Annotated in this window: 48 protein-coding genes and 1 pseudogene (1 of these 49 only partly in view); 23 read left to right on the top strand and 26 right to left on the bottom strand. The window is 62.0% G+C overall.

Annotated elements, in window-relative coordinates; translation table 11 throughout:
• The 3 genes from AC0J6G_RS17500 to AC0J6G_RS17490 form a co-directional block, all read right to left on the bottom strand.
• Window positions 1-715: the 5' portion of an aspartate aminotransferase family protein gene (locus AC0J6G_RS17500; protein WP_475249907.1), read on the bottom strand. It extends 659 nt beyond the left edge of the window; the window shows 715 of its 1,374 coding nt (coding positions 1-715); it begins with the start codon at window positions 713-715; its stop codon lies beyond the left edge, outside the window.
• A 97-nt stretch (window positions 716-812) separates the two neighbouring features.
• Window positions 813-2,171 carry a glutamine synthetase family protein gene (locus AC0J6G_RS17495; RefSeq protein WP_475249905.1) on the bottom strand — a complete coding sequence of 453 codons (1,359 nt, stop codon included), beginning with the start codon at window positions 2,169-2,171 and terminating at the stop codon, window positions 813-815.
• A 43-nt stretch (window positions 2,172-2,214) separates the two neighbouring features.
• A complete protein-coding gene (locus AC0J6G_RS17490; RefSeq protein ID WP_475249903.1) occupies window positions 2,215-2,967 on the bottom strand; it encodes a gamma-glutamyl-gamma-aminobutyrate hydrolase family protein in 753 nt (250 codons plus the stop codon).
• A gap of 276 nt (window positions 2,968-3,243) precedes the next feature.
• Between AC0J6G_RS17490 and AC0J6G_RS17485 the strand changes: the two genes are divergently transcribed.
• Together AC0J6G_RS17485 and AC0J6G_RS17480 are read left to right on the top strand one after the other, a co-directional pair.
• Window positions 3,244-4,620, top strand: a complete 1,377-nt coding sequence (locus AC0J6G_RS17485) for a glutamine synthetase family protein (RefSeq protein WP_475249901.1) — start codon at window positions 3,244-3,246, stop codon at window positions 4,618-4,620.
• Window positions 4,621-4,846: 226 nt separating this feature from the next.
• Complete coding sequence (locus AC0J6G_RS17480; RefSeq protein ID WP_475249899.1) at window positions 4,847-5,905, top strand: extracellular solute-binding protein; 1,059 nt, start codon at window positions 4,847-4,849, stop codon at window positions 5,903-5,905.
• A gap of 145 nt (window positions 5,906-6,050) precedes the next feature.
• Here the strand turns inward: AC0J6G_RS17480 and AC0J6G_RS17475 are convergent, their stop codons facing one another.
• Window positions 6,051-7,418, bottom strand: coding sequence for a CYTH domain-containing protein (locus AC0J6G_RS17475; protein WP_475249897.1), 1,368 nt, complete (start codon window positions 7,416-7,418; stop codon window positions 6,051-6,053).
• A 112-nt stretch (window positions 7,419-7,530) separates the two neighbouring features.
• Between AC0J6G_RS17475 and AC0J6G_RS17470 the strand changes: the two genes are divergently transcribed.
• The 4 genes from AC0J6G_RS17470 to argA all read left to right on the top strand — a co-directional run bounded on the left by AC0J6G_RS17470 (window position 7,531) and on the right by argA (window position 12,150).
• Entirely contained in the window at window positions 7,531-8,208 is a 678-nt protein-coding gene (locus AC0J6G_RS17470) for a TIGR00153 family protein (protein WP_475249895.1), read from the top strand.
• 40 nt (window positions 8,209-8,248) lie between these two features.
• Window positions 8,249-9,514: an inorganic phosphate transporter gene (locus AC0J6G_RS17465; protein ID WP_475249893.1), complete on the top strand. Its 1,266-nt coding sequence runs from the start codon at window positions 8,249-8,251 to the stop codon at window positions 9,512-9,514.
• Between the two features lie 68 nt (window positions 9,515-9,582).
• Window positions 9,583-10,731, top strand: a complete 1,149-nt coding sequence (argE, locus tag AC0J6G_RS17460) for an acetylornithine deacetylase (RefSeq protein WP_475249891.1) — start codon at window positions 9,583-9,585, stop codon at window positions 10,729-10,731.
• A 120-nt stretch (window positions 10,732-10,851) separates the two neighbouring features.
• The gene (gene argA, locus AC0J6G_RS17455; protein ID WP_475249889.1) at window positions 10,852-12,150 is read left to right on the top strand and encodes an amino-acid N-acetyltransferase; all 1,299 of its coding nucleotides are present in this window, start codon (window positions 10,852-10,854) and stop codon (window positions 12,148-12,150) included.
• A 104-nt stretch (window positions 12,151-12,254) separates the two neighbouring features.
• Here the strand turns inward: argA and AC0J6G_RS17450 are convergent, their stop codons facing one another.
• From AC0J6G_RS17450 to trpB, 3 genes are all read right to left on the bottom strand, one after another.
• Entirely contained in the window at window positions 12,255-12,887 is a 633-nt protein-coding gene (locus tag AC0J6G_RS17450; protein ID WP_475249887.1) for a TetR/AcrR family transcriptional regulator, read from the bottom strand.
• A 188-nt stretch (window positions 12,888-13,075) separates the two neighbouring features.
• Window positions 13,076-13,885, bottom strand: a complete 810-nt coding sequence (gene trpA / locus AC0J6G_RS17445) for a tryptophan synthase subunit alpha (protein WP_475249885.1) — start codon at window positions 13,883-13,885, stop codon at window positions 13,076-13,078.
• Window positions 13,882-15,093, bottom strand: a complete 1,212-nt coding sequence (gene trpB / locus AC0J6G_RS17440; RefSeq protein ID WP_475249883.1) for a tryptophan synthase subunit beta — start codon at window positions 15,091-15,093, stop codon at window positions 13,882-13,884. The genes trpA and trpB overlap by 4 nt, the downstream gene beginning before the upstream one ends.
• Window positions 15,094-15,234: 141 nt before the next feature.
• On the opposite strand from trpB, the gene AC0J6G_RS17435 reads away from it, so the two are divergent.
• From AC0J6G_RS17435 to AC0J6G_RS17420, 4 genes are all read left to right on the top strand, one after another.
• Window positions 15,235-16,122, top strand: coding sequence for a LysR family transcriptional regulator (locus tag AC0J6G_RS17435; protein ID WP_475249881.1), 888 nt, complete (start codon window positions 15,235-15,237; stop codon window positions 16,120-16,122).
• A gap of 109 nt (window positions 16,123-16,231) precedes the next feature.
• Window positions 16,232-16,447, top strand: a complete 216-nt coding sequence (locus AC0J6G_RS17430) for a dodecin (RefSeq protein WP_475249879.1) — start codon at window positions 16,232-16,234, stop codon at window positions 16,445-16,447.
• Between the two features lie 175 nt (window positions 16,448-16,622).
• Window positions 16,623-17,618 carry an LLM class flavin-dependent oxidoreductase gene (locus tag AC0J6G_RS17425; protein WP_475249877.1) on the top strand — a complete coding sequence of 332 codons (996 nt, stop codon included), beginning with the start codon at window positions 16,623-16,625 and terminating at the stop codon, window positions 17,616-17,618.
• 68 nt (window positions 17,619-17,686) lie between these two features.
• On the top strand, window positions 17,687-18,118 hold the full coding sequence (locus AC0J6G_RS17420) for an OsmC family protein (protein ID WP_475249875.1): 432 nt from the start codon (window positions 17,687-17,689) through the stop codon (window positions 18,116-18,118).
• 89 nt (window positions 18,119-18,207) lie between these two features.
• Here the strand turns inward: AC0J6G_RS17420 and AC0J6G_RS17415 are convergent, their stop codons facing one another.
• A complete protein-coding gene (locus AC0J6G_RS17415; protein ID WP_475249873.1) occupies window positions 18,208-18,627 on the bottom strand; it encodes a PA0061/PA0062 family lipoprotein in 420 nt (139 codons plus the stop codon).
• An 88-nt stretch (window positions 18,628-18,715) separates the two neighbouring features.
• Between AC0J6G_RS17415 and AC0J6G_RS17410 the strand changes: the two genes are divergently transcribed.
• Both AC0J6G_RS17410 and AC0J6G_RS17405 read left to right on the top strand, forming a co-directional pair.
• Window positions 18,716-19,780: an aminopeptidase gene (locus AC0J6G_RS17410; RefSeq protein WP_475249871.1), complete on the top strand. Its 1,065-nt coding sequence runs from the start codon at window positions 18,716-18,718 to the stop codon at window positions 19,778-19,780.
• Between the two features lie 47 nt (window positions 19,781-19,827).
• A complete protein-coding gene (locus tag AC0J6G_RS17405; protein ID WP_475249869.1) occupies window positions 19,828-20,058 on the top strand; it encodes a DUF1161 domain-containing protein in 231 nt (76 codons plus the stop codon).
• A gap of 132 nt (window positions 20,059-20,190) precedes the next feature.
• Here the strand turns inward: AC0J6G_RS17405 and AC0J6G_RS17400 are convergent, their stop codons facing one another.
• Both AC0J6G_RS17400 and AC0J6G_RS17395 read right to left on the bottom strand, forming a co-directional pair.
• Entirely contained in the window at window positions 20,191-20,838 is a 648-nt protein-coding gene (locus AC0J6G_RS17400) for an HAD family hydrolase (RefSeq protein ID WP_475249867.1), read from the bottom strand.
• 15 nt (window positions 20,839-20,853) lie between these two features.
• Window positions 20,854-21,396, bottom strand: coding sequence for a gamma carbonic anhydrase family protein (locus AC0J6G_RS17395; protein WP_475249865.1), 543 nt, complete (start codon window positions 21,394-21,396; stop codon window positions 20,854-20,856).
• A gap of 131 nt (window positions 21,397-21,527) precedes the next feature.
• Here AC0J6G_RS17395 and prlC point away from each other — a divergent pair, with 131 nt between their 5' ends.
• Window positions 21,528-23,576, top strand: a complete 2,049-nt coding sequence (gene prlC / locus AC0J6G_RS17390) for an oligopeptidase A (protein ID WP_475249863.1) — start codon at window positions 21,528-21,530, stop codon at window positions 23,574-23,576.
• Complete coding sequence (locus AC0J6G_RS17385) at window positions 23,573-23,851, top strand: YheV family putative zinc ribbon protein (RefSeq protein WP_475249861.1); 279 nt, start codon at window positions 23,573-23,575, stop codon at window positions 23,849-23,851. Before prlC ends, AC0J6G_RS17385 begins: the two co-directional genes overlap by 4 nt.
• Window positions 23,852-24,029: 178 nt before the next feature.
• Here the strand turns inward: AC0J6G_RS17385 and AC0J6G_RS17380 are convergent, their stop codons facing one another.
• The 4 genes from AC0J6G_RS17380 to recC all read right to left on the bottom strand — a co-directional run bounded on the left by AC0J6G_RS17380 (window position 24,030) and on the right by recC (window position 33,255).
• On the bottom strand, window positions 24,030-24,470 hold the full coding sequence (locus tag AC0J6G_RS17380; protein ID WP_475249860.1) for a hypothetical protein: 441 nt from the start codon (window positions 24,468-24,470) through the stop codon (window positions 24,030-24,032).
• Window positions 24,471-24,477: 7 nt separating this feature from the next.
• Complete coding sequence (recD, locus tag AC0J6G_RS17375; protein WP_475249858.1) at window positions 24,478-26,307, bottom strand: exodeoxyribonuclease V subunit alpha; 1,830 nt, start codon at window positions 26,305-26,307, stop codon at window positions 24,478-24,480.
• Window positions 26,308-26,419: 112 nt separating this feature from the next.
• Window positions 26,420-29,965 carry an exodeoxyribonuclease V subunit beta gene (recB, locus tag AC0J6G_RS17370; RefSeq protein WP_475249856.1) on the bottom strand — a complete coding sequence of 1,182 codons (3,546 nt, stop codon included), beginning with the start codon at window positions 29,963-29,965 and terminating at the stop codon, window positions 26,420-26,422.
• Window positions 29,962-33,255: an exodeoxyribonuclease V subunit gamma gene (gene recC, locus AC0J6G_RS17365; RefSeq protein WP_475249854.1), complete on the bottom strand. Its 3,294-nt coding sequence runs from the start codon at window positions 33,253-33,255 to the stop codon at window positions 29,962-29,964. Before recC ends, recB begins: the two co-directional genes overlap by 4 nt.
• 133 nt (window positions 33,256-33,388) lie before the next feature.
• On the opposite strand from recC, the gene AC0J6G_RS17360 reads away from it, so the two are divergent.
• From AC0J6G_RS17360 to AC0J6G_RS17340, 5 genes and pseudogenes are all read left to right on the top strand, one after another.
• A complete protein-coding gene (locus AC0J6G_RS17360) occupies window positions 33,389-33,700 on the top strand; it encodes a hypothetical protein (protein ID WP_475249852.1) in 312 nt (103 codons plus the stop codon).
• A 163-nt stretch (window positions 33,701-33,863) separates the two neighbouring features.
• The gene (locus tag AC0J6G_RS17355) at window positions 33,864-36,113 is read left to right on the top strand and encodes an EAL domain-containing protein (protein WP_475249850.1); all 2,250 of its coding nucleotides are present in this window, start codon (window positions 33,864-33,866) and stop codon (window positions 36,111-36,113) included.
• Window positions 36,110-36,808 (top strand): annotated as a pseudogene (locus AC0J6G_RS17350) (PAS domain-containing protein); the annotation flags it as partial. The gene AC0J6G_RS17355 and the pseudogene AC0J6G_RS17350, both read left to right, overlap by 4 nt.
• A gap of 87 nt (window positions 36,809-36,895) precedes the next feature.
• Window positions 36,896-37,699, top strand: coding sequence for a methyl-accepting chemotaxis protein (locus AC0J6G_RS17345; protein WP_475253809.1), 804 nt, complete (start codon window positions 36,896-36,898; stop codon window positions 37,697-37,699).
• A 125-nt stretch (window positions 37,700-37,824) separates the two neighbouring features.
• The gene (locus AC0J6G_RS17340) at window positions 37,825-38,955 is read left to right on the top strand and encodes a PilT/PilU family type 4a pilus ATPase (RefSeq protein ID WP_475249848.1); all 1,131 of its coding nucleotides are present in this window, start codon (window positions 37,825-37,827) and stop codon (window positions 38,953-38,955) included.
• 9 nt (window positions 38,956-38,964) lie between these two features.
• Here AC0J6G_RS17340 and AC0J6G_RS17335 read toward each other — a convergent pair whose 3' ends face one another.
• The 6 genes from AC0J6G_RS17335 to AC0J6G_RS17310 all read right to left on the bottom strand — a co-directional run bounded on the left by AC0J6G_RS17335 (window position 38,965) and on the right by AC0J6G_RS17310 (window position 47,397).
• Window positions 38,965-39,327 (bottom strand): DUF2237 family protein, encoded by a 363-nt coding sequence (locus AC0J6G_RS17335; protein ID WP_475249846.1) that lies wholly within the window; start codon window positions 39,325-39,327, stop codon window positions 38,965-38,967.
• Between the two features lie 26 nt (window positions 39,328-39,353).
• Entirely contained in the window at window positions 39,354-40,445 is a 1,092-nt protein-coding gene (locus AC0J6G_RS17330) for a lipocalin-like domain-containing protein (protein WP_475253807.1), read from the bottom strand.
• Window positions 40,438-42,909: an ABC transporter permease gene (locus AC0J6G_RS17325; protein WP_475253805.1), complete on the bottom strand. Its 2,472-nt coding sequence runs from the start codon at window positions 42,907-42,909 to the stop codon at window positions 40,438-40,440. Before AC0J6G_RS17325 ends, AC0J6G_RS17330 begins: the two co-directional genes overlap by 8 nt.
• A complete protein-coding gene (locus AC0J6G_RS17320) occupies window positions 42,909-43,574 on the bottom strand; it encodes an ABC transporter ATP-binding protein (RefSeq protein WP_475249845.1) in 666 nt (221 codons plus the stop codon). Before AC0J6G_RS17320 ends, AC0J6G_RS17325 begins: the two co-directional genes overlap by 1 nt.
• 141 nt (window positions 43,575-43,715) lie before the next feature.
• Window positions 43,716-46,283: a TRAP transporter permease gene (locus tag AC0J6G_RS17315; protein ID WP_475249843.1), complete on the bottom strand. Its 2,568-nt coding sequence runs from the start codon at window positions 46,281-46,283 to the stop codon at window positions 43,716-43,718.
• Between the two features lie 142 nt (window positions 46,284-46,425).
• Window positions 46,426-47,397, bottom strand: a complete 972-nt coding sequence (locus AC0J6G_RS17310) for a TAXI family TRAP transporter solute-binding subunit (RefSeq protein ID WP_475249841.1) — start codon at window positions 47,395-47,397, stop codon at window positions 46,426-46,428.
• Window positions 47,398-47,780: 383 nt separating this feature from the next.
• On the opposite strand from AC0J6G_RS17310, the gene AC0J6G_RS17305 reads away from it, so the two are divergent.
• Together AC0J6G_RS17305 and AC0J6G_RS17300 are read left to right on the top strand one after the other, a co-directional pair.
• Entirely contained in the window at window positions 47,781-48,128 is a 348-nt protein-coding gene (locus AC0J6G_RS17305) for a VOC family protein (RefSeq protein ID WP_475249839.1), read from the top strand.
• A 10-nt stretch (window positions 48,129-48,138) separates the two neighbouring features.
• Complete coding sequence (locus AC0J6G_RS17300) at window positions 48,139-49,152, top strand: DUF5924 family protein (RefSeq protein ID WP_475249837.1); 1,014 nt, start codon at window positions 48,139-48,141, stop codon at window positions 49,150-49,152.
• Between the two features lie 40 nt (window positions 49,153-49,192).
• Here the strand turns inward: AC0J6G_RS17300 and AC0J6G_RS17295 are convergent, their stop codons facing one another.
• The 5 genes from AC0J6G_RS17295 to AC0J6G_RS17275 all read right to left on the bottom strand — a co-directional run bounded on the left by AC0J6G_RS17295 (window position 49,193) and on the right by AC0J6G_RS17275 (window position 52,687).
• Window positions 49,193-50,422: a nucleoside recognition domain-containing protein gene (locus tag AC0J6G_RS17295; protein ID WP_475249835.1), complete on the bottom strand. Its 1,230-nt coding sequence runs from the start codon at window positions 50,420-50,422 to the stop codon at window positions 49,193-49,195.
• Between the two features lie 200 nt (window positions 50,423-50,622).
• The gene (locus AC0J6G_RS17290; protein WP_475249833.1) at window positions 50,623-51,081 is read right to left on the bottom strand and encodes an inhibitor of vertebrate lysozyme family protein; all 459 of its coding nucleotides are present in this window, start codon (window positions 51,079-51,081) and stop codon (window positions 50,623-50,625) included.
• Window positions 51,082-51,091: 10 nt separating this feature from the next.
• Window positions 51,092-51,256, bottom strand: coding sequence for a DUF1328 domain-containing protein (locus tag AC0J6G_RS17285; protein ID WP_475249831.1), 165 nt, complete (start codon window positions 51,254-51,256; stop codon window positions 51,092-51,094).
• Between the two features lie 78 nt (window positions 51,257-51,334).
• The gene (locus tag AC0J6G_RS17280) at window positions 51,335-51,769 is read right to left on the bottom strand and encodes a ferritin-like domain-containing protein (RefSeq protein WP_475249830.1); all 435 of its coding nucleotides are present in this window, start codon (window positions 51,767-51,769) and stop codon (window positions 51,335-51,337) included.
• 81 nt (window positions 51,770-51,850) lie between these two features.
• A complete protein-coding gene (locus tag AC0J6G_RS17275) occupies window positions 51,851-52,687 on the bottom strand; it encodes a BON domain-containing protein (protein WP_475249828.1) in 837 nt (278 codons plus the stop codon).
• A gap of 231 nt (window positions 52,688-52,918) precedes the next feature.
• Between AC0J6G_RS17275 and algB the strand changes: the two genes are divergently transcribed.
• Window positions 52,919-54,271: a sigma-54-dependent response regulator transcription factor AlgB gene (gene algB / locus AC0J6G_RS17270; RefSeq protein ID WP_475249826.1), complete on the top strand. Its 1,353-nt coding sequence runs from the start codon at window positions 52,919-52,921 to the stop codon at window positions 54,269-54,271.
• Window positions 54,268-56,043, top strand: a complete 1,776-nt coding sequence (locus tag AC0J6G_RS17265) for a KinB sensor domain-containing domain (protein WP_475249824.1) — start codon at window positions 54,268-54,270, stop codon at window positions 56,041-56,043. Before algB ends, AC0J6G_RS17265 begins: the two co-directional genes overlap by 4 nt.
• A gap of 60 nt (window positions 56,044-56,103) precedes the next feature.
• On the opposite strand, the gene AC0J6G_RS17260 is transcribed toward AC0J6G_RS17265, so the two are convergent.
• Complete coding sequence (locus AC0J6G_RS17260) at window positions 56,104-57,591, bottom strand: nucleobase:cation symporter-2 family protein (protein WP_475249822.1); 1,488 nt, start codon at window positions 57,589-57,591, stop codon at window positions 56,104-56,106.
• Between the last annotated feature and the right edge of the window lie 80 nt (window positions 57,592-57,671).

The following is a 57,671-nucleotide window of genomic DNA, read 5'->3' as shown; positions in this document are numbered from 1 at the left end:
TGATCACCCCACCCGCGCCCTGGATCGGCTCGGCAATAAAGGCGGCAACGTTGTCTTCGCCTACTTCGAGAATCTTCGCTTCCAGCTGGTCAGCCGCCCAGATACCGAACGCCTCGGGGCTCATGTCGCCGCCCTCGGCAAACCAGTACGGCTGCGGGATGTGCACAATGCCCGGAATCGGCAAATCGCCCTGCTCGTGCATGTACTTCATGCCGCCTAGGCTCGCGCCGGCCACGGTGGAACCGTGGTAGCCGTTGACCCGGCTGATGATCACCTTCTTGTTCGACTGGCCCTTGATCGCCCAGTAATGGCGCACCATACGCAGCATGGTGTCGTTGCCTTCCGAGCCCGAACCGGTGAAAAACACATGGTTCATGCCGGCCGGAGCCAGCTCAGAAATCGCCTTGGCCAGCTCCAGCGCCGGTGGCGTAGCGGTCTGGAAGAACATGTTGTAGTAAGGCAGCTCTTGCATCTGTTTCGCGGCGGCGTCTGCCAGCTCTTTGCGACCATACCCAATCGCCACACACCAAAGCCCGGCCATGGCATCGAGGATCTTGTTGCCCTCGCTGTCCCACAGGTACACGCCGTCGGCCTTGGTAATAATGCGCGGCCCGTTTTCCGCCAGTTGCTTGAAGTCACTGAACGGCGCGAGGTGGTGCTCACGGCTCATGGCCTGCCACTCACGGGTTTTTGGATTGGTCACTTGACTGTTCATAACGACACCTTGATTACACAGGCTGCAGGTTGCGGCAGCCCCAGAAAATTCTTGGCAGCAGCTGGCGCAGGGATCACCCACGCCAGCCACCTAACGGTTACACCGACAGCAGCAGGAACTCGCGTTCCCAGGAGCTGATCACACGCTTGTAGTTCTCGTGCTCGGCCCGCTTAACCGCGACATAGCCGCGCATAAACTTCTCGCCCAGGTACTTCTCCGCGTCCTTACAGGCTTCCATGCGTTCCAGCGCGTGCTCGATGGTGATCGGCAGACGCAGGTTGCGGCGCTCATAACCACGGCCTTTGACCGGCACGCTCGGTTGCAGGCCATCGACCATGCCCATGTAACCGCACAACAGGGAGGCGGCGAGGACCAGGTACGGGTTGGCGTCGGCACCGGCCAAGCGGTTTTCCACGCGGCGGTTCTGCGGCGTGGCTTCGGGTACGCGCAGGCCCACGGTGCGGTTCTCTTCGCCCCACTCAACGTTCACCGGCGCCGAGGTGTCCGGCAGGAAGCGACGGAACGAGTTGACGTTCGGCGCGAACAGCGGCAGCAGCTCGGGGATGTACTTCTGCAGGCCACCGATGTGCTGCATAAACAGCTCGCTCATGCTGCCATCGGCATTGGAGAACAGGTTTTGCCCGGTTTTGATGTCCACCACACTCTGGTGGATGTGCATGGCGCTGCCCGGCTGATCGGTAATCGGCTTGGCCATAAAGGTGGCGGCCACGTCGTGCTTGAGCGCCGCTTCACGCATGGTGCGCTTGAACACGGTGATCTGATCGGCCAGGTGCAGGGCTTCGCCATGACGGAAGTTGATTTCCATCTGCGCCGGGCCGTCTTCGTGGATCAACGTATCGAGGTCCAGCCCCTGGATTTCACACCAGTCATAGACGTCTTCGAACAACGGGTCGAATTCGTTAGCCGCATCGATGGAGAACGACTGACGGCCCACTTCCGGGCGACCGGAACGGCCCATCGGCGCAACCAGCGGGAAATCCGGGTCGCTGTTGCGCTTGGTCAGGTAGAACTCCATTTCCGGCGCCACGATCGGCTTCCAGCCTTTATCAGCGTAGAGCTTGAGCACATTCTTGAGAATGTTGCGCGGCGACAGCTCAATCGGGTTGCCCTGCTTGTCGAAGGTGTCGTGAATCACCATGGCAGTCGGCTCAATGGCCCACGGCACCAGGAAAGCCGCGTTCTCGTCGGGGCGGCAGAACATGTCGATGTCCGCTTCGTCGAGCAGGTCGTAATAGATGTCGTCCTCGACGTAGTCGCCGGTTACGGTCTGCAGCAGCACACTCTCGGGGAGGCGCATGCCCTTTTCGTCGAGGAACTTGTTGGTCGGCGAAATCTTGCCACGGGCAATGCCGGTGAGATCGCTGATCAGGCATTCAACTTCGGTGATTTTGCGTTCTTTCAGCCAGCTCGAAAGCTGGTCTAATTTGGTGCTCATAGAGACCTCAGGGTTGGTTAGAGCCGACTTATATACAGTCGCCTCAGCGTTGCCCCGCCCTCTTCCTGCAAGCCTCACCAAAGGCCTGGAAGATGGCGAGATAATTCGGGTTAGATCGTACCTGCCATTCAGGGTGCCATTGCACCCCCAATGCAAAGCTTTTGGCACCTTCGACGGAGAAGGCTTCGATCAACCCGTCAGGCGCCAGTGCTTCAACATGAAGGCCCGGCGCCAGACGCTGAACGCCCTGGCCATGAATGGAATTAACTTGAATCTCGTCCGGCAAGCCGATGCCGGCGAGCAGCCCACCCGGCTGCACATGCAGCGCGTGACGCAGGCCATATTGTTGTTCTGCGGGAAGGTCTGCAGGCTCGCGGTGGTCCATCAACCCTTCGACCTCATGCACGCGCTGGTGCAGTGCGCCACCAAACGCGACGTTCATCTCCTGAAAGCCACGGCAAATGCCCAGCACCGGGATGCCGGCGGCAATTGCTGCTTTAATCAAAGGAAGTGTCGTATTGTCACGCGCCGCATCATGGGCGGTGCCAGGTTCGCTGGCGTCGCCAGCATAATGGTGGGGTTCAACGTTGGACGGTGAGCCGGTGAACAGCAAACCATCGAGTTGCTGCAGCAGGTAAGCTTGATCCAGTTGCTCAGCCAACGCTGGGATGATGATTGGCATACCGCCAACCACCTGAACGATGGCCTGCAGGTATTTATCACCGGCAGTGTGATAGATGTTGTGCCCGATCTGCTTGGTGCAGGCACTAACGCCGATTATCGGCTGGCGCGACATGAGACACCCGTTTTATTGCTGTTATGGGTTTCGTTCGAGCTTAGCCTTGTTCATTTTTTTTCACAATAGTCATGTAAAAAATTGAACACACCCTACTGAGCACCCCGAAAGACAAGGGCTCCAGCAGGGCTTCACTGCCCTGAAACGCCCTAAAAATGGCCATAAAGCCCCAATCTGGTGCACGACGGGCCTCGCTTGACACCATCAGGTGTTTAAGATTGACTCACGTCTGTGCAATTGCATGATTGATATTTTTAACATAAAAGGTGTTGCACCATGTCTGTACCCCCGCGTGTCGTTCAGCTTAACGAAGCGAACGCGTTCCTTAAGAAACACCCTGAGGTCTTGTTCGTCGACCTTCTGATCGCAGATATGAATGGCGTGGTGCGCGGCAAGCGTATCGAACGCGCGAGCCTGCATAAGGTTTATGAGCGCGGCATCAATCTTCCGGCGTCCCTGTTCGCCTTGGATATCAATGGCTCGACGGTAGAAAGCACCGGCCTGGGTCTGGATATCGGCGATGCGGACCGGGTCTGCTTTCCCATCCCCAACACCCTGAGCAATGAGCCTTGGCAGAAGCGCCCAACCGCGCAACTGTTGATGACCATGCATGAAATGGAAGGCGAGCCGTTTTTTGCCGACCCACGGGAAGTGTTGCGTCAGGTGGTTGAGAAGTTCGACGAACTGGGCCTTACCATTTGTGCGGCGTTCGAGCTTGAGTTCTACCTGATTGACCAAGCCAACGTGAATGGCCGCCCGCAGCCGCCGTTGTCGCCTCTGTCCGGTAAACGCCCGCACTCGACTCAGGTGTACCTGATCGACGACCTCGACGAATACGCCGAGTGCCTGCAGGACATCCTTGAAGGTGCCAAAGAGCAAGGCATCCCAGCTGACGCCATCGTCAAGGAAAGCGCCCCGGCGCAGTTCGAGGTCAACCTGCACCACGTTGCTGACCCGATCAAGGCCTGCGACCACGCGCTGCTGCTCAAGCGCCTGGTGAAGAACATCGCTTACGACCATGAGATGGACACCACCTTCATGGCCAAACCGTACCCCAACCAGGCGGGTAACGGTTTGCATGTGCATATTTCGATTCTCGACAAGCAGGGCAACAACATCTTCGCCTGCGAAGACCCGGAACAGAATGATGCCCTGCGCCATGCCATCGGCGGCGTATTGGAAACCATGCCGGCCTCGATGGCGTTCCTTTGCCCGAACGTCAACTCCTACCGTCGTTTCGGCGCGCAGTATTACGTGCCGAACTCGCCGTGCTGGGGCATCGATAACCGTACCGTGGCCCTACGAGTGCCGAATGACACCGCCGACGCGGTGCGCATCGAACACCGGGTTGCCGGCGCTGATGCCAACCCCTACCTGCTGATGTCAGCGGTGTTGGCGGGCGTGCACCATGGTCTGACCAACAAGATCGAGCCCAACGCACCCGTGGAAGGCAACTCCTACGAGCAGAATGAACAAAGCCTGCCGAACAACCTGCGCGATGCCCTGCGCGAGCTGGACGACAGCGAAGTACTGGCGCGGTATATCGACCCCAAATACATCGATATCTTCGTCGCCTGTAAGGAAAGCGAGTTGGCCGAGTTTGAAAACTCGATCTCCGACCTCGAATACAACTGGTACTTGCACACAGTTTGATGCAACACCCAAACGCCGGCCTTTGAGCCGGCGTTTTTTTATGGCCTGCCATCCATGGCGGCCACCCTGCGGGCCGTCGCTGCGCGACGTTAAAAATGGCTCCTGGCCATTTCTTATTCCGCACGCTGCGTAGCACCTGCCCTTTTATTCACGCCTAGGCGCGATGACGGGCAACCTGCGGCGCGAGTTCCTGCTGACGCGACCTCAACCTATTCAGGAGATCTCCATGCCTCGCCTGTTTGCTTCACTGCTGCTTGCCCTGACGCCATTGCTGGCCAGCGCCGAAGAGGTGATTCGCGTCCACAACTGGAATGATTACATCGCCCCGTCGGTGCTCAAGGATTTTCAGGCAGAGACCGGCATTCGCGTGGAGTACCACACCTTCAGCACAGCGGAAGAACTGGCAAAGGTACTGGCCAGCGGCGAAGCCATTGACGTCGCGGTACCCTCGCACGATGCCCTGCCGGCGATGATTAAGAACGGCACGCTACAACCGCTGGATTTCAACCTGCTGCCCAATCGCAAGCACCTCGATAAACAACTGCTCAGCACCCTGGTCGCTCTCGACCCGGCCAATCGCCACGCGCTGCCCTATCTGTGGGGCGCAGTGGGCCTGGCGATCAACACGCCACAGGCCGAAGCGGCCTTTGGTGGGCCGCTGCCCAACAGCTGGAGTGTGCTGTTTGACCCCGAGCAAAGCGCGCGACTGGCCAGCTGCGGTATCAGCCTTTTGGATGCACCCGATGAAACCCTGACGGTGCTAATGAGCTATCAAGGCCGCAGCATGGCGCGCAGTTCGCCGGGGCGCATTGAGCGCGCCAGCCAGGTACTTGATGGCCTGCGGCCAAACCTGCGCTATATCGACAGCGAGCGTTATATCGACGACCTTAACCAGGGCAAGCTGTGCGTGGCCATGGCCTGGGTTGGCGATGCGCTAGCCGCCGCTGATGCCGGCCAGCCGGTACGTTTTCTGGTGCCGGATGAAGGCTCCGTGCTATTCATCGACAGCCTGGTCATCCCCAGTAGCGCCAAACGCCCTGACCTGGCGCATCGTTTTATCAACTACCTGATGCAGCCCAAGGTGGCAGCACTGATCACCGCCGAAACCCTGTACCCCAGCGGCAATGCCGACTCCCGCGACTTTCTCGACGAAGCCCTGCGCAACCTGCCCGACCTCTACCCGGATCGCAGCACCAAACGCCGCTTGCACGCCCTGGAAACCCTGCCGGAAAAGCACAGCGCTACCCGCGACGCGGTATGGGCGCGCTTTCGTGATGGCAGTTGAGCGATAAGGGCAAATCGTGGGAGGGGCTTTCGGCTCGGGCATCCTGCCTCGCACGCCCTTCTGCATCCATGCAGTCATAGCCGCGGCAGAGCCAAAAGCTCGCCGCCAAAGCGGAATGCCGCCCAGCCCCTCCTACTGAACCGTCTTACTTGACCAGCTGACGCCAGGCTTTCAGCGAACCGATGGTCAATAGCTGCGCCTTGCGCGCCGCCAGTACCTCGGGGTCGATGGCTTGATTGGCCAAGTCGGGCAGTTTGTTCAACTCGCCGTACAGGCGGTCGACTTCCGGCACGTCCACCAACACCCCGCGTGCCAGACGCAGCCAGACCAGCAAGCGCTCGATGCGCGGCAGCTGTTCAGCGAGGTCTTCCGGCTGCTGCTGATAACGGCGCAGCTGCAAGGCGTCACCTTCTTCGGCAATCAGGGTCGGCAGCCAGTTACCCAGCGGCGCGGCGCCTTGGCGATTGCCACGGTTATTACGCTCAACCGTCCAGCTACGCGCCAGTAACCAGCGCGAAGTGCTGAGGGAGAATAAGCCCCAGCGGGTGGCTTCGAGCTCGGCGGCAAATTGCGCCGGGGCGTCCTTGCGCGCCTGCTCATCCTGCTGCCCGGCCTGCACCCACGGGCGCCATTCCAGCAGCAAGGCATCCAACAATTCACGCAAGGCATGGCTGCTGGCGCGCGGTGCGGCTTGACCGAGGCTACCCAGCAGGGCGCGCAAACCGATCAGCTGTTCCAGCCACTCGACCAGTAAACGCCAATGGCCATTGAAACGGTATTGCTCGGCCAAGCGCTGGCTGCTGCCCAGCAGGTGCCAGGCCAACGCGGCCACGCTGTCATCCAGGCTGGTTTCCACGCTCAGGCTCGGGGCCGGCAGATTCAGGCTGTAGCTGCTGGCATCAAACAAACGATAACCGCGCTCAGCCTTGCTGATATCGCACGGCATCAACGCCAGGTCGGCCGCCAGCTCCGCCGCCAGCTCCAGCAGCGCCTCAGGCTCACCCTGACGCAGCTCCAGCTCCAACTCGCAGATTTCTTCTTCGCCTTCGCCGGCAATCACCTTGCCCAGGTCCAGCGCCGCCTCGATCACCACCTTGGTCTTGCCACGGCCCCAGGCGATTTCGGCCTTCTCGCGGATAAAGTCGGTGGTGAAGATCGGCACCAGCTGCGTTTTGTCCAACTCAGCCAGGGTCGCCGGCCAGCAGCTGTCATCGAGTTTATTCAGGTCCAGCTTGGCCTCGGCCAGGTTCCAGTCCCACTCATTACGCTCGGACAAACCGGCCACGCTCTGCCCACGGGTTTTCAGGGTCTGGATAAACTGCTCGCCGTCACGGCGCACGCGCAGGGCGACCTTGGCCGCAGCCAGGTCACGCTCGGGCGTATCGAAATACTGATTGAACAGTTCGCGCTGCTCCCAACCACTCTTGTTGCGTTTTTTCAGCAACGGGTGATCACGCAGGGCAGCCAACGTTGCACGGCTAACCCGCAGTTTGATTTCGGTTTCTTTGTTCATGATGATTGGGATCAACGCCTACTATGAAATTGTGACAGTCCGATTACCTGCGCTGGCGAGCCTGTGGACTGATCCGTATACTTGCCGCCTTCTTAACGCCGGGGTTCACCCTATGCCAGTCAATCCATTTGCCAGCCTGTTTGGCCGTTCACCCATTGGGCCGATGCAAAAGCACTTTGCCAAAGCCCACGAGTGTGCAGCCAACCTGGTGCCTTTCTTCGAAGCTGTGATGGTCGAGGATTGGGCCAAGGTAGAACAGGTACAACAGGAAATGGCCAGCCTCGAAGGTGAGGCCGATAAGCTCAAGAAAAGCGTGCGTTTGCACCTGCCCAAGAGTCTGTTCCTGCCCGTACCGCGCTCGGACCTGCTTGAGCTGCTGAGTGTACAGGACAAAGTCGCCAACCGCGCCAAGGACATCGCCGGCCTCATGCTCGGCCGCGAGATGACCATTCCACCGGCGCTACAGCCGCTGATGCGCGCATTCGTGCAGCGTACTGTGGATGCCAGCGCCCAAGCGCTGAAAGCCATGAACGAGCTGGATGAATTGCTGGAAACCGGCTTTGGTGGCCGTGAAGCCGCGTTGGTTGAGTCCATGGTTATGGAGCTGGAGCAAATCGAACGCGACACCGACAAGATGCAAGTTGAAGTTCGCCGCACCCTGTTCAAGCTGGAAAAGGATCTCCCGCCTATCGATGTGATGTTTCTCTATCAGATCATCGAATGGATCGGCGATGTAGCCGACCGAGCCGAACGTGTCGGCAACCGACTGGAACAACTGCTGGCGCGCTAATGCGCCAGTGTCCTTTCTGGAATCCACGGATTAATTATTTATGTCTCTGATTGCGGACTACGGCCTCGTATTGCTGCTGCTTGCCTGTCTCTTTGGTTTCTTTATGGCCTGGGGTGTGGGCGCCAATGATGTGGCTAACGCCATGGGCACTTCAGTGGGCTCACGCGCACTGACCATCAAACAGGCGATCCTGATCGCCATGGTCTTCGAATTCGCCGGTGCTTATCTGGCTGGCGGCGAAGTGACCGAGACCATCAAGAGCGGCATCGTCGATGCGTCGATGATCACCCCGGATTTGATGGTGCTGGGCATGATGTCAGCGCTGCTGGCTGCGGGCACCTGGCTACTGGTGGCCTCGACCAAGGGCTGGCCGGTTTCCACCACCCACTCCATCGTCGGCGCGGTCATCGGTTTTGCCGCCGTTGGCGTGTCCATGGATGCCGTGAACTGGGCCGGTGTTGGCCCCATCGTTGCCAGCTGGGTGGTTTCACCCGTGCTGTCCGGCTTCGTCGCCTTTGGCCTGTTTGTCAGCGTGCAAAAGCTGATCATCGACACCGACAACCCCTTCCTTAACGCCAAGCGTTTCGTACCGATGTATATGTTTGCCACCGGTTTTATGGTCAGCGTCATGACCCTGACCAAGGGCCTCAAGCATATCGGCCTGGACCTCTCCAGCACTGAAGGTTTCTTCCTGTCCCTCGGCGTGGGCGCACTGGTCATGCTGCTGGGCATCATCCTGCTGAGCCGCATCAAGATCGACGTCGAGGCAGACAAAGACTTCCACTACGCCAGCGTGGAGAAAGTCTTCGCCGTGCTGATGATCTTCACCGCCTGCGCCATGGCCTTTGCCCACGGCTCCAACGATGTGGCCAACGCAGTCGGCCCACTGGCGGCGATTGTTGGGGTGATTCAGTCCGGTGGTGAAATGGCTGTTGGTGCCAAATCCGCCGTTCCAGGCTGGGTGCTGCTGCTGGGCGCGGTGGGTATCGTGATCGGCCTCGCCACCTATGGTTACAAGGTGATCGCCACCATCGGCAAGGAAATCACCGAGCTGACCCCAAGCCGCGGCTTTGCTGCCGAACTGGCCACCGCCACCACCGTAGTGGGCGCCTCGGCCATCGGCCTACCGGTTTCCACCACCCACACGCTGGTGGGCGCGGTTCTCGGGGTCGGCCTGGCGCGCGGTATCGGCGCACTGAATCTGGGCGTGATCGGTAAGATCTTTATGTCCTGGCTGATCACCCTGCCCATTGGCGCAGCGTTGTCGATTGTCTTCTTCTATATCCTGCGCGGCATTTTCCTCTAAACGCCCGTAGCGGTTTCATCTGCAAAGGCGATGCCCCTATCATGGGTCATCGCCTGCGGAGACCGCCGATGACCCTGCCCTCCTTCAAAGACCAATTCGCCGCCCTGATCGCTGCCCCCTCGGTGAGCTGCACCCAAGCCCATTGGGACCAGTCCAACCGCGCTGTTATTGAGCTGCTATCCAGCTGGCTCGGCGACCTTGGTTTCGCCTGCGACGTGCAGGAAATCGCTCCCGGCAAATTCAATCTGCTTGCCAGCTACGGCTCCGGCCCTGGCGGCTTGGTGCTGGCCGGGCATAGCGACACCGTGCCGTTCGACGCCGCGCTGTGGCAAACCGACCCGCTCAAGCTCACCGAGGTGAATGGCCGCTGGGTGGGCCTGGGCAGTTGCGACATGAAGGGTTTTTTCGCCCTGATTATCGAAGCCGTACAACCCTTGCTGGAGCAGCGCTTCCAGCAGCCGCTGCTGATTCTCGCCACCTGTGATGAAGAAAGCTCGATGTCCGGTGCCCGCGCCCTGGCCGCTGCCGGTCGACCGCTGGGCCGTGCGGCGGTGATTGGTGAGCCGACTGGGCTCAAACCCATTCGCCTGCACAAAGGCATCATGATGGAGCGCATCGACATTCTCGGGCAGAGCGGCCACTCCTCTGACCCGAGCTTGGGCCATAGCGCCCTGGAAGCCATGCAGGACGTGATGCTGGAACTGCGCGGGCTGCGCGCGCACTGGCAGCGTGAGTACAACAACCCACAATTCAGCATGCCCACGCCAACCCTGAACTTTGGCTGCATCCACGGCGGCGACAACCCCAACCGCATCTGCGGCCAATGCTCGCTGGAGTTCGACCTGCGCCCGCTACCCGGCATGCAGCCAGAAGCCCTGCGCGCGGCCATCCGCCAGAAGCTGCAGCCGCTGGCCGAACAGCATCAAGTGAAGATCGACTTCGCCCCACTGTTCCCCAGCGTGCCGCCCTTTGAGCAAAACGCCGACACTGAGCTGGTGCGCATCGCCGAACGCCTGACCGGGCACAGCGCCACGTCGGTGGCATTTGCCACCGAAGCGCCTTATCTTCAGCAGCTGGGTTGCGAAACCCTGGTGCTCGGCCCGGGCGATATCAACTGCGCCCACCAGCCAGGGGAATACCTGGAAATGTCACGTTTGCAGCCAACCGTGCGTCTGCTGCAACAACTGATCGAACATTACTGCCTGAAAACTGCATGATGCGGAGGAGAGAACGCGTGAAGCTGTCCCAACTGCGACGATAAAACCGCTCCTGGCTGCCTCCTCTGGCGCGCCCGCGCCACCCCATGCGTTCCGCACTCGACACAGGTTCTTCAAGTAATGCACGACCACGTTAATTGGCTCCGCCACGCTTCGCCCTATATCAATGCCCACCGTGACTGCACCTTTGTGGTGATGCTGCCCGGCGAGGGCGTTGCCCACGCCAACTTCGGCAATATCGTTCATGACCTGGTGCTGCTGCACAGCCTTGGCGTGCGCCTGGTACTGGTGCACGGCTCGCGCCCGCAAATTGAAGCGCGCCTGGCGAACAACGGGCTGACCCCGCGCTATCACCGCGACTTGCGGATCACTGACAGCCCTACGCTGGATTGCGTAATTGATGCCGTCGGCCAGCTGCGCATCGCCATCGAAGCACGCCTGTCGATGGACATGGCGCGCTCGCCGATGCAGGGCTCACGCATGCGCGTGACCAGCGGCAACTTTGTTACGGCACGGCCGATTGGCGTGGTCGATGGCGTTGACTACCACCACACCGGCGAAGTGCGGCGCATCGACCGCAAGGGCATCAACCGTCAGCTGGATGAGCGCAGCATCGTGCTGCTCTCGCCGCTGGGTTATTCGCCGACCGGGGAAATCTTCAACCTGGCCTGTGAAGACGTTGCCACCCGCGCCGCCATTGACCTGGATGCCGACAAACTGCTGCTGTTCGGCGCCGAATGCGGCCTGCTCGACGAGGCCGGCAAGCTGGTGCGTGAACTGCGCCCGCAACAGGTGCCGGCACACTTGCAACGCCTGGGTAACAGCTACCAGGCAGAACTGCTCGACGCGGCAGCAGAGGCCTGCAAGGGCGGCGTACGGCGCAGCCATATCGTCAGCTATGCCGAGGACGGCGCCCTGCTCAGTGAGCTGTTCACCCGCACCGGCAACGGCACCCTGGTGGCGCAGGAGCAATTTGAATCACTGCGCGAGGCGACCATCGAGGACGTCGGCGGCCTGATGGAGCTGATCACCCCACTGGAAGACCAAGGCATTCTGGTACGTCGCTCGCGTGAAGTACTGGAGCGCGAGATCGAGCAGTTCAGCATCGTCGAGCGCGAAGGACTGATCATCGCCTGCGCGGCGCTGTACCAAATTGCCGACTCGGATTTCGGCGAGCTGGCGTGCCTGGCGGTCAACCCAGCCTACCGCCATGGCGGCCGGGGCGATGAATTGCTCGAACGCATTGAAGAGCGCGCCCGCGCTCAGGGCCTGAAAACCCTGTTCGTGCTCACCACGCGCACCGCCCACTGGTTCCGCGAGCGGGGCTTCGTGCTCAGCAGCGTCGACCGCCTGCCCGCTGCGCGGGCCTCGCTGTACAACTTCCAACGCAACTCGCAGGTGTTTGAAAAGGCACTGTAGAACCTGGCGCTTTTGGCGGGTGGGTGAGCAGCACCTGGCGCATGACTTACGCAAGACGGCGGCATGCGAGTGCTGCGTAACCCACTCTACGAATGAAAAGGGCGCTATAGCGCCCTTTTGGGTAGATAGCGGGGCAGATACAAACCCAGATACGCATCGAACACCCGCATGCCTTCCTCGGCCATGCGCGGGGTGATAACGCCATGCAGCTGCACCGAACGGGCGTACACACGGTCGCCGAGCTCCATGGCCAGGGCGAATACATCGACGTCATCCGGCAGCTGCGGCAAGGGAAAGTGGCGGTCGAATAACAGCTGCAGCGCCTGACCCAACTCGATGTCGTGCAGCCGATCCGCTTGGGTTACTTCCGCCAAACCGTGCTGCGCCAGAATCAGCTGGCGCGCCGCGGCATCATCCGCATAAATCGCCAACATCCGCTGCTCAGCCAGCCGTGACAGGTCACGCCAGTCACGCAGCTGATCGTGCTCGATTGGCGCCTGCAAGCAGGCGCGAAAGGCCGCGTGAACATCGGCCGTCAGCGCCTCCAGCAACGCCGGTACGCTGGCGAAGAAGTGGTACACCGATGAGGGCGGAATCGCCGCACGCTCGGCCACGCTGTAAATCGACAGACCCGCTACGCCCTGCTCGGCCAGCAGTTCACGGGCAGCCGCAAGAATGCCGGCGATGCGGCTCTGGCTACTGGCGCGGGGTTTGCGGGCAACGGCTGGACGGGACATGGCGAGACTCGGAGTAAGTAAACAACGTTGGATGACATTTCGCCGCCCACCCTACACCGAACCCGTAGCCCGGATGAAATCCGGGAACGGTTTACTGGCAATAAATGATCCCGGATTGCATCCGGGCTACGCGACTACAGCGGTGGATGGGTGAAGCGTCATCCACCCTACGCGCTAGCACCGCAAAATTAGACGCGCGCGCCGCGTACACCTTCAGCCAGAGCGCTGCACAAGCTCAGCACGCCGTCTATGGCCTGTGCGTCGCTTGTTGCATGGGCGATCTGGTCGATCAGCGCCGAACCCACCACTACGCCTTCAGCCAGGCGGGCAATGGTTGCCGCGTGTTCCGGGGTGCGGATGCCGAAACCGATGCACAGGGGCAGGTCGGTGTGGCGACGAAGACGGGTCACGGCCTGTTCGACGTGATCCAGCGTGGCCGCACCGGCACCGGTCACACCGGCGACCGACACGTAGTAAACAAAGCCCGAGCTGCCGTTGAGCACTTTCGGCAGGCGCTTGTCGTCGGTGGTCGGGGTGGTCAGGCGGATAAAGTCCAGACCTGCGACTTGCGCCGGGTCGCACAGGTCGACGTTATGTTCCGGCGGTAGGTCAACGACGATCAGACCATCGACACCCGAAGCGACGGCTTCAGCGATAAAACGCTCGACGCCGTATTTGTGGATCGGGTTGAAGTAGCCCATCAACACCAGCGGCGTGACCTGCTCGCCTTCGCGGAACTCGCGGACCATCTGCAGGGTTTTCGCCAGGTCCTGACCGTTGTCCAGTGCGCGGATGTTGGCGAGCTGGATGGCCGGGCCATCGGCCATCGGGTCGGTAAAGGGCATGCCCAGTTCGATCACATCCGCACCGGCGGCGGGTAGGCCTTTGAGGATGGCCAGCGAGGCATCGTAGTTCGGGTCGCCACCGGTGACGAAGGTCACCAGCGCGGCGCGGTTCTGCTCTTTCAGTTCGGCAAAGCGGGCTTGCAGGCGGCTCATGCGTGCTGCTCCTGTTGTTCCATGTGGTGCACGATGGTTTGCATGTCTTTGTCGCCACGGCCGGAGAGGTTAATCACCATCAGGTGATCCTTGGGCAGGTTGGGCGCACGCTTGAATACTTCCGCCAGGGCGTGAGCGGTTTCCAGGGCCGGGATGATGCCCTCCTGGCGGCAGCAGATGTGGAAGGCTTCGAGGGCTTCGGTGTCGGTCACGGAGGTGTATTCGACGCGGCCGACTTCATGCAACCAGGCGTGTTCCGGGCCGATGCCGGGGTAATCCAGGCCGGCGGAAATCGAGTGGGCGTCGATGATCTGGCCGTCGTCGCTCTGCAGCAGGAAGGTGCGGTTGCCGTGCAGCACGCCCGGTACGCCGCCGTTCAGGCTGGCAGCGTGCTTGCCGGTTTCGATGCCGTGACCGGCCGCTTCCACGCCGATGATTTTGATCTGTTTGTCATCGAGGAAGGGGTGGAACAGGCCGATGGCGTTCGAGCCACCGCCGATGCAGGCAATCAGGCTGTCGGGCAAACGACCTTCCTGGGCGAGCATCTGGTCGCGGGTTTCCTTGCCGATCACGGCCTGGAAGTCGCGCACCATGGCCGGGTACGGGTGCGGGCCGGCCACGGTGCCGATCATGTAGAAGGTGTTGTCGACGTTGGTTACCCAGTCGCGCAGGGCTTCGTTCATCGCATCTTTCAGCGTGCCGGTACCCGCAACAACCGGGATTACGGTGGCGCCCATCAGCTTCATGCGCAGCACGTTGGCGTTCTGCCGGTGGATGTCGGTGCTGCCCATGTAGATCACGCATTCCATGCCGAAGCGCGCCGCCACGGTGGCAGTGGCCACGCCGTGCATGCCGGCGCCGGTCTCGGCGATGATGCGTTTTTTGCCCATGCGCTTGGCCAGCAACACTTGGCCGATGCAGTTGTTGATCTTGTGTGCGCCGGTGTGATTCAGCTCTTCGCGCTTGAAGTAAATCTTCGCGCCGCCGCACATCTCGGTCAGGCGCTCAGCGAAGTACAGCGGGCTGGGGCGGCCGACGAAATCACGCTGGAAGTAGGCCAGTTCCTTCTCGAACTTAGGATCAAGCTTGGCTTTCTCATATTCGGCAGCCAGGTCATGGATCAGCGGCATCAGGGTTTCAGCGACGTATTGGCCGCCGAACGAGCCGAACAGGCCGTTGGCATCAGGACCAGCGCGGAAGGAAGTCATGGCGTTCTCCTTGGTAAAGTAGGCCTGCAGTTGCTGGGCTTAACGACTCGCCCTACGTCTACGGCAATGGGCACAGGATAAAGCTGTGGCCCGCGCAGCAAAAGCGATAAGATCGCCACAACCTGTCAGGAAAACTCACACATGAGCCAGGATCTTCCGCCGCTCAACGCCCTACGCGCCTTTGAAGCCGCCGCCCGTTTAAACAGCATCAGCCAGGCCGCAGCCGAGCTGTACGTCACACATGGCGCGGTGAGCCGACAAGTGCGGGCGCTGGAAGAACACCTTGGCGTGGCGCTGTTCAACAAAGACGGACGCGGCTTGAAACTCACAGATGCGGGCATTCGCCTACGCGATGTCAGCGCCGATCTGTTCAGCCGCCTGCGCAGCACCTGCGCCGAGCTGCAACAGGGCCAGGCGGATGCGCCCTTTGTGTTGGCCTGCCCGGGCAGCCTGCTGGCGCGCTGGTTTATCCCGCGCCTGGATCGACTCAACCGCGAGTTGCCGGAACTGCGCCTGCAACTGTCGGCCAGTGAGGGTGAGCTGGACCCGCGCCGCAGCGGCGTCGATGCCACCTTGTGGTTCGCCGAACCGCCGTGGCCAGCGGATATGCAGGTGTTTGAGCTGGCGGCCGAGCGCATTGGCCCGGTGCTCAGCCCGCGTTATGCGCACTTCGCCGAGTTGCATCAGGCCCCGCCTGGCGCACTGCTGAGCGAGCCCTTGCTGTACACCAGTTCGCGCCCACAAGCCTGGCCCAGCTGGGCCATCAGCAATGCGTTGGATACCGCCGCGCTGAAGCTCGGTCAGGGTTTCGAGCATCTATATTACCTGCTGGAAGCAGCAGCCGCCGGCCTGGGTGTAGCGATTGCGCCGCAGCAACTGGTCGCTGATGACCTTGCGGCGGGTCGCCTGGTCGCGCCCTGGGGCTTTGTCGAAACCTCGGCGCGCCTGGCGCTTTGGGTGCCGATACGCAGCCGCGACAACCGCGCCGAACGCCTCGCGCAGTGGCTGCGCAAGGAGCTGGCGCGCTAGCGACCGGCACCAGCCGCCATGCCGACCCAGTGCGACTAATCTGAACTTTAACGTTCACCGGTGGGACTCAACTACATGACCCACCTGTTCAGCCACCTGGGAGAATGCAATGTCCGATCATCACACCTACAAGAAAATCGAAATCGTCGGCTCGTCGAAAGTCAGCATTGAGGATGCCATCGAAAACGCCCTGGCAGAGTGCGCCAAATCCGTACGCCACCTTGAATGGTTCGAGGTGGCGGAAACCCGCGGGCATATCGTCGATGGCAAGGTTGGCCACTATCAGGTCACCCTGAAAATTGGCTTTCGCATGAGCAACAGCTAACCCACGCCCAGGCGCCTGGCCACAGCACCTTGCTGGCCAGGTTGCCGACGCTCAGCTCTACCGCCTGCCCGACACACCGCCTTGCCCCTTGGAATCGGCCAAACAAACCCCACTATCTAACTCAGGTATTGGCGCATTGCTGCGCCGTGCAACCGGATAACCCACAGGTAGCCCGATGAGCGCACTCGCACACAGTAGATTCTCCACCCTCGACCTCGCCCCCATTCGTGACGACGGTAACGCCGCCCAGGCCCTGCACAATTCCCTGGCGCTGGCGCAGCATGTTGAGCGCCTGGGCTTCGAGCGTTTCTGGGTGGCCGAACACCACAACATGGACGGCATCGCCAGCTCGGCCACTGCCGTGCTGTTGGGCTACTTGGCCGCAGGTACGTCGAAGATTCGCCTGGGCTCAGGCGGGGTGATGCTGCCCAACCACGCACCGCTGGTGGTTGCCGAACAATTTGGCACCCTGGCCACGCTCTACCCCGGCCGTATCGAACTCGGTTTGGGCCGCGCACCGGGCGCGGATCACTTCACCGCGCAGGCGCTACGCCGCGACCGGATTGGCAATGCTGATGATTTCCCTGCCGATGTGGAGGAACTGCAGCGCTACTTGGGCCCACGCACGCCGGACCAACGGGTGATTGCCATGCCCGGTACGGGCACCAACGTACCGATCTGGCTGCTCGGCTCCAGCCTGTTCAGCGCGCAACTGGCCGGCGAGAAGGGCCTGCCCTATGCCTTCGCTTCACACTTCGCGCCGCGTTACATGCACGAGGCGATTCGCGTCTACCGCAACCATTTCAAGCCTTCGGCCGTGCTCGATAAGCCTTATGTCATGCTCGGTATACCGTTGATCGCCGCCGACACCGATGAGCAGGCCGAGTACCTGGCCACCTCGGCCTATCAACGCATTCTTGCCCTGATTCGTGGCCAGAGCCTGGTGCAGAAGCCACCGGTAAACAGCATGCAAGGCCTGTGGCTGGCGCATGAGAAAGAGGCCGTGAACAACTTCCTCGGCCTGGCGGTGATCGGCGGCCCGGAAAGAGTTCGGGCACGCCTGGAGATGCTGCTGGAGCAGACCGGCGCTGATGAGCTGATCTTCACCTGCGACCTGTATGACTTCGCTGATCGGCTGCATGCCTTCGAGCTGGTCGCGCAATTACGCTGAACGTTTTATCGAACTTGTGCCGCCCGATTCGGCTCTGAACCCTACACCCCCTGTGTAGGAGAAGCCCGATGAAGAAGACAGCATCCGCCCACTGGCAAGGCGGCATCAAGGACGGTAACGGCACGATTTCCACCGAGAGCGGCGCACTGAACAAAGTGCCCTACGGTTTTAATACGCGCTTTGAAGGCCAGCCGGGCAGCAACCCGGAAGAGCTGCTTGGCGCCGCTCACGCCGGCTGCTTTTCCATGGCGTTGTCTAAGGAATTAGGCGACGCTGGGATGACAGCAGACAGCCTCGAAACCCGCGCCGAAGTGACCTTGGATAAACAGGATGGCGGCTTTGCCATCACGGCCGTGCACCTCTACCTGCACGCCAAAATCCCTGGAGCCGATCGCGCAGCATTCGACACCGCCGTGAACACCGCTAAAACCGGGTGCCCCGTGTCCAAGGTACTCAACGCCAACATCACCCTCGAAGCGCAGTTCGATAACGGCGCTTGATTCAGCCCTGCTGAAGCACTGGCCAGCAGGCGTTGCGAAACACCGCCTTCTGGCCAGTTTTTGAGGCAGCGCAGATCGCAGGCTGCTTTTTAAAAACTACCGCAGCGCAAAACGTTACCCCGCGCCAGCAGGTTGCGCTGCTCATCGTAGAGCCAGGCTTGCGCCTTCAACAGCAACGGCCGTGCTTCCAGCCGGTAGCGCTGGCCGGCTATGAAATGGTCATGCTGCACACGAATCACGCAGGTCACCTGGCGTGGCTCAGAGAGCCCGTCCGGGCCGCCACCGCTGCTCACCTCAAACTGAAAGCGCGCCTGCAACTCATGGGCACCGGCCGGTACCTGGAAGTAACGCCCATCATTCAGGCGCTGGCCATCGAGGCGATCCGCCATCAGCAACGTGCCGGCATGGCTGCGCAGCTCAACCCAGGCTTGGTCAGGGTCTGCCGGTGGCAGGGGTGAAGCGCAGGCGCTGAGCGCCAGCGCAGCACCCAATAAGGCTAAATAACGCATGGGGATCCTCCACAATTTAGCGGCTCACTAGCCTACGCCGATCTTGCGCTGGTAGCGTGGCGGCCTGTCAACTCATGGGTAATCCGTCATGTTCAATGCTCTGCGCTGTATATCGCTGGCAGCCACGCTGCTGCTGAGCGGTTGCAGCACCCTGGATTACTACAGCCACCTGGCTGGCGGCCAGCTGCAGCTGCTCAAGGCCCGCGAGCCGATAGCCGAGCTGCTGAATAAGCCGACGGTCGACCCCCGCCTCAAGCAACGCTTGGCCATCGCTCTGCAGGCGCGGGACTTTGCCAGTGCCCAGCTGGCCCTGCCGAACAACCGCAGTTATCGCCTGTATGCCGATATCCAGCGGCCCTATGTGGTGTGGAATGTATTCGCCACCCCGGAGTTTTCCCTGGCGCCGGAGCTGCACTGCTTCCCCATCGCCGGCTGCGTGGCCTATCGCGGTTTCTACAGCCAAAGCCGTGCGCGCGGTGCGGCGGCGCTGTTGAAACAACAAGGGCTGGACACCTACCTGGCCGGCATCGAAGCCTATTCCACCCTCGGCTGGTTTGATGACCCCATCCTCAACAGCATGTTGCGCTGGAGTGATGAACGCCTGGTGGCCGTCATCTTCCACGAACTGGCGCACCAGCAGCTGTATGTGGCGGATGACACGGCGTTCAATGAATCCTTCGCCAGTTTTGTCGAGCGCGAAGGCCTGCGCCAATGGCGTGCCGCACAAGGCCAGCCGCCCAGCGACGTGCAAGCCGAGCGGCAGCGCGAGCAATTTGTCGCCTTGGTTCTGGCCAGCCGAGCGCGCCTGCAGCAGCTCTATGACAGCGCGCTGTCGCCGGCGCAGATGCGCACCGCTAAACACGCTGAATTCGCCCGGCTGCGCGCTGAATACCGCACATTGCGCGAGCATGAATGGCACGGCGTGGGCGTGTACGACCACTGGATCAATGCCCCGTTGAACAACGCCAAGCTGTTGCCTTTCGGCCTGTATGACCGATGGATCCCCGCCTTCGCCGCGCTATTTGCTCAGGCCGACTACAACTGGCCGCGCTTTTATCAGCGTGTCGCCGCGCTGGGCAAACTGCCGCAGGCCGAGCGGCATCACGCCTTGGTCAAACTATCTGCAGGCACTGAGAACTTGCACAAGCGATAGCCAGTCAAACTACAGTCCACCCCTGTTCACGCAAAAGGAACGATGCAATGAACAAATTCACCCTGGCCGTGCTGCTTGGCCTACTCAGCACCAGCGTATTGGCCGCACCCAAGCCCTGCGAAGAGCTGCGTGCGGAGATCGAAGTGAAAATCCAGGCCGCAGGCGTTGCCAGCTACACCCTGGAAATCGTGCCCAACGAAGACGCCCAAGACCCCAACATGGTGGTCGGCAGCTGTGACGGTGGCAGCAAGAAGATCATCTATCAGAAAAATAGCTGACCCGAGGATGAGCGAGGCCGACTACTAACCTATCCGCGCGTCAGAGGGCCGGATGTAGCCCGGATACGCGCAGCGCAATCCTGGCTACAGGGTTAGCAGAAGCTGCCGAGTGCGCCCAAGCTCATCGCCGATTTAGCCGACAAACGCCTGATGCAGCTCGGCCAGGCTGTGGAAGTGGTAGGTGGGTGCCTCGGCCTGCAACTCAGCCGCACTGCCAAAGCCATAGCCCACCGCGGCCGCATGCAAACCATTGCGCCGCGCGCCGATCAGGTCATGCTTGCGGTCACCAATCATCAGCGTGCTGTGCGCAGGCAGCTGCTCTTGCTCCAGCAGATGGGCGATCAACTCAACTTTATCGGTGCGCGTGCCATCCAGCTCGCTGCCATAAATCATCTTAAAGTGCTGGGCAAAGCCAAAGTGCCGGGCAATTTCCTCGGCAAACACCGTCGGTTTGCTGGTGGCGATGTACAACGTGCGCTGCTGGTTCTGCAGCAACTGCAACAGTTCGCCCACACCATCAAACAGCTGGTTCTCATACAACCCCACTTCGCGGAACCGCTCACGATAATGGTTCACCGCCTGCCAGGCTGTGGCCTCATCAAAGTTATAGGTGTGCATAAAACACTGCAGCAGCGGCGGGCCGATAAAGTGCTCCAGCGCTTGCAAGTCAGGCTCATCGATACCCAGCTTGGCCAGCGCATGCTGCACCGAACGGGTAATCCCCTCACGCGGGTCGGTAAGGGTGCCATCGAGGTCAAACAGGATGTTCTGGTAATGCATCACGCGCTCTCTTAATTAACCGGCATAGCCTTCCAGCAGGTGCTGATCCTTCAGCCGCACGTAGTTGGCGGCGCTGTAGCTGAAGAAATTGCGCTCCTTGTCGGTCAACGGACGTGCCTGCTTCACCGGGCTGCCAACATACAAAAAGCCGCTTTCCAGCACCTTGCCCGGCGGCACCAGAGAGCCGGCACCGATCACCACCTCGTCCTGCACCACCGCGCCATCCATGATGATGCTGCCCATACCGACCAGAATACGGTTACCCAGGGTGCAGCCGTGCAGGGTAACGTTGTGGCCCACGGTCACTTCATCGCCAATGATCAGCGGGTAACCGGACGGGTTAAACGGCCCGGCATGGGTGATGTGCAGCACGCTGCCGTCTTGGATGCTGCTGCGCTCGCCAATGCGGATGCTTTGCATGTCACCGCGGATCACCACCAGCGGCCAGACCGAGCTGTCGGCGGCAATTTCCACATCGCCAAGAACCACGGCCGAGACGTCAACAAATACGCGCTCGCCAAGCTGTGGGGTGAATTGCTGGTAAGTACGAATCGCCACGATAGAAATCTCTTGGGCTGCGGGAAAGCTTGATTGTAATTAAGATGACCCCATGTCGGTTGTCATCGCGCCAGGATTCTTTCCGCTGATCGCGCGCCAACCCTATCTCCCTTCGCCACAGGTGCCTCGTAGTGACCGCGAACAATCCCTTGCTGCAAGACTTCGACCTGCCGCCTTACTCGCAGATCAAACCCGAGCATGTAGAGCCGGCCATTGAGCAGATTCTGGCCGACAACCGCGTCGCCATGAGCCGCCTGCTGGAACAACAGGCCGCTGACCCAAGCTGGGACGGCCTGGTGCTGGCCCTGGATGAACTGGGCGCGCGTCTGGGTCAGGCCTGGAGCCCGGTCAGCCACCTGAATGCGGTGTGCAACAGCGCCGAACTGCGCGCGGCCTACGAGGCTTGCTTGCCGAAGCTGTCTGAATACTGGACCGAAATCGGCCAGAACCAACCGCTGTTCCAGGCCTATCAGACGCTGGCCGCAAGCCCGGCAGCCGCCGGTTTCGACGTAGCGCAGAAGACCATTCTCGAACACGCCCTGCGCGACTTCCGCCTGTCCGGTATCGACCTGCCAGCCGAGCAGCAAAAGCGCTACGGCGAGATCCAGATGAAGCTGTCCGAGCTGGCCAGCAGCTTCTCCAATCAGCTGCTAGATGCCACCCAAGCCTGGACCAAGCACGTGACCGACGAGGCCGCGTTGGACGGCCTGACCGACTCAGCCAAGGCGCAGATGCAGCAAGCCGCCGAGGCCAAGGGGCTGGACGGTTGGCTGATCAGTCTGGAATTCCCCAGCTACTTCGCGGTAATGACCTACGCCAACGACCGCGCCCTGCGCGAAGAGCTGTATGCCGCCTATTGCACCCGCGCCTCCGATCAGGGGCCGAATGCCGGGCAGAACGACAATGGCCCGGTGATGAACGAAATCCTCGACCTGCGTCAGGAACTGGCCAAGCTGCTGGGCTTCGGCAATTACGCCGAGCTGAGCCTGGCCAGCAAAATGGCCGAAAGCACCGAGCAGGTGCTGAGCTTCCTGCGTGATCTCGGCGTACGCGGCAAGCCGTTTGCTGAACAAGACCTGCGCGAACTGCAAGCCTTCGCCGCTGAACAGGGCTGCAACGAGCTGCAAAGCTGGGACGTCGGCTACTACAGCGAGAAGCTGCGCGAGCAGCGCTACAGCATTTCCCAGGAAATCCTGCGGGCCTACTTCCCCATCGACAAAGTGCTGACCGGCCTGTTCGCCATCGTCGAGAAACTCTACGGCATCCAGATCAACGAGCTGTCCGGCTTCGACACCTGGCACCCGGATGTGCGCCTGTTTGAAATAACCGAAAACGGCGCGCACGTCGGGCGTTTCTTCTTCGACCTCTACGCCCGCGCCAACAAACGCGGCGGCGCCTGGATGGATGGCGCGCGTGATAAACGCCGCGACGCTTCCGGCCAGCTGATCAGCCCGGTGGCCAACCTGGTGTGCAACTTCACGCCAGCGGTCGGCGGCAAGCCAGCACTGCTGACCCACGATGAAGTCACCACCCTGTTCCACGAATTCGGCCACGGCCTGCATCATTTGCTGACCCGCGTTGAACACGCTGGCGCGTCCGGTATCAACGGCGTGGCCTGGGACGCTGTGGAGCTGCCGAGCCAGTTTATGGAGAACTGGTGCTGGGAGCCGGAAGGCCTGGCGCTGATTTCCGGACACTACGAGACCGGTGAACCGCTGCCACAGGACCTGCTGGACAAGATGCTGGCGGCGAAGAACTTCCAGTCCGGCTTGATGATGGTGCGGCAGATCGAGTTCAGCCTGTTCGACTTCGAACTGCACGCCACTCATGGCGACGGTCGCAGCGTACTCGACGTACTCGAAGGCATCCGCGCGGAAGTCTCGGTGCTGCGTCCACCGGCCTACAACCGCTTCCCCAACAGCTTCGCGCACATCTTCGCCGGTGGTTACGCGGCCGGTTACTACAGCTATAAGTGGGCCGAAGTGCTGAGCGCCGATGCCTTCTCCAAGTTCGAGGAAGAAGGCGTGTTTAACAGCACCACCGGCCAAGCCTTCCGCGAGGCGATTCTGGCCCGTGGCGGCTCACAGGCACCGATGGTGCTGTTTGTTGATTTCCGTGGCCGCGAGCCGAGCATCGACGCCCTGCTGCGCCACCTCGGCCTGAGCCAGGAGGCCGCATGAGCGACGCACCCGTGACCATCACCGCCAAACGCTTTATCGCCGGGGCCGTCTGCCCGGCGTGCAGCGAAATGGACAAGATCCAGATGTGGAACGTCAACGGCGTACCCAACCGCGAATGCGTAGCCTGCGGCTATGCCGACACCCTGGATGAACGCGGCAACTCGGTGCCGAAAGAGCTGCCCACGCGGGTCACGCTTGGCGCGTCAAAACCTAAAGTCGCTAACCCCAAGGTGCAGACCGTGCAGTTCTTCCCCAACCCCAAACTGAAAAAATAGCCGGGAGCTATTTTTAACGTCGCGCAGCGACGGCCCTCAGGGTGGCCGCCAAGGATGGCAGGCCATAAAAAATAGCCGGGTGCTATTTTTAACGTCGCACAGCGAAGCCCAACCGATACTTACGTATTACGTTGGGCTTCGTCATTTGGGGGCGGTGAATATGCCCATACACGCCTGATCAGCGGCGGTACTGCGAGATCACATTGAGCAAGAAAATCAGGCTCCCCACGCCCGCGACCAGCATCAGTACGATTGGCCCCCAGTGGCCGACCAATGCCTGCGCGCCTTCCAACAATAGACTGCTCAGGTAAGTCCGGTTACCGGATGAACTGGACACATAAACGCCCTGTTGCCAGGTTTTGTAAGCGCCGAGTAACGGCAGTAAACACAACGGCAAGAGCAGCAGGCACAGCCAATAGCCGGCGTTGCTGGGTTCAAATAAGTCCCTCGGCCGGTAGCTTTCTTGAATCAAACGCCAACTGCAAAACCCGACATAAGTGATGCCGCTGAAAATCAGGTATGACCAATAGTTGCTCGGGGTTTTCCCTATCGCCATCAGGGTGAAGCCACCCAGTGGCAGGAATAGCAGCGCCCAGATCATCAGAAAAACGACCTTCATTCAGCCCTCAAAACAACGCAAATTGACTGGGTTCTTCCACCACCACGGACGCAGGTGTGGGTTTGACAGGCCCTGCCGCCAGTCGCTCGGCAAGCCCTGCCGCCCGCTCGGCGCGGGTGGCGACGGCTTCACCGAGGCGCGCCGGTAAGCCCCAGATTTCCACCTTGTGTTTGGCGCGGGTGATGCCGGTGTAGAACAGGCTGCGGCTGAGCAAGGGGCTGGGCAGTTCGGGCAGCACCAGCAGCACCTCGGCAAATTCCGAGCCCTGGCTTTTGTGCACGGTCATGGCGAAGGCGCTGTCGTGGCTCGGCAGGCGCGCCGGGGCGAAGGGGCGGTAGCCGTACTCGCCCTCAAAAAAGACGCGCAGGCCGTATTCAGTGTGCAGGCAGATGCCGATATCGCCGTTGAACAAACCGAGGGCGTAGTCGTTTTGCCGCACCATCACTGGCCGGCCAACATACCAGCGCTCGCGGCTGGCCACCTGACTACGGCGCTTGATGCGGGCCTCCAGCGCTTCGTTGATCCCGGCCACGCCCCACGCGCCTTCACGCTGGGCGCAGAGCGCGCGGAAGGCATTGAACGCGGCGAAGGCGGCGGCGGGCTCCGCACTTTTCGCAGCAGCCATATAGGGCGCATAACCCTGATCGAGGCGATCGAGCAGATCGGTAGGTGTTGGCTCGGCGTTCCAGGCCAGATCACTGCGCCCTTCCTTGAGCAAATTAAGGGTGCCGCTGACATCACCACCGTTAATGCGCCGCGCCAGCTCACCGATGCCGCTGTCGCCAGCAAAGCGGTGGCTGTGAGTCAGCAACACCACCGCATCGCCCAGTTGCGAGGTCGGCTGGCTGATCGGCACCTGCTGGCCGGTGATGCGTTGCAGTTCGCTCGCCGCCTGAGCATCAAAGCCACGGCCCTCGCAGAGTTCAGCGAATACCGCGCCGGCTTCCACCGCGCATAGCTGGTCTTTATCGCCAAGCAGGATCAGCCGCGCAGTGGGCGGCAGCGCGTCAAGCAGCTTGGCCATTAGCGCCAGATCGACCATCGAGGCTTCGTCCACCACCAGCACATCCAGCGCCAGCGGGTTGGCCGCGTTGTGCCACACCTGTGGGCTGTCGCCACGGCTGCCGAGCAGGCGGTGCAGGGTGCGCGCCTCGTCGGTCAGCGCGGCTTTGATCGCCTCACTGACCGGCAACTGGGCTTTGGCATTACGAATGGCTTCGGCCATGCGTGCAGCGGCTTTACCGGTGGGCGCGGCCAGGCCGATGGCCAGAGACGAGCTACCAGACTGCTCAAGAAGCGCCGCCAGCAGGCGCACCACGGTGGTGGTTTTACCGGTGCCGGGGCCGCCGGAAATCACCGCCAGCTTGCGCCGCACCGCTTGCGCGGCGGCCAGGCGCTGCCAGTCGGGTTGTTGCTGGTTAAAGGCAAATAGTCGGGCCAGGCTTTCGCTCAGCTGGGCTTCATCGACATCAGGCAAATCGGCGGCGCGCGCCAACAACTGTTCGGCCAATTGGCGTTCGTAAGCCTGGTAACGGGCCAGATAAAGGCGACCGTGGTCGAGAATCAACGGAGTGAATTCACCATCAGCGCCTACCAGTGGCGAGGCCTGCAGCTGCGCGTACCAATCCGCCAGTTTTGGGAGCGTGAAGGCATGCTCGGGCCAAGGCCGCTGCCCGGCCATACGCACCAGGGCCAGGCACACATCGCCCTTATCCAACGCCGTACACAGCAGCGCCGCCGACGCCAACACCACCGGCGCAGCAGCCGGGTCAAGGCGCTGCAAGCTGGCGACCAACGCACGCTCCAGCGGGCCAAGGGGCAGATCAGCAAGCGTCATAGTCCACTCCCGTAGGGTGGATGGCGCTTCATCCATCCACCACTGGCAACGGTGGATGAAAACAGCGTCATCCACCCTACCCAAGCAATCCCTGCCAAGCTAACGGGCCACATCATTTACCCTCCGCAAACAGGTTATCCAGCGCATCCAGCAAGCCATCCGCCGGGCGCGAGAAGTACACCCCGGCGCTCGGCATGCCGCGCAAAAACAGGTAATACGCGCCGCCCAGTTGCTGATCATTAAAGTCGGCTAATCGCTGGCGCAGAAAGCGCCGCAGCGCCACTAGGTAGATCAGGTATTGCAGGTAGTAATGCTCGGCGGCCAGGGCTTGCAGCAGGCGTTCGCCGCCGTAGTAGCTGGCGTCCGGGCCGAGCCAGTTGGACTTGTAGTCGGCGATGTACCAGCGCCCGTCGTACTCGAAGGTCAGGTCGATAAAGCCCTTGAGAAAGCCCTTGAGGCTATCGAATTCCAGGCGCGCCGCCGCCTCACGCATGGGTGCCGGCAGGCCATGGACCGGATCACTGAGAATCGCCCGCAGGCGCTGCATATCCAGCCCCGCGACCGGGAAGGTAAAGCCCAGCTCGGGCAGACGGCGGGCGGGGTTTAGCCCGCTCAGGGTCAGGCCCTGGCCGTCCAGATCGCAGTCGAGCACCTGCTGCAGTTGTTCCAGAGCCACTGCATTCCAGTCATTGCTGATGCCGTGGCCGCTCAGGCCCGGTTCAATCAGCTCGGCCAGCGCCGCCTTACCGCGTGCCCAATCTTCCAGAATGGCGTGCAGGCACGTACCGGCCCGTGCGCCACGGGGGAAGGCGAAAAAGCCCGTGCCCGGCTCACTGGCATCTGGAATGACCAGGCCATCGCGGTCGGGCGATTCCATGTGCATGCCGGCGGCCAAGCCGGAAAAGCTGCCGACGCGCCAGGCACTGTGCAGGCTGCGTTGCAGCGTCGACAGTTGCTGCGGAGCCGGCGCGCGCTGTTCACCGGCGGCGTTGGCTTCGTCAGCACGCAGCGGCTGCAGGCTCATATGGCCATGGCTGCTGCCAACCAGTTGCTGGATTTCCGCGTGCACGCCCTGCGGGCTGAGGGTTTGCAAGTGCCCAGCCAGCTCAGCCAGGGCATCCTCACCCGGCAATTGCCGGCCGTGCAGCAGCCAAGCCAGGGCGCTGCTGTGCAGGCCGCTGTCGCCGAGGGTGCCGTCCTTTTTCGGTTTGCAGTCCACCGGGCCCCAGTGCAGCCACAGGCGGTCACGGGCGCGGGTCAGGGCGACATAGGTCAGGCGCAGTTTTTCGGCGAAACGCTCGTGACGGGCGCGCTCGCGGTGTGTGTCGAGCTGCTCGCTGCCGAGGTCCAGCAGCGGCGTGCCGTCGTCGGCGTGGCAGCTGATGTCTTCATGCTGGCGCAGTAGCGCGCCGTCCCACAGGTAGGGGCAGAACACCAATGGGTATTCCAAACCCTTGGAGGTGTGGATGGTGACAATCTGCACCCGCTCGGCATCGCTTTCCAAACGCAGCAAGGCATCTTCGCCATGGGCCTCGGCGCTGCGCTGGGCGTTGAACCAGGCGAGTAATTGCTCCAAGCCCGGGCGTTGCAGGCTTTCGGTTTGCAGCAGTTCGGCCAGGTGCAGCAGGTTGGTCAGGCGGCGCTCGCCATCCACCAGGGCCAGCAGGCGCTGGGCCACTTGCTGCTCATCCAGCCAGGCGCGGAAGGCGCGCATAAAGCCTTGCTGCTGCCAGAGTTGGTGATAGCGCTCGGCGGCTTCGCGCTCAGCGTCCCAGGCGTGGGCATCCTCGGAGCAGGCGGCCAGATCGGCGGCGCTGCGGCCCAGCAAACGGCTGGCCAGGGCATAGCGCAATGCGCCCTCGCGGCCCGGCTCGGCATAGGCGGCGAGTACGGCGCTTAGCTCGGCGGCCTCCTCGCTGTGCCAGACGTTCTCCTTGCCGCGGCGCACGCTGGGCACGCCACGGGCGGCCAGCTCGGCAGCGACTTCGCCGGCCTGACGGTGACTGGCGACCAGCACGGCGATATCGCCACCTTTGAGCGGCGTGCGGGCGTCGCCTTGAGCAAAGTACGCCTCGCCCAGGCTGCTGGCGGCCAACACAGCAGCAATGCGCCGCGCCGTATCGATGGCGACCAGCGCGCCGGCCTGCCCCTTGCCCAGGTGTTCATCATCCAGCCAAACCAGCGCCAGCGGCGCGTCCTGCTCACCTTCAACCGCCGGTAATACCAGCTGCGCGCGGGCCTTGTCGCTGGCGCCAACCTGCTGGTAATCCAGGCCGGGCTCGGCAAATGGCATGGGCCGGTCGAACAGCTGATTGAGTGCGGCGATCAACTGCGGCGTAGAACGGTGGTTGGTGGTCAGGTTGAACTGGCGCGCCGCCTCGCTGCGGGCCTGCATGTAGGTCGCCAGATCAGCGCCACGAAAAGCGTAAATTGCTTGCTTGGGGTCACCGACAAAACACAGGTCGCCAGCGTCCTGATAAATGCGATGAAACACCCGGTACTGCACCGGGTCGGTGTCTTGAAACTCGTCGATCAGCGCCACCGGGTATTGCGTGCGCAGGGTGCTCGCCAAATGTTCGCCGCCCTCACTCTGCAAGGCTTGCTGCAGCTTGTTGAGCAGGTCGTCGAAAGCCAACAAGCGCTGCGCGGCCTTACGCGCCGGCAGTTGCTCATTGAGCTGGGCGATAAGACGCACCTGCAGGTCAATCAGCCGCTGTTCGGCTTCGGGCTGCGCCGCATCCAGGGCATCACACAGCTCTTGCAACGCAGCGGCCAGCGGGTTGGCCGGCGCGTCGCAGCCTTTCTTGCTGGCCTTGTTCAGCCCTTCGCGGGCCAGGCGGCGGTGCGCTTCGGTGTTGCTAAACAGCGCAGCGGCGTCGCTGAAATAACCGTCTAGCTCGGCCTGCCAGGCGCTAAGTTTGGCCGCGTTGCACATATTGCTTTTAAAGCCGTCGAAGGCTTTGAGCTGCGCCAGCCAGCCTGCACTTTCACCCTGCCAGAGGCGCTGCGCCTGTTGCCAAGCCGCGCGCAAAGCGGCCATGTCGCTGTGCGTACCCGGCTGCGGCTCAATGCGCAGATAGGGTTTGCCGAGGTGACTGCGCAGACGCTGGCGCAGGCTTTGCGGGGTGATTTTCTGCTGCACCAAAAACGCCGCCCACTCTGGCTCAGCCGCCGCAAGCTCATGCCGCCAAAGATCGGCGAGCAGGGCGTCGATAATTTCGCGGTCGTCGTGGGTTAGCTCGTTGTCGAAATCGCCCCCCGCTTCAAACGCGGCATCCTGCAGGGCGCGCTGGCAAAACCCATGAATAGTGAAAATCGCCGCTTCATCAAACCCATGCACGGCCAGCAGCAACCGGCGATGGCTGGCAGCGTCCGGGTACTGCGCACGCAGCGCATTAAGCAGCGTGTCGGCGCCAGGGCCGTTGTCGTACACCGCCAACAACTCAGCCAAGCGCTTGCGAATGCGCTCGCGCAGTTCGGCGGTGGCGGCGGTGGTAAAGGTCACCACCAGAATCTGGCTGACGCTGAGCTGCTTTTCCAGCAGCAAGCGGGCGTACAGCGCGGTCAGGGTCCAGGTTTTGCCGGTGCCGGCGCTGGCCTCAATCAGCGAGCGGCCGCTGAAGCTGTCGTGCAATAGGTCTAACGCAGCGCTGCTCATGCCTCGTCCTCGTCACTGCCTTGCAGGGCATCCAGCGCCGGGCCGTAGAGTTGTTCGGCCAGGGCCTCAAAGCGCTCATCCAGCGGCTCGCGGTCACGGAAGGCCAGGGCATTCCAGGGGTCTTGGCCTTCGCCCGTCATGTAGTCGTTGCCTTGCCACATCAGCCGCGCTTCGCTGCGGGCGGCGTCAACCGGTTCTTTACGCCCAGGGTTGCGCCATTTGCTGGCGAAGCCGTAGCTGCATTTGGCCAACAGCGGCAGCGGTTCACACAGCGCAGTTTTGTAGGCTTCCAGCCAGGGCTCAAGCAGTTGCAGAGGCCCCGCCAGCGGGCCCAACCGCCACTCGCGTTTGGGCGACAGCAGACGGCTCTCACGGCTGATGCCCGGCGCGGCGGCGCAGTTAAGTAGCAAGTGGCGCAGCCAGAACGGCGCCAGCTCCCAAGCACCGAGATCACGCAGGCGGTAGTCGAACAGCCCCTCACGGGTCACACCATCCAGCCAGCCGTGGATGCGTACACCCGCCAGCTCGATATCGACCAACAGCGGTTGCGGTGCGTCATCCGGGCGCTCGTCAAACAGGGTGGGCGCAAAGGCGCGGATCGGCCCGCGAATTTGCCCCCAGTGCGCCTGGCCCAGCTCGCCCACCGGCAACCAGCCGGAAGCCGCCGCCACGGCGCGTTCTTCACGCTCGCTCCAGCCGCGCTCGACCGCCTGCAACGCCAACTGGCGCAAGCCATGCTGGCTGGTCCACTCGACGCTGAATGGCTCATCGCCGGCCAGGGCTTCTTCACTCTGCGCCAGGCGCAAGCCAAGGCGCTGCTCCAGCAGGTAACGCGCCGGGTGTTTGAAACAATGGATCAGCTGGCTTGGCTCGATGCTCAGCGAAGCGCCGTTCGGCCCATCTTTATCGGGCGCCGCCAACACGCTGGCAAACGGCGCGGCGCTTTCTACCGCCTGGCTCAGGCGCTGCGCCGCATGAAACCAGGGCGCGGCAAAGCCGGCATGGCGGTTACCGGCGAAGTTACCGGGGGCGAAGGGCTGCAACGGATGCTGATGGGTGATATGGGCGCTGGCAGGCTGCCCGGCAATGGGCGCGGCGGTGAGGTCGACCACATCCAGCAGTTCGCTGACCAGCACCGAGGGCGGCAACTCGGCATTGCTGCGCGGGTCGCGGCCGACGTAGCTGAGGTACAGGCCGCCACGGGCCGAAAGCAGGGTTTCCAGCAGCAGGTAGCGGTCGTCCAAGCGGCGCGCGCGGTCGCCGCGCCGGGGCTTTTGCCCGATCAGGTCGAAGCCGGCCGCCGGGGTACGCCGTGGCAGCGCGCCGTCATCCAGGCCGAGCAGGCAGACCAAGCGAAACGGCAGGCTGCGCATCGGCACCATGGTGCAGAAGGTCACGGCGCCGGTGAGAAAGCCCGATGCGGCGCTGCCCTGTTCCAAGGCGGCGGTGAGCTGCTGGCGAATCAGCGCCAGTTCAATCGGCCGCTCAACGCCGGAGGCCGTGGCCTGTTCCTGCAACGCGGCGCAGGCTTTGGACAGCAGCAATAAGGTGTCGCCGGCTTCACGCTCATCAAACAGCTGATCAATCAGTTGTTGCAGCGCTTGCGCCCATTCGCCCAAGGGCTGTGGCCGCTGCAGGCTGTGCGCCAGTGCAGCGAGGCGCTCGACAAAGCCGGCCAGTCGCCCCAACAGTTGTGCGCGGCCACCTTCCAGCGCGTCCAGCGGCCAGTTGCTGCCGAGCAAGGGCGCCGCCGACCCGGCCAGCTGCGGCGGTGCGGCAAAGCCCAGCAGCAACCGATCCAGCCCTTGGCGCCAGGTAAACGCTGCATCGGCCGGTAAGCCGAGCTGTTCGCGGTGCCCATCGTCACGGCCCCAGCGCACGCCGGCTTCGCGCAACCAATCGCGCAGCAGGCTTAGGTCTTCGGCTTCGATCCCGGCGCGGCGGGCGACGGCGGGCTGTTCCAGCAGGCTGAGCACGTCTTCAGCGGTAAAGCGGCTGTCCGGCAGCGCCAGCAGGCTGAGGAATGCTTCGATCAGCGGGATTTCCGCGCGCAGGCTGCGGTCGGCCAGGCTGAACGGCACACGCGGCACCCCCTCACGCGGGGCGAATACCGCTTCGATATAGGGCGCATAGCGCTCGATATCCGGGGTCAGCACCACCACTTGATCGGGGGTCAGCTGCGGCTCAGCCGCAAAGCGGGCAAGCAGTTGGTCATGCAGAATTTCCACCTCGCGCAGGGGCGAGTGAGCGATGTGCAACTCCAGCGAGCGGTCATCCTCGCGCAGCAGCAACCGCTCATCCGCCGTGCGCGTGCGCAGGCGCAGGATATCGTTCTGCAGCGCTTGCAGCAGGCTGGCGTCATGCAGGTCGTCATCCTCGGAGTACAGGCCAATCTCCTGGCTGCCCTCGCTGGAGGCCAGGCTGAACAAACTGTCGAAAAAGTCGCGGCCCTGTTTACCCAGGCTCGCCAGCAGCGGATGGCCCACATCCAAATACCAATCGTCCGGGCTTGCCGCTTGATGGTCCGCTGCGCTTTGCGGCTGACGCGCCAACTCCCGAATATCACGAATCTCGCCCCAGGCTTCGCGGCACGGGTTAAGGGCGAAAATAATCACCTCGGTGTGCCGCGCCAGCCCTTCCAGCACGCGCATATGGTGCGGCGGCAAAGAGCTGATGCCGAACACCAGTACGCGCTCGGGCAGGCCGTCAATCGGTGCGGCGGCGTACAGCCGTGTCAGCAAGTCTTCGAGCAGGCGCGCACGGTGCGGGTGGCCGTCTTTGGTCAGCTCACGCCAGAGCAGCGCTTGCCAGCCTTCATCTGGGCCGAGGTCGAGCAGCTCGCTGCGTTCCCAGGCGGCCAGCCAGTCGTCGCGATACAGCAGGTATTGGTCGAATACGTCGGCGATCTTGACGGCCAGTGACAGCCGTCGGCGTTCATCGCCACCGTCCAGGTAATGCGCCAGACGCGGCGCCAGCGCCAGCTGTTCGGGCTCGCACAGCCAGTCATACAAGCGCCAACTCAGGCTGCTGGGGCTGAAGGCCGATTGCTCCGGCAGTTGCCCCAGGCACAACCGCGACACGTCCCAGACAAACTTGGCCGGCAGCTGCACCTCCAGCTGCATGGCAATGCCTTGCTTGCGTGCCAACTCCAGCGTCAGCCAGCGGCCCATGCCCTGACTGGGCACCACCACCAAGGCGGGCGCAAACGGCTCACGCATCGGCGTGGCCAGTAAGCGGGTGGCCAGCTCGCCGAGGGTTTCTAGGTCTGGGGCGTGGTAAAGGCTGAGCATGGGGGAACCGGCCTGCGAGTGAGGGCGCTAGGTTAGCAGCTCACCCTGCACCTCGGCAGGCCTGCGTACGGCGCCGGCGCATTTGACTCAGGTCAATGGTGTACCGCGTCGGTGACGTTAAAGTGCCATCACTATGCATACACCAGACCCCACGCCACGAATCATCTGCACCGACGCTTCGTTGGGTGCGCTACTGCGTGACTGGCTGGACAGTCACGCAGCAGCGGCCGACGTGATCTGTAGCCCCCACGATTGCAGCCAGGCGCCGCTGTGTCGCTGGCTCGAAGACGTACCGTTGGGGCAAGAGGGTCGGGTGCAGGCGGCGTTGCTTGATGCGGTGAGCACCTTGATACGTACCCGGCATGCCTTTAAATCGCGTGAACTGGCTGACTTACGCAGGCGCCTGGAGCAGTTGCTTGAGGAATTGTCAGCCCATGATCAATAAGGTACAAATGTTCTCCCAGTAGGTCCCGCCATCGCGGGGACCGGCTTTGCCGGGCAGGACTCAGGGCCTGCAAGACGAAGCGCCGATTCGCCATGTTCAGCACGAACGTGGCGGTCGGCGCTTTTTTTGTACCTGAGAAAAATAACTACAACAGGGACGGGACATGGACTCAGCGAAAGCATTCAACGAGCTGATTCAGCGTATGGGGCTGCATCGCCAGGAAATCCAGCAGCGCTGTAACCTGCTGGATTGGCAGAACAGCGACGCCGCACGGCTAAATGCTGCTGCCGACAATGCGGGCACCTTCCTGCAGGCGTTTACTGAACGGCTGTACCAACACCTTGAGCGTTTTCCTGGGCCATCCAGCGCGATCAGTAAACCGAGCACCCTGCAGCGCCTCAAACACAGCCAGCAGGATTACTACCAACGCCTGTGGCGCGGCCCCTATAACGCCGATTACGTGGCCAGCCGTCTGCGCATTGGCCTGATTCATCAACTGGCGGGGATCGAGCTCAAGTGGTACCTGGCCGGCTACCGGCTGTACCTCGACGAGATACTCGCCAAGTTGTTTGAGGCGCACCCAAACCAGGCGCTGTTCGCCAGCCTGCTCAAAGCGGTGTTCTTCGACATGACCCTGGCCATCGATACCTACAGCGCCGCGCAACGCAAGGCGCTGGAAGACAGCGAGGCGCGCTTTGCCCGGGCCTTACGCGGCGCCAATGACGGCATTTGGGACTGGCACCTGGGGCACGACCGCCTGTATGTCTCATCACGATGGGCGTCCATGCTCGGCCTGGATCGCGACAGCCTCGGCGAAGGCAGCGCCAGCTGGTTTAACCGCGTGCACCCGGACGATCTGCCGGCACTGCGCCAGGCCATCGAAAGCCATCGCAGTGGCATGAGCGCGCAACTGCATCACGAGTACCGGATACGCAGCAGCAAGGGTGACTACCTCTGGGTACTGGCCCGTGGCGTGGTCGAGACCGATGCCGACGGCCAGCAACACATGGCCGGCTCCCAAAGCGATATCACCCCGCGTAAGGCCATCGAACAACAGCTGCTGCATGCCGCTCGTCACGACCCCTTAACCGGGCTGGGTAATCGGTTGCGTCTTGATGAGCTGCTGCCGCAGGCCCTGCACCAGTTAAACCAGAGCTGCGCCCGTGAAGCCGCCTTACTGTTTATCGATTTAGACCGCTTCAAACTGATCAACGACAGCCTTGGGCACAATTGCGGCGACCAGGTGCTGATCGAGGTCGGCCGCCGCCTTTCCCACTGTTTACGGCCGGGCGACCATTTGTGCCGCTTTGGTGGCGATGAGTTTGTTGTCCTGCTCACCGATCTGGCCTGCGCCAGCGACGCCGAGCACGTTGCCCAGCGCATGCTCGACAGCCTGCGCCTGCCGCTGCACATGGCCGGGCAAACCCTGGTGGTCAGTGCCAGCATCGGCATTACCGCTTTACAGCCCAGTGATGCCTCGCAGGATGCCCTGCAGGCGGCTGATCTTGCCCTATATCAGGCCAAGCAGGCGGGTAAGGCGCAGTTCGCCCGCTTCAGCGATGAGCTACAGGTCAGCGCCCACTACCAGCTGGAGCTGGAAAGTGCTTTGGGTCAGGCGCTGGAGCGTGACGAGTTTGTGCTGCACTACCAACCGATTCTGCGCGTCAGGGAGCACGCGACTCAGTTTGTGGGGGTTGAAGCCTTGCTGCGCTGGCAGCGCGGCACAACCCTGGTGGCGCCGCAGGAATTTATCAGCTCACTGGAAGATTCCGGGGAGATCGTCCGGGTTGGCGACTGGGTGCTCCGCCAAGCCTGCAGCCAAGTGCGGGCCTGGCAACTGGCGGGACAACCCCAACTGCATTGCGCGGTGAACCTCTCCAGCCGCCAGTTGCGTCAGGAAAACTTTGTCGAGCGGCTGCGTGAAATCCTCCGCGACAGCGGCTTGGCCGCCACCGACCTGATACTGGAAATCACCGAAAGCCAGTTGTTGGAAGACAGCACCGCAACCTTGATCACCCTGCGCGCCCTGGCCAGCCTCGGTGTGCAGTTGGCCCTGGATGATTTCGGCACCGGTTACTCCTCGCTTGGTTACCTCAAGCGCTTCCCCCTGCACATCCTCAAGGTCGACAAAAGCTTCATCGGCGGCGCACCGCAAAATGCCGAACAAACGGCCATCAGCCGGGCAATTATCGGCCTGGGCCACAGCCTAGGGTTGGAGGTGGTCGCCGAGGGTGTTGAGCGCGCCGACCATGTGGATTTTCTCCGCGCCCAAGGCTGCCATATGGCCCAGGGCTATTGGTTTAGTCGCCCGCTGCCGGCGGCTGATCTGCACCGTCAGTTTATCCAGCGCACTAAGGCGCAGCCTGCAACGACCCCCTCTCAGGAATCACTCGAAGAGCCGACAGAACAATGAAAATAAATCTGCCCGTCAGCCAGCGTGAAATCGATGTACCGGCCCACGCCAATATTCTGTCCACCACCGACCTGAAAGGTGCCGTCAGCTACATCAACCCGGACTTCATCGCCATCAGTGGCTTTACCGAAGCGGACCTGTACGGCCGTAACCACAACCTGGTGCGCCATCCTGATATGCCGCCAGCGGCGTTCGCTGATCTCTGGCAAACCCTGAAAACCGGCAAGGCCTGGATGGGGCTGGTAAAAAACCGCTGCAAAAATGGCGACCATTATTGGGTCAGCGCCTATGTCACACCCGTGGTGCGGAATGGCCAGACCGTGGAATACCAATCGGTGCGCACCCGCACCACACCCGAGCGAATTGCCCGGGCCGACGCGCTCTATGCACAACTCAGTGCCGGGCAAACGCCGCTGCAACTGCGGCCACCCCGCCTGGCACTGGACACCCGCTTAAGCTTGCTGCTGGCGTTGCCGGTATTGGGCAGCGCCGCCTTGCTGGGCATCAGCGCTAGCCTGCCGTGGCTGACAGCCCTGGGCGCAGGTGTCGGCCTGGCCGGTGTTATGACGCTGGGCGTCAAACGGGCCTTGCGGCCATTGCGGCAACTGCAGCAGGACGCTCAGGCCGCGGCCAGCAACCCGCTCAGCCAATGGGTGTATAGCGGTCGGTGTGATGAGTTCGGGCAAATCGCGTTTGCTTTGCACAGCCTCAAAGCTGAGGCCGGCGCCGTGGTCGGGCGCATTGCCGACTCAGCCCGCCAGCTCAGCCAGGAAGCCGGCGAAATGGCCAGTGCCGTCAACTGCAGCAACCAGGCCAGCCTGCAGCAACAGTCAGAAACCGAACAGGTGGCCAGCGCCATTGGCCAGATGGCCACCAGCGTGCAAGAAGTGGCGCGCCATGCACAACTCAGCGCCAGTGCCGCCAGCGAAGCCGACCTGGAAACCAGCAGCGGCTTACAACTGGTCGAACAAACACGCCAGCAAATCAGCTCATTGGCCGCAGAAGTGCTGCAGGGCCATCAGGTCATTCAGCAATTGGAGCTGCACAGCCAGGACATCAACCAAGTGTTGGATGTGATCCAGGGTATTGCCGAACAAACCAACCTGCTCGCACTCAACGCCGCCATCGAAGCAGCTCGGGCCGGTGAGGCCGGGCGTGGCTTTGCGGTGGTGGCCGATGAGGTGCGCGGCCTGGCGCAGCGCACCCAGCATTCCACGGCAAAAATCCACAGCATCATCCAGGCGCTGCAGCTGGGCACTCACGATGCCGTGGCCATGATGGAGCGCAGCCAGGCGCAGGCGCAGAGCAGCGTTGATCAAGCGTTACAGGCCAGCCAGGCTCTGGACGGGATCAACCAGCGCGTGGCGCAGATCAGTGACATGAGCATCCAGATTGCCGCGGCCGTCGAGCAGCAAAGCGCCGTGGGTGACGACATTCAGCGCAACCTCTGCAGCATTCGCGAGGCCAACCAAAGCAGCGTTGCCGCCAGCCTGCAGAGCCACAACAGCGCTCAACAATTCGCCGAACTGGCCCAGCGCCTGCAATTTTTGGCTGACCAATTCTGGGGGCATCAGCGTTCTCGCTAAGCACGGCGTATCGTTCACGGTGAGCCAACACAGCCGCCCTCAACCGGCCACATCGGTATTACGTGGAGCGTGATAGGGTATTCAGGCGATGCCTCACGACTCAATGCACACGACGGGACGTATTGATGAGCCAGACAGAAGAAACCGCCGCCCTGGATATCTTCCCCTACCTGCAAGCGCTGTATGAACGCGGCGGTTCGGACATGTTTTTCAGTGTCGGTGCGCCGGCCCACCTGAAAATCGAAGGCCACAGCCGGGCACTGGATGAGCGGGTGCTCAAGCAAGGTGAGGTGCAGCAGCTGGCGTATCAGCTGATGAGCCAAAAACAGATCATGGAGTTCGAGCGTGATCTGGAAATGAACCTGGCGGTGAGCGTGCACGATGCCGGGCGTTTTCGGGTCAACGTGTATTACCAGCGCGGCCAGGTCGCCATGGTTGTGCGCCTGATCCAGAGCAAAATCCCCAATTTCGAAGCCCTTGGCCTGCCCTTGCTGCTGGAAAAACTCAGCATGCAGGACCGCGGTTTAATCCTGGTGGTGGGTGCAGCCGGCTCCGGTAAATCGACCACCCTGGCGGCCATGCTGGATTTTCGCAACCGTCACAAGGGCGGGCATATTGTCTGCGTCGAAGACCCCATCGAGTTCCTCCACTCGCACCAGTTGTCGATCATCGACCAACGCGAAATCGGCCTGGACACACACAGCTTTGCCGACGCCTTGCGCAACGTGCTGCGCGAAGCCCCCGATGTCATCATGCTCGGTGAAATTCGCGATGCCGCCACCATGCAACACGCGCTGCATTACGCCGAAACCGGGCACCTGTGCATCGCCACCTTGCACGCCACCAGCAGCAGCCATGCCATTGAACGCATTGCGCGGTTCTTCCCCGACGAGGCGCGCAAACAGGTGCTGGCGGATCTGGCGCAAAACCTTTTGGCGATAGTCGGCCAACGCTTGGTGCCGGGCCTGCAGCAAAAGCGCGTGGCCGCCATCGAGATGATGCTGGGCACGCCCTATATTCGTGACCTGATCCAGCGCGACCAGCTCAGCGACCTGCGCGAAGCCACCGCGCGGGCGCAGGAGCAAGGTCAGCAGACCTTCGATCAGCACCTGTATGTGTTGCTCGAAACGGGGCGCATTGCCCTGGCTGAAGCCCTCAAGTTTGCTGACTCACGCACTGACCTTGGGCTCAAGGTCAAACTGCAACGCGGCTTCTCCGCCGAAGACAATGAACTCAAAGTGCTGCGCGATTCCTGAGGTGTGCATTCACCCATACGCTTGCAGCACATCCAGGCTGATCATTTCAGTGGCTTTTTCATGGCAGGCATTAAGCAATACGGGCGGGGCGACACCGGCTTCATGCGCCTCCAGCCAGCGGCTGGCGCAAAGGCACCAGCGGTCACCCGCTTTAAGGCCCGGAAAGTCCCACTCAGGCCGTGGCGTAATCAAATCGTTGCCCTGCGCCAAGCTGAATTGCAGGAAGGCGTCGGTGACGACCGCGCACACCACATGCCGGCCCTTGTCCGCGTCACCGGTGTGACAAAAGCCATCGCGGTAAAAGCCGAGACGGCGTTGCCCGCAGCATGGCTCCAGTGACGTGCCCACTACATTTTTTGCGGTGGTCTGCATCTCGCCCTCCTTTTTGGGGTCGTACCTCAATATCCGGTCATTTCAAGGTAACCGACTGCCGTATGGCTGCCTGAGACATTGACCGGCCCTTCCCAATAGGGAATACCCGTGCCCATCCAGGCATTGGGGTTGAGCGCCTGGGCGGTTACATCGAAATGCTTATGGGCAATCTGCAACCGCCACTGGGTCGGCAGCGTTCGACCGGCCACGTTGCTCTCGGCTAACGGCGTCATGCTGATCTGTGATGCGTTCAGCGGCTCTGCAACGCCGGCGGGCGTGATCCAGGTGCCCGAATAGAAGTGGCTATTGTCATCACTGCGCAGGCGGAACAGCATCAGCTTGCTGCCATCGTGCAGGTGCAGGGAAAACCAGTCCCAGCCTTGTTGATCCGCCGCCAGCGGCTGGCTGCTCCATTCTCTATCCAGCCACGCCTTGCCGCTGACCCGGCGCATCTCGCCTTGCCATTGCACCTCGCCATCAACCTGAAAAAACGGCTGGCTGTAATACCAGGACGCCTGGCCACGCTCGGACTTCTGGCTAAAACCGCGGTCGCCGTGCAGCACCAGTGGCGCGCTCGTGTGCAGGTTTAGGGCATAGCTAAAGTTCGCCCCAGTGGCCCGGACCTGCAAGGGACTGAGTTGCAATGAATTCAGTGGCTGGGCGGTGTCGCCAGCCAGCGACCAGTCATCGATCCACGCCTGGAAAGGCTGCGCACGCACGCCGGCCTGGCCAATCCCCCCTCGGGCCAAACGGTCGGCATGCTGATGACCGTCTGCGCGGGTCAACGCGGCGTGGCCCAGCCACACCTGGGCGCTTTGCCAGCCCGCCTCGGCCTCGCTGCTGTTTTGCGCTGCCATGGCCTGACGAAACAGGGTCCATTGCGCGCCCCATTGCTCACCGCGCTCATCGGTCAGGTTGGCGGTCACGTACCACCATTCAATCCGGTAACCGGGGTGCGCCGCAAAATCCGCCGGGAAAACCAACGGCTCACCGCGCGTCACGGCGCTAAACCCCTGAGCCTCACTGCCCAGGCCAGCAAAACTGGCGGGTGCAGGCGCCTGGGCGCCATCGCAGCCCAACAACACGCTATAGCTGAGCGCTACCAGCCACCTACGCATCATGGGCAAAGCTCCTAAGCAGACGGGTGGGCCCGGTGCGCAGGATGCGCCAGGCAGGGCCAATACTCGCCAGCAACACCGCCAGCAACGCCAGCAGTACCAAGGTCAGCCACTGCCCAGGAAACCAATGCCACGGCAGGCGCCAGCCAAAGGCCTGAACATTGACCACCTCGACCAGGCACCAGGCCAGCACCAGCCCCAGCGGGATCGCCAGCAGGCAGGTCAACGCCGCCAGCATCAGCATCTGCGCCACACTCAGCGCGGCCAGCTGGGCGGGCCGCAGGCCCATGGCCCAGAGCGGTGCAAGCTGGCTCAGGCGGCTGTCTGCCAGGCCAAGCAGGCTGGTAAACAACGCCACGGCGGCCACTCCCAGGGTGAGGGTGTTGAGCGCGGCGGTGGCGGCAAAGGTCTGCTCAAAGATGGTTTGCGAATAGGCCTTGAGCGCAGCCTGATCAATCACGCGACTGTCGCCCAGGTCGAATGCGTCACGCAGCGCCGCCACCAGCGGCGCGGCACTGTCCGGGTTGACCAAGACACCGATACCGCTCACCGGCTGCTCGGCCCAGCGTTGCTGCAGGCCTGCGGCGCTCACCAACAGCTGCCCCTTGGGGTTACCGTAGTCGGCATACCGCCCGAGTATGTTCAGCGACCAAGGGCCCGCGGGGGTATCCAGCGTCAGAGTGTCGCCCAGTGACAGTTTCAGGCGAAAGGCCAGTTGCTCGCTGATCAGCGCCCCCTCGCCTGCCGCCAGCGGCGGCCAAGGGTCGGCGCTTGATTCAAGCAACGGCCAGGTTTGCGCATACAACGGATGATCGATCACACCGCTCACCTGAGTAGGCCAGCCACCGACTCGCGTCTCCAGCTCCCAGGTCGGCAGCTGAGTGCTGACCTGCGGCTGCTGATCCAGCCAGCGACCGATGGCCGCCGCCTGCGCGGCATCTTGCGGGCGCACATAGATATCGGCCGCCAAACGCTGATCCAGCCAGCCGGTAAAGGTCTGCCGAAAACCCTCGGTCATGCTGCCGACACCAATATTGGCGGCCAACGCCAGTAACAGCGCCATCAACGCGATGCTCAGGCCCGAGACCTGCTGCTGACTGTCCGCCCAGAACCATTGCCGCACGGGGCCAGCGGGGCGCCTCTGGGCAAGGTGCAACAGCGTTTGCAGGCACAAGGGCAGCAGCAAGGCCGCCCCCAGCAGCAGGCCAGCGAGCAAAGCAAAGCCGCTGCGCAGGGAGTCACCCCACACCGCCAGCACCGCTGCCAGCGCAAGCAACATCACCCCCAGCAGCGTTTGCAGCCGAATGGCCCGCCCCTGCGCTTCACGCCAGGCCTGTGGCCGGGCCCAGGCCAATACCGGCAGGCGCATGGCCGCCAACACACTGCTACCGCCGGCAATCAGCGTACCGAGCAGGCTCATGCCCAACCCCGATAGCCACCAACTCGCATTCAGTGCCAATTGACCGGCCACTTGTGCGCCATACAGGCCGCGCAGGCTGGCAGCGATGTCGCCAATCAACAACGCGGCCAAGGCAAAGCCGCTGAGCACACCCAGGCTGCCGCCGATCAAGGCCAATACCAGTAATTCCAGCAGTAGCACGGCGAGCAGGGTTCTTAGGCTGACGCCGCACGCGCGCAGGGTCTGCAACAGTCCACGGCGCTGCTCCATGGCCAGTCCTGCGGCGGCATGGACAATAAACAGCCCGACCACGAAGGCCAATAAGCCGAGCGCCGTCAGGTTGAGGTGAAAGCTGTCAGTAAGGCGCGCCAGATCAGCTTCACCGCCCTCTTGCCACACCAGTGGCAGGGTGTCCGGCAGCGGCGGCCGAGTCGCGGCGAAAGCTGACTCAACCACGAGCTGGCTGACCTTGTCCGCCTGGTCGAGCAGGCGCTGAGCCTGACTGATATCGACTAACAGCATGCCCGGCGGCAAACCCGGCACCACGTGCAGGGGCGGCAGTGGCTTACCGTCAACCAGGGTCGGGATCGCGCCAGGTTCAAGGCCCAATTCGGCAAGGGTGTCGGCCGCTATCCAGGTCATCCCTGGCGCCAGCATAAAGGCGCGCAGACGGTCCTGATCCTGCACCTCGGTCTCAACTGCGCCGCCAGCCGGCAGGGTCAAGGGCTCAATACCGGTGAGCTGTAACCGCCGCACGGCCGTGGCCCCCGCCACTTGTACGCTGCCCTGCAACATGGGCGACACCGGCCAGCCTGCACGCCGCAGGGTGACGAAGTGCTGTTGCGCGAAAGCCTGCCCCCCAGGCGCGACCAGCAGCGTTTGCGCGCCACCGGCAAACAGCTCAGCGGCGCGATCGTAGCTGTCCCGCGCCTGACTGTTGAGCGCCTGCACGCCCGTCCAGAGCGCGGTCGCCAACCACAGCCCCACCAACAGGCAAGCAGCCTGCACTGGGTGGCGGCGCCAATGGCTGAGCAGCGTGTGCAATACCCAGCCGGCATGGCGGATCACGCCGCGCTCCCATGCAGGCGTCCCGCTTTAAGTACCAGCTGCCGGTCCAGCCGAGCGGCTAGGCGGGCGCTGTGGGTCACCATCAACAAACTCGCACCGGCCTGCTGCACCAGGTCGAGCAACAGGGTCATCACCTCATCAGCCGTTTGCTCATCAAGGTTCCCGGTCGGCTCATCCGCCAGAATCAGCGGCGGGCGCACGGCCAAGGCACGCCCGACGGCGACGCGCTGCTGCTGGCCCCCTGAAAGTTGCTCCGGGTAGCGCTGCAACAGTTCACTGAGGCCCAACTGCTGCGCCAGCTGGCTCAGCCAGGCTTGATCCACCCGCCCCGCGAGACGCGCCTGAAACGCCAGGTTATCAACCACGCGCAGAGAAGGAATCAGATTGAACTGCTGAAAAATAACCGCCACGTGGTGGCGCCGAAAGGTGGCGCGCGCCGCTTCGTCCAGCCCACCAAGGGTGTGGCCGCCAACGTGGATATCACCACTGTCGGCCTGATCCAGCCCCGCCACCAGATGCAGCAGCGTGCTCTTGCCGCTACCGGATTCACCCATCAACGCGAGGCTGTGGCCGGTCTCCAGGCGCAAACTGACACCGTCGAGCACCGCAAGCTGGCCCTGCGGCCCGCTGTAGGCTTTTTTCAGGTTCTTTACATCCAGCACCTTGAGTGACTCCCGAGCAGGCGTGAACCCGCATATTAATTAATAACTGCAGATGAATGGCCCACCCGCTGAGCGTTATAAAACAAACCGCTGAAACTACAAAGGCAGCCGAGGCTGCCTTTGTAGGACGAGGTTAGCGCATCACGCTGGCGCGTTACCTAAGGCTGAGCGGCGCCGACGCTGCAACCAGACCACCAGGGCGAACAGCAGGAAGCCCGGAATCCACATTAACTCCTTGGTCCAGCGATCCGTTGGTGCGCGCACCTTGAGGATTTCCTGATCGAACTCCAGGCCCGCTTCGGCCGCCGGGCTGCCGAAGGTGACGCTGTCGACCAGCACCTTACCGCCCTCTTCATAGGTCAGCAGGCCGAGCTTCTCCAGGCGCTCTTCACCCGTGGCGCCCTCCGGCACAGGCAGCAACAGGCTGAATTCGCGGGCATCGCCCACGGCATCTTCACCTTTGATGCGCAGACGCAGCTGGCTGCCATCGGCCACATCACCCAGGGCCTGAGTCAGTTGCGCCGGCGGGATGTCACGGTAAGGGTCGTGCACCATGTCCATCCAGAAGCCCGGCCGGAACAAGGTGAAGGCCACCAGTAACAGCAATACGTTTTCATACCAGCGGCTGCGCACCAGGAAGTAGCCCTGGCTGCCGGCGGCGAAAATCAGCATGGCCGCGGTGGCGATGATAAAGATCAGCACGCCGTGCCAGAAATCCACGTCGATCAGCAACAGGTCGGTATTGAAGATAAACAGGAACGGCAACACCGCCGTGCGCAGGCTGTAGTAGAACGCTTGAATCCCAGTCTTGATCGGGTCGCCCTTGGACACTGCTGCAGCGGCAAACGAGGCCAGGCCCACCGGCGGCGTGACGTCGGCCATGATGCCGAAGTAGAAGACGAACAGGTGCACGGCAATCAGCGGCACAATCAGGCCGTTCTGCTGGCCGAGGGTGACGATCACCGGTACCAGCAGGCTGGACACCACGATGTAGTTGGCGGTGGTCGGCAGGCCCATGCCCAGCACCAGGCTGAAGATCGCCGTCAGCACCAGCATCAGCAGCAGGTTGCCCATCGACAGCAGCTCAACCAGATCAGCCAGCACCAGGCCAACCCCGGTTTGCGACACCGCGCCGACGATGATGCCCGCCGCTGCGGTGGCAATACCGATGCCGATCATGTTGCGCGCGCCGGCAATCAGGCCTTCACGCAGGTCGATCACGCCGTCCATAAACGAGCCGTGGGCATGCGTGCCATCGGTGCGCAGCCAGGTCAGCAATGGGCGCTGGGTGAGCAGGATGATCACCAGCATCACGCTGCCCCAGAAAGCCGACAGGCCCGGAGACAGGCGCTCAATCATCAGGCACCAGACCAGCACCACCACCGGCAGCAGAAAGTGCAAACCGGAAAGCAGCACGGCGCGGGTTTGCGGCAATTTGTCGAGCGGCGCGTCCGGGTCTTCTTCGGGCAGCACCGGTACGCTGGCGGCAATTTTCAGCAGGCCCAGGTAGACCAGCGCCAACAGCGCGCCGATACCTGGCAAGGCGTATTCACCCAGCGCCGGCTTGAGCCAGCCGAGGCCGTAATACACCGCCAGCGACAAGCCGCTGATCAGCGCCGCACCAAAGGCGAAGCCGGTCAGGCGACGCAACCAAGGCTTGGGCTGATGCCCGCCCACCGGCTGCAGGCCGAGCTTGAGGGATTCTAGGTGGACGATATACAGCAGGGCGATATAGGAAATCGCGGCCGGCAGGAAGGCGTGCTTGATGATCTCGACATAGGGCATGCCGATGTACTCGACCATCAGAAAGGCCGCCGCACCCATCACCGGCGGCATGATCTGGCCATTCACCGACGACGCCACTTCCACCGCGCCGGCCTTCTCGGCCGAGAAGCCGGTGCGCTTCATCATGGGGATGGTGAAGGTGCCGGTGGTCACCACGTTGGCAATCGACGAGCCGGAAATCAGACCGGTCAAACCAGAAGCCACCACGGCCGCCTTGGCCGGGCCACCACGGAAGTGGCCGAGCATGCTGAAGGCCAGCTGAATAAAGTAATGCCCTGCGCCCGCGCGTTCGAGCAGCGCGCCGAACAGCACGAAGAGAAACACGAAGCTGGTGGATACGCCGAGGGCGATGCCGAACACCCCTTCGGTGGTGATCCACTGGTGGTTGGCCATCGCATTGAAGCTGACCCCACGGTGCGCCAGCAGCCCGGGCATATACGGCCCGGCCAGGCTGTAGATAAGAAACAGCAAGGCAATAATCGCCAGCGGCGGGCCAAGGGCGCGGCGCGTGGCTTCCAGCAACAACGGAATGCCGATACAAGCGGTAACCAAGTCAGCCGTGGTCAGGCTGCCCGGACGCAAAGCCAGCTGCTGGTAGAAGATAAACAGGTAGGCGGCGCTGGCGGCAGCGACCAGGCCCAGGGCGACATCCAGCAGCGGCACGCGATCGCGCGGCGACTTGCGAAAGGCTGGGTAAGCGAGAAACGCCAACAGCAGGGCAAACGCCAGGTGGATAGCGCGGGTTTCGGTGTCGTTGAACACGCCAATGCCGAACACAAACGGCAGCGGCGAGGCGATCCACAGTTGAAACAGCGACCAGAGCAGGGCCAGGCCGGTGATCACCTGCGCCATGGCCCCCAGCGGGGTGCGCGCACCGACATCCTGGGCGATCAGTTCTTCGGTGGACAGTTGCTTGTCATGCATGGGTTGAGCCTGCATTCGAGAGTACGGAAAACGGCAAAACCCGCAGCCTTGCAGCTGCGGGTTTGCTTATCTAAAGACGCTAGCCTGTTTCCAGGCCGTAAGCCGTCTAAACCTGTTTACGATCTCGCGATCGTCAGCAGGCTTACAGCCAGCCGCGCTCTTTGTAGTAACGCACGGCACCTTCGTGCAGCGGTGCGCTGAGGCCGACTTTGATCATGTCTTCTTCTTTCAGGTCAGCAAATGCAGGGTGCAGACGCTTGAAGCGATCAATGTTGTCGAACACCGACTTAACCAGCTGGTAAACCACTTCTGGGCTGGCTTTAGCCGAGGTGGACAGCACCGCTTTGCCCCCGATCGATGGGGTTGGCGCGTCGTTGCCCTTGTACACGCCGCCGGGAATATCGGCCTTGGTGTAGTAGCTCTTCTCCGCCAGCAGCTTGTCGATTTCAGCACCGGTCACTGGCACCAGTACGGCGTCGGTGGTGGTGGTCGCTTCCTGGATCGCGCCATTCGGATGGCCGACGAAGTAGGTCATCGCGTCGATGTTGTTGTCGCCCAGGGCAGATGCTTGCTCAGCGGGCTTCAACTCGGCAGCCAGGGAGAAGGCGGAGCGATCCCAGCCCTTAACCTGCATGATCTCTTCGAGGGTATCGCGCTGACCGGAACCTGGGTTGCCGATGTTGACGCGCTTGCCTTTGAGGTCATCGAAGCTGGCGATCTTGGCATCACGGCGGGCGAGGATGGTGAACACCTCACTCTGCAGCGAGAACACCGCACGGATGTCCTCCATGGCGCCTTCTTTCTCGAACGGTGCCACGCCTTTCATCGCTTTGAACTGGTGATCCGACTGCATGATGCCGAAATTGAATTCGCCACTGCGGATGCCGTTAACGTTGGCCACACCGCCGCCGCTGGCTGGGGCGTTGCACTTAATGTTGTGTTCGGTCGCACCGCGATTGAGGAAGCGGCAGATCGATTGACCGGCAACGTAATAAACGCCGGTTTGACCACCGGTGCCGATGGTGACGAATTTCTCTTCGGCCTGTACGGCGCTGCTCAGGGTAATACCTGCGAGTGCAGCCGACAGGGCCCATGTCAGGGATTTACCTTTCATGGGAGTTCTCCTTTTCTGTTTGTTTTTGGACCCGTACGCCCCTTTTGAGTGCGCCCGGGAGAACAAGAGTCTAACCGCTCAGGCCCAGGTTGCACGACGTAATACCGAACAACCCCACTAACCCGCGTATTTATGACCCACCACACCCGCTTGGATACCTGCTTGGGTGCCGCCAACATTAATTGCACGCATGCCGGACGGCGGATAATGACCGAGGCCGAGTGGACAATCACCTGTTTTTATCCGCGGCACGCTATCGGGCGAAGGCGGTGATACACGAACAAGGCCGGCCAAAGCGCGTTGCCAGCGGCGACAGATGCTTGCGCCCTGGCCAGCTGGGCGCGTTATGCTCTGCGCCCCGCCACTCGCCCAAGTATGCCGCCATGAGCCAAGCCGAACAGAACCTGCGTATCGATTACATCGAATTCGCCGCCGTCGACCTGCCGGCGCTCAAGCAGTTTTATCAACAGGTGTTTGGCTGGCGCTTTACCGACTATGGCCCGCACTACAGCAGCTTTACCGACGGGCGCCTAACGGGCGGCTTTACCACCGACAGCGCAGTGGGTGCCGGCCCGCTGGTGGTGATTTACGCCACGGATCTGGAAGGGGTGTGCGCTCACGTGGCGGCGGCGGGCGGGCAGATCACCCAGGAAATCTTCAGCTTCCCCGGCGGGCGACGCTTCGCGTTCAGCGACCCGAGCGGCAATCGGCTGGCCGTGTGGTCGGAGTAATCGCGTTCTTATGCCCGTCTTAAAACAACAGATGTTCAAGCTGATTGCGCTGGTCCAGCGTCACCCCGGCATGGTCGCGATTTTTGGCTTTGCCTCTGGGCTGGCGAGCTTTCTGCTGGTCGAGCGGCAGGCCGAACTGGCACAGGTATTGGCGCTGGTGATGCTGGTCAGCTGGCTGTGGCTGATTTTGGAAAACGTCCTGCGTGAGAGCATCGCTAAACGCTTCGGCTTCGAGTTGCCGCCACCCTTGCTGCGCTACGCGACGCAGATGATCCACCAAGAGAGCCTGTTCTTCGTCCTGCCGTTCTTCTTTATCACCACCACGTGGGACAGCGGCCAGTTGTTATTCAGCGGCCTGTTGGCGGCGGCGGCATTGGTCTCGATTATCGACCCGCTGTACTACCGCTGGCTGGCACCGAAACGCTGGCTGTTTCTGGCCTATCACACCCTGACGCTGTTCGCCGTGCTGCTCACGGCGCTGCCGATCATCTTCAAACTGACCACCCCGCAGAGCTATCAACTGGCGCTGGCGGCGGCGGTTATCCTGTCCTTTCCCTCGCTGTTCGCGATTATCACCGTGCAGCGCTGGTGGCGTGGGCTGCTGCTGGTCGGCCTGACCCTGGCCCTCGGCGCAGGCGGTTGGTTGGTGCGAACCTGGGTGCCGCCCGCCACCCTGTGGCTGACCGAGGAAGCGGTAACCCGTGAATTCGACAACGCAAACCGCACGCCGGGCGCGCGTATCAAGGAGTTGAGCGTGGCGCAACTGCGCAGCGAGGGCCTGTATGCCTACACCGCGATCAGTGCGCCGCGGGGGCTGAATGAGCGGATTTATCACGTTTGGCGGCGCGACGGCGGCGAAGTCGAACGCATCGCCCTGAACATCCACGGTGGCCGCAAAGAAGGCTACCGCGCCTGGACCCACAAACAGAACTTCCCCGCCGACGCCGTAGGCCGCTGGCAGGTGCAGGTGCTGACTGAAGCCGGGCAGATGATTGGTGTGCTGCGCTTTAAGGTGGTGGAGTAACCACGGCTAAACCAATCCGGGCTAAACGGTTGTACTGGCTTTAGCCGAAGAACCAGTAGCACACCAGGATAGCCGCCACCACGCCGGCAAACTCCGCCAGCAGCGCGCAACCCACAGCATGGCGTACGCGCTGGATACCCACCGCGCCGAAGTACACCGCCAGTACGTAAAAGGTGGTTTCCGTGCTGCCTTGCACCGTGGCGGCGACTAACGCCGCAAAGCTGTCGACGCCCTGAGTTTGCATGGTTTCAATCAACATGGCCCGCGCCGCACTGCCGGAAAACGGCTTAACCATGGCCGTGGGCAGGGCCTCGACAAAGCGCGTGTCCCAGCCAATCACCTCGACCAACCAGCGAATGCCGTCGAGGCCAAACTCCAAGGCGCCAGAAGCGCGCAGCACGCCAATCGCGCAGAGCATCGCCACCAGGTAAGGCAGCAGGCTCTTGGCCACGTCGAAACCTTCTTTGGCGCCTTCAACAAACTCCTCGTACACCGCCACCTTTTTCAGCGCGCCCATCAACACAAACAGCATGATGATGCCGAACAGGGTGAGGTTGCCCGCCAGCGACGAAAGGGCTGCAAGCGCGGTGGCCGACATGGTCGCCAGCAGCGCCATAAACGCGCCCAAAGCCAGCGCGCCCGGCACAAGGTATGCCAGCACCACCGGGTCCCATAGGCGCAGGCGCTGCATCAGCGCCACCGACAGCAGGCCGACCAGGGTTGAGGCGCTGGTGGCCAGCAAAATCGGCAGAAACACTAGAGTCGGGTCGGGCGCACCTTGCTGGGCGCGGTACATAAAAATGGTCACCGGCAGCAGGGTCAGCGACGAGGCGTTAAGAACCAGAAACAGGATCTGCGCATTACTCGCCGTGGTGCTGCTGGGGTTGAGGGTTTGCAGGGCGCGCATGGCCTTGAGGCCAATCGGCGTGGCGGCGTTGTCCAGACCCAGGCCGTTGGCGGCGAAGTTCATGGTGATCAGGCCGAGGGCCGGATGGCCACGCGGCACTTGCGGCATCAGCCGCGCAAACAGCGGACCGAGCAGGCGCGCCAGGGCATCAACCAGGCCGGCTTTTTCCGCGATACGCAGCAGACCGAGCCAGAGGGTCAGGGTGCCGAACAGCAGCACCATAACCTCGACCGACAGCTTGGCCATGGCAAACAGGCTTTCGACCATGGCAGCGAATACCGCCGGGTCATCGCCGAGTAACCAGCGTGACAGGCCGGCAATCGCCGCCACCACGAAAAACCCTAGCCACAAGCCGTTGAGCATGCTGTCTCTCCCCCAATTAGTTGGCGCGATGATAGCGCGGCTTATACAAAGGAGGTGGAGAGAGTCTTTTTACGAGCTTGCGAGCTAGAGTCCTGCAAGGCAAAAACAGGCGAGGAAGCGGAGTGTACTGTTGTACATGAGCATTCCGAGCCTGTTTTTAACGCAGCAGGGCCGACGCGCAGCAGATCGTAAAGAGACTCTTAGTACCAGTTCGGGTCACTTCTCAGCTGCTCTTGCAGCAGCTGCTGAGTCGCTTCACCCGGTTCGCCGAGCCAGCGCAAGGTCGCGTGCTGGCTGGGTGCTTTGTCCGTCGGCAGGCCGTCGGGCAGTTGCACATAGAGGGCGTAGGCATCTTCTTTATCCCAACTGAAGGCGACGTAGAGGCGCTGGTTGAAGCAGTTGTCTTGTTCGCATAGCTGGCCAACCAGGTACTTGTCACCGTCGTCGTCCAAGCCCTGCATGGGGCTGGCGATGCCGCTGAGGTTCATGATCCAGTCCGGCAAACGGCTTTCGTCTTCCACTAACGCCTGCCAGGTTTGCTGGTAGGCCGGGTCACTGGAAAGCAGCTCATTGAGGCGGAATTGGCCATCAGTATCCGCAGCCAAAGCCGCCGCACTGCCGCCCAGCAACAGAGCGGCAAGCAGCGTCTTGATGGTCATGACAACTCCTTTATCCACGTGGACGACGGCCCATGATGAACGACACAACAAACAGCACCAGAAAGACCAAGAACAGGATTTTGGCGATCCCGGTGGCGGTGCCGGCGATACCACCAAAGCCCAGAACAGCGGCGATGATGGCAATGATCAGAAAGGTAATGGCCCAACTCAGCATGGTGATACTCCTTATCGGCTCAAGGGTGCGCCACAGCGCAGGAAAACCCAGTGTGGCCTACGCCACACTGGAACAGGTTCAGCGCATGGACTGTTTCAGGGTGCGCATGCGGTCATGGTTGGCACGCACTTTCGGCATTTCGGCCACCAGCAGTGCTTTTGTCGCTGGATCGGCGCTTTCCAATGCATCTTCAAAGGCATGCAGGATGCGGTCTTCGGCTTCTTCCAGCTGCGCCACGTAAGTGGCCTCGGTATCGCTGACGAGGTTGGCCTTGGTGTCGGCGTAAACCTGGCGCAGTTTGCCGACGAAAGTACCGCCACTGGCGGGCACGTCCTGATTGGCGGCCACTTTTACCGCGAGCGCACGGATCAGCTCAGATTTGCTCTGCGACATGTCGCGAAATAGCACCTGCAGGCGCACGTCTTTCACTTCGTCGTGGGCATGCTCGTAAAAGCGCTGACCGTCACGGGTGATCTCGATCAGCTCATTGAGTTGCTTGGTGGTGTCAGTCATGGTGGATCTCCTGTGGTGTAGTGGCTGCCCAAGCAGCCGCAAACAACAGGCAGCGCCCGCGAGGGCCGCTGCCCGGATGGGTTAGCTGCCGATGCGCAGTGCGTCGGCGTCAACGCCGCGCACGCCACGGATATTGCGCGCGGTTTCAACCGCCAATTGCTTCTCGGCGTTGCTCAGCACGGTGCCGCTGAGGCTGACCATGCCCTTCTGGGTGTCGACTGAAATATCCAGGCCGTCGAGGTTACGGCTGTAGAGAAAGCTGGATTTCACCTTGCTGGTGATCCACGCATCGCTGATCACTGCAGCGGTGTCGTCAGCGGCGTTTTGCGCCTTGGCCGCAGTGCTGTCGGTGGCGCTGACACTCAGCTGGTTGTTCACCGCACGCACGCCGTCGGTGTTAGCGGCCAGGCGACCGGCCAGCTCTTTGGCCTCGGCGGTCTGCGCGCTGCCGATCAGGCTGACTTTGCCGTTCACCGCGTTGACGTTGATGTCCAGCCCTTCAGTGTTGCTGTTCCACAGCAGCTTGGATTTCACGGTGGCGACCAGGGTCGCGTCGTCAAAACGCTGCGACAGGGTTGGCTCGGTGCTGGCTTTGGCTTCAAAAGTCGGGTCGAGGGTCAGCTGGTTGTCGACTTTTTTCACGCCGTCGATACCCAGCGCAATCTGCTCGGCCAGGTCACGCTCAACAGCGGTTTCCACTTTGCCGGTGAGCGTGGCGGTGCCGTTCGCCACATCGACATCGATAGGGAACGGGTTGAGGTGGCGATTAAGGGCTATGGCAGTCCAGATCGAGCCCTCCTGGCGTGCTTCGCTGAGCGCACGGCTGGTATCGCCCTCGGCCGCATAGGCGGTGAAAGGCGTCAGGCCAATCATGCCCGCGGTGGCAATGGCCAGGGTCAGCGTCTTCAACTTATGCATGGCAGCTCCTCCAATGGATAACAATCAGGCAGCCGTTTGTCGCCGCCGTTACTGCTAGTTCGCAAGCGCCATGCCAGCTTTTTAAATCAGAACAACCTCATAAATATCAATGACTTAAATAAACTCATCAAACAGCCCCTACATGCAGCCTGCATGATCAACGCGGAACGGCCGTGCAACTTGCACGACCGCGCATGGACTAAGCCTGTGCACTTAGCAAAGGAGAAGGACATGCACGCAAGCACAGATGAACACAGCCTTGGACGTATTCTGCTGGTCGATGACGAGCCGGCCATACTGCGCACCTTCCGCTATTGCCTAGAAGATCAGGGCTATCAGGTGAGCACCGCCAACAGCGCCGCCCAGGCGGACGCTCTGCTGCTGCGCCAGGTTTTCGACCTGTGTTTCCTCGACCTGCGCCTGGGCGAAGACGACGGCCTGGAGGTACTCGCCCAGCTGCGCCTGCAAGCGCCCTGGATGCGCGTGGTGATCGTCACCGCGCACTCGGCGGTAGACACCGCCGTGGACGCCATCCAAGCCGGGGCAGCGGATTATCTGGTCAAACCCTGCAGCCCCGAGCAGCTGCGTCTGGCCGCCGCCAAACAGCTGGAAGCACGCCAGTTGATCGAGCGCCTGGAGCGCCTCGAAGGCTATGTGCGCAAGCCTGGCGACGGTCTGGACTCACAGAGCCCAGCCTTGATGGCGGTGCTGCAGACAGCCAAACAGGTGGCCGACACCGATGCCAATATCCTTATTCTGGGTGAATCCGGCACCGGCAAGGGCGAACTGGCGCAGGCCATTCACCGCTGGAGCAAACGCACCAAAAAATCCTGCATCACCATTAACTGCCCGTCGCTGACAGCCGAGCTGATGGAAAGCGAGCTGTTCGGGCATAACCGCGGAGCCTTTACCGGCGCCAGTGAAAGCACCCTGGGGCGGGTCAACCAGGCCGATGGCGGCAGCCTGTTCCTCGATGAAATCGGTGACTTCCCGCTGGCCCTGCAGCCCAAACTGCTGCGGTTTATCCAAGACAAAGAGTACGAGCGCATCGGCGATCCGCTGACCCGAAAGGCGGATGTGCGCATCCTCGCGGCCACCAACCTCAACCTGGATGAAATGGTCCAGCACGGGCGTTTTCGCGAAGACCTGTTGTACCGCCTCAACGTCATCACCCTGACCTTGCCGCCGCTGCGCGAGCGCCGTGAAGATATCCTCGATTTGGCCGAGCGCTTTTTGGCGCGCTTCGTCGTCGAGTATGCGCGGCCCGCACGCAACTTCAGCGAGGAAGCGCGCGAGGCGCTGCTGACTTACGCCTGGCCGGGCAATATTCGCGAGCTGCGCAACGTCATCGAGCGCGCCAGCATCATCTGCAGCGAGGCACTGGTGCAGGTCAGCCACCTGGGCTTTAACGCCCAAGCCAGCCCCTGCGCGCCGCAGATCGGCGACTCGCTAAGCCTGGAAGCCTTGGAGAGGGCCCATATCAGCGCGGTGATGGCCAACAGCGAAAGCCTCGACCAAGCGGCAAAAACCCTCGGCATTGATGCCTCAACCCTGTACCGCAAGCGCAAGCAGCTCAGCCTGTGAAGCTGCGTAGCCGGCTGTTTATCAGCAGCAGCGCCTTGCTGACCGTGGCCATCGTCGGGTTGCTGCTGGGCATGTTCAGCGTGCTGCAGCTGACCCAGGTACAAAACCAGGCGATGACTCGCAATTTGCAGATCATCGATGCCAGCCTGGGCCTGCGTCAGGAGCTGGGCAAACAGGTGATTCTGCTGCTCGCCGAAGACCTCGACCGCGACGCCCTGAAAGCCTCCGATCAGCAGTTCCAACGCTGGCTGCAGCGGGCGACGGAAAGTGCCACCGACGACAGCGACCGCCAGGCGATTGCCGAGATTGAGCGCGCCTACGGCAACTTCGATAACCTGCTGGCCAAACCGCTGACGGTGCGCCGCGAGCTGCTCAGCAATGACAGCTTCGGCCGCGCCATCGAAGCGTTACGTGACCGCATCAACGCGGTACAGACGCGCTATGTCAACGCCGTCGAGGTTGAAGAAACCCGCGCACGGGAACGCGCCTGGCTGATCGCAGGCTTGCTCGGGCTGATTTGCATGGCGGTGCTGGTCATTGGGTTTGTCACCGCGCACAGCATTGCCCAACGCTTCGGCCGGCCTATCGAGGCGCTGGCGCGCGCCGCGGATCAGATCGGCCAGGGTGATTTCCAGGTCACCCTGCCGCTGACCCCGGTGGCGGAAATGTCCGCCCTGAGCCAGCGCTTCGGCCTGATGGCCGAGGCCCTGCGTGAGTTCAAGAACAGTGACGTTGAAGCCCTGCAGGCCGAGCAGCAACGCTTGCAGGCGGTGCTCGACAGCATCGACGACGGCTTGCTGATCTTCGATTGCGCCGGCCGGGTCGAGCACATCAATCCAGTGGCGCAGCGCCAACTGGGCTGGGGCGATGCCCAGCTTGGGCAGAAACTGGACGTAGCCCTGCAGCGGCCCGACCTGGCCGAACAACTGCACAAGGTGCTGCAAGGCGAAAGCCTGGACGAGCTGCTGGATGACGTGCAGACCGAGGTCGACGGTGAGCAGCGTGTGCTGGCCTACAGCCTGTCCGGCGTTCACCACAGTGAGGGGCGGTTTATGTGCGCGGTGATGGTGCTGCGCGATGTCACCGAGCAGCGTGCCTTTGAGCGCGTGCGCAGCGAGTTCGTGCTGCGCGCCTCGCATGAACTGCGCACCCCGGTCACCGGCATGCTGATGGCGTTTTCGCTGCTGCAAGAGCGCCTGCAGTTTGCCGACGAGTCGCGCGAGAACGACCTGCTCACCACCGTGAATGAGGAAATGCACCGCCTGCTGCGGCTGATCAACGACTTGCTGAATTTCTCGCGCTACCAGAACGGTCTACAAACGCTGGAGTTGTCCAGCTGTGCGCTGGAACCGCTGCTGCTGCAAACCCAACAGCGCTTTAGCGCGCAGGCGGCAGAGCTGCAGATAGACCTGACGTGCGAGGTACACAGCACATTGCCGGATATTCAAATCGACCCGCTGCAAATTGAACGGGTGCTCGACAACCTGATCGGCAATGCCCTGCGTCACAGCCACCCTGGCGGGCATATCCGCCTGCAGGCGCGGCAGCAGGATGAACGGGTGGTGCTGAGCGTGGCGGATAACGGCGAAGGCATTCCCTATCGCCAACAGGCTCGGATTTTTGAACCCTTCGTGCAGGTCAGCCGCAAGAAAGGCGGCGCCGGTCTGGGCCTGGCCCTGTGCAAGGAGATTGTGCAGCTGCACGGCGGGCAGATTGGTGTGCATTCACGCGCCGGCCAGGGTGCGCACTTTTACGTGGCGCTACCGATGTAGGCGCGCTAAAGCACAATCGGCTCAGCCGCGGACGCCGCGACTGAGCCGGGTAATGCCCGCTTAGTGCGCCGCCGAGGCGTCCTTGATCAGCGGTACTTCTTTGCCATCGGCATCGAACAGCTTGCCGCCTTTGAAGTAATCACCGTCGTTCAGCGCAGCAACATCTTGGTAGCACAGGGTGCGCTCATGGCCGGCGACAAATACGGACTGTTGATCCGAGTTGCCCGTCTTGAAGTGGTTAAACATCAAGTTGAGCAGAATCGCCATGATCGCGGCCGAGCTGATGCCCGAATGGAAGATGGTTTCGAACCAAGCCGGGAAGTGGTGATAGAAGCTCGGTGCCGCGATTGGGATCATGCCGAAACCGATCGAGGTGGCAACGATGATCAGGTTCATGTTGTTGCGGTAATCAACCTTGGACAGGGTGCGGATGCCGCTGGCTGCCACGGTACCGAACAGTACAACGCCCGCGCCGCCCAGTACCGAGGTCGGCACTGCAGCCACCAGACGGCCCATGATCGGCAGCAGACCCAGGGTCACCAGAATCAACCCCGCCGACGCCACCACATAACGGCTCTTGACCCCAGTCACAGCCACCAGGCCGACGTTCTGGGCAAAGGCGCTTTGGGTGAAGGAGCCGAAGATGGGCGCGAATACGCTTGAGATCATGTCGGCACGCAGGCCATCACCCAGACGCTTGGAATCGACCTTGGTCTCGATGATGTCGCCCACCGCCAAGATGTCCGCCGAGGTTTCCACCAGGGTCACGATGATCACGATCACCATGGAAATGATCGCAGCGATGTGGAAGGTCGGCATACCGAAGTGGAACGGCGACGGGAAGGCAAAGATCGGCCCTTCAGTCACGCGGGAGAAGTCCGCCATGCCCAATGCCACGGCCACCAGAGTGCCGATGATCATGGCCAGCAGGATCGACAAACGCGAGATGCTCGCACTGCCCAACTTGCTCAGCACCAGTACCGTAACCAGCGTCAGCGCGGCCAGGCCGATGTTGGCCATGCTGCCGAAGTCAGCGGCCTGGCTGTTGCCGCCCATCGCCCAGCGTGCGGCGACCGGCATCAGCGTCAAGCCGATGATGGTGATAACGATGCCGTTCACCAGCGGGGGAAAGAACTTGGTAATTCGTGAGAACACCGGGGTGATTAAAAACCCGATAATCGAGGCACCAATAACCGCACCGAATACCGCCTGTAGCCCGCCCTCACCGCCGCTGCCGAGGATCGCGACCATGGTCGCCACACCGGCAAAGGACACCCCTTGTACCAAGGGTAACTGTGAGCCGAAGAACGGTAGGCCGAGGGTTTGTAGCAAGGTCGCCAAACCGCCGGCAAACAGCGAGGCCGCAATCAGTAGGCCGATATCTGCCGCCGACAGGCCAGCCGCTTGGCCGATGATCAGAGGCACCGCGACGATGCCGCCATACATGGTCAGCACGTGCTGTAAGCCATAGGCGAAGTTGGCACCGATACCGAGGTTTTCGTCTTCAGGGCGCTGCGTAGGAGACGGCGTAACAGGTGAAGTCGTCATGCTGAGGTTCTCGCTGTTGTTCTTGTTCGCCTAATGTAGACAAATAGAAAACCTCTTGGCTACAACTTTGTATACATAAT

This window comes from Pseudomonas sp. TS_SC_3, from assembly GCF_056156225.1.
This window is presented reverse-complemented; position numbering and strand designations above follow the sequence as displayed.

Coding starts and splice junctions, on each gene's coding strand:
- trpB (WP_475249883.1), bottom strand. CDS start 15,093: ATGACTTCCTTCCGCGCTGGTCCTGATGCCAACGGCCTGTTCGGCTCG.
- AC0J6G_RS17290 (WP_475249833.1), bottom strand. CDS start 51,081: ATGACCATCAAGACGCTGCTTGCCGCTCTGTTGCTGGGCGGCAGTGCG.
- AC0J6G_RS17285 (WP_475249831.1), bottom strand. CDS start 51,256: ATGCTGAGTTGGGCCATTACCTTTCTGATCATTGCCATCATCGCCGCT.
- AC0J6G_RS17405 (WP_475249869.1), top strand. CDS start 19,828: ATGAACAAATTCACCCTGGCCGTGCTGCTTGGCCTACTCAGCACCAGC.
- AC0J6G_RS17360 (WP_475249852.1), top strand. CDS start 33,389: ATGCATACACCAGACCCCACGCCACGAATCATCTGCACCGACGCTTCG.
- AC0J6G_RS17345 (WP_475253809.1), top strand. CDS start 36,896: ATGGCCAGTGCCGTCAACTGCAGCAACCAGGCCAGCCTGCAGCAACAG.
- AC0J6G_RS17410 (WP_475249871.1), top strand. CDS start 18,716: ATGTTCAATGCTCTGCGCTGTATATCGCTGGCAGCCACGCTGCTGCTG.
- AC0J6G_RS17380 (WP_475249860.1), bottom strand. CDS start 24,470: ATGAAGGTCGTTTTTCTGATGATCTGGGCGCTGCTATTCCTGCCACTG.
- AC0J6G_RS17385 (WP_475249861.1), top strand. CDS start 23,573: ATGAGCGACGCACCCGTGACCATCACCGCCAAACGCTTTATCGCCGGG.
- AC0J6G_RS17275 (WP_475249828.1), bottom strand. CDS start 52,687: ATGCATAAGTTGAAGACGCTGACCCTGGCCATTGCCACCGCGGGCATG.
- AC0J6G_RS17425 (WP_475249877.1), top strand. CDS start 16,623: ATGAGCGCACTCGCACACAGTAGATTCTCCACCCTCGACCTCGCCCCC.
- recC (WP_475249854.1), bottom strand. CDS start 33,255: ATGCTCAGCCTTTACCACGCCCCAGACCTAGAAACCCTCGGCGAGCTG.
- AC0J6G_RS17480 (WP_475249899.1), top strand. CDS start 4,847: ATGCCTCGCCTGTTTGCTTCACTGCTGCTTGCCCTGACGCCATTGCTG.
- AC0J6G_RS17295 (WP_475249835.1), bottom strand. CDS start 50,422: ATGCTCAACGGCTTGTGGCTAGGGTTTTTCGTGGTGGCGGCGATTGCC.
- AC0J6G_RS17340 (WP_475249848.1), top strand. CDS start 37,825: ATGAGCCAGACAGAAGAAACCGCCGCCCTGGATATCTTCCCCTACCTG.
- AC0J6G_RS17475 (WP_475249897.1), bottom strand. CDS start 7,418: ATGAACAAAGAAACCGAAATCAAACTGCGGGTTAGCCGTGCAACGTTG.
- AC0J6G_RS17415 (WP_475249873.1), bottom strand. CDS start 18,627: ATGCGTTATTTAGCCTTATTGGGTGCTGCGCTGGCGCTCAGCGCCTGC.
- AC0J6G_RS17330 (WP_475253807.1), bottom strand. CDS start 40,445: ATGCGTAGGTGGCTGGTAGCGCTCAGCTATAGCGTGTTGTTGGGCTGC.
- AC0J6G_RS17470 (WP_475249895.1), top strand. CDS start 7,531: ATGCCAGTCAATCCATTTGCCAGCCTGTTTGGCCGTTCACCCATTGGG.
- AC0J6G_RS17335 (WP_475249846.1), bottom strand. CDS start 39,327: ATGCAGACCACCGCAAAAAATGTAGTGGGCACGTCACTGGAGCCATGC.
- AC0J6G_RS17310 (WP_475249841.1), bottom strand. CDS start 47,397: ATGAAAGGTAAATCCCTGACATGGGCCCTGTCGGCTGCACTCGCAGGT.
- AC0J6G_RS17305 (WP_475249839.1), top strand. CDS start 47,781: ATGAGCCAAGCCGAACAGAACCTGCGTATCGATTACATCGAATTCGCC.
- trpA (WP_475249885.1), bottom strand. CDS start 13,885: ATGAGCCGCCTGCAAGCCCGCTTTGCCGAACTGAAAGAGCAGAACCGC.
- argA (WP_475249889.1), top strand. CDS start 10,852: ATGCACGACCACGTTAATTGGCTCCGCCACGCTTCGCCCTATATCAAT.
- AC0J6G_RS17260 (WP_475249822.1), bottom strand. CDS start 57,591: ATGACGACTTCACCTGTTACGCCGTCTCCTACGCAGCGCCCTGAAGAC.
- recB (WP_475249856.1), bottom strand. CDS start 29,965: ATGAGCAGCGCTGCGTTAGACCTATTGCACGACAGCTTCAGCGGCCGC.
- AC0J6G_RS17465 (WP_475249893.1), top strand. CDS start 8,249: ATGTCTCTGATTGCGGACTACGGCCTCGTATTGCTGCTGCTTGCCTGT.
- AC0J6G_RS17300 (WP_475249837.1), top strand. CDS start 48,139: ATGCCCGTCTTAAAACAACAGATGTTCAAGCTGATTGCGCTGGTCCAG.
- AC0J6G_RS17355 (WP_475249850.1), top strand. CDS start 33,864: ATGGACTCAGCGAAAGCATTCAACGAGCTGATTCAGCGTATGGGGCTG.
- AC0J6G_RS17450 (WP_475249887.1), bottom strand. CDS start 12,887: ATGTCCCGTCCAGCCGTTGCCCGCAAACCCCGCGCCAGTAGCCAGAGC.
- AC0J6G_RS17495 (WP_475249905.1), bottom strand. CDS start 2,171: ATGAGCACCAAATTAGACCAGCTTTCGAGCTGGCTGAAAGAACGCAAA.
- AC0J6G_RS17420 (WP_475249875.1), top strand. CDS start 17,687: ATGAAGAAGACAGCATCCGCCCACTGGCAAGGCGGCATCAAGGACGGT.
- AC0J6G_RS17315 (WP_475249843.1), bottom strand. CDS start 46,283: ATGCATGACAAGCAACTGTCCACCGAAGAACTGATCGCCCAGGATGTC.
- AC0J6G_RS17485 (WP_475249901.1), top strand. CDS start 3,244: ATGTCTGTACCCCCGCGTGTCGTTCAGCTTAACGAAGCGAACGCGTTC.
- AC0J6G_RS17490 (WP_475249903.1), bottom strand. CDS start 2,967: ATGTCGCGCCAGCCGATAATCGGCGTTAGTGCCTGCACCAAGCAGATC.
- recD (WP_475249858.1), bottom strand. CDS start 26,307: ATGACGCTTGCTGATCTGCCCCTTGGCCCGCTGGAGCGTGCGTTGGTC.
- AC0J6G_RS17430 (WP_475249879.1), top strand. CDS start 16,232: ATGTCCGATCATCACACCTACAAGAAAATCGAAATCGTCGGCTCGTCG.
- algB (WP_475249826.1), top strand. CDS start 52,919: ATGCACGCAAGCACAGATGAACACAGCCTTGGACGTATTCTGCTGGTC.
- AC0J6G_RS17435 (WP_475249881.1), top strand. CDS start 15,235: ATGAGCCAGGATCTTCCGCCGCTCAACGCCCTACGCGCCTTTGAAGCC.
- AC0J6G_RS17400 (WP_475249867.1), bottom strand. CDS start 20,838: ATGCATTACCAGAACATCCTGTTTGACCTCGATGGCACCCTTACCGAC.
- AC0J6G_RS17280 (WP_475249830.1), bottom strand. CDS start 51,769: ATGACTGACACCACCAAGCAACTCAATGAGCTGATCGAGATCACCCGT.
- argE (WP_475249891.1), top strand. CDS start 9,583: ATGACCCTGCCCTCCTTCAAAGACCAATTCGCCGCCCTGATCGCTGCC.